Genomic DNA, 57,671 nt, shown 5'->3' with positions numbered 1-57,671 from the left:
AACAGGAATTCAATCTGAAGGATGAACAGTACAAGTCGCTGTTCAAACATAATCCGGATTGTGTCATTGAATTGAACCTCGAAGGAAAGGTCGTTTCGATTAACCCGGAAGCTGAAAAGCTGTTGGGTCACCAAAGTGATAACTTGAAGGGCAGGAGTGCCGATCGTCTCATCAACTGGAGCGAAAGGGATATAGTAACTGTTTTCTTTAAACAGTCCCTTCAAGGCGAGGCAGCTAATTTTGAAACGACCATCCAGAATAAGAATGAAGACAAGCGGATCATCCGTGTAACTTTTTTACCGATCATCGTGCAGTCGGAAATGCTTGGAGTATATGCAATCGTTAGGGATATTACCGAATCGCGGCGAGAAGAGGAATTGATGATCATGTCTGAAAAGCTATCCGTAATCGGACATCTGGCTGCGGCGGTCGCACATGAAATAAGGAATCCGCTGACATCGTTAAAAGGGTTCGTACAGCTAATGGATATGACAAAGGAAGTCAACCCGCTGCATTCTGAAATCATGTTGGAGGAAATTGACCGAATTAATATTATCTCAGGTGAACTGCTGGTTCTTGGGAAGAAACAGGATGTGGCTTTCCAAAGGATCGATTTTGCCGACAGTTTACAACAGGTCTTCACGCTGATGAAAGCAGAGACGAATTTGAATAATATCGAGATGGGGTTGAGGGTTAAAACCGCCGAGCCGATTTATGTTATGGCTGATTCAATTGAACTTAAACAACTCATCATCAATATTGTAAAAAACAGCATTGAAGCGATTGTCGATAATGGGAAAATTGGTATATCCCTGCAAATCATCGATGATCACGCTGTAGTCAGCGTTAGTGATAATGGCATAGGCATGGTACCCGAGCGCCTTGAACGGATTGGTGAACCTTTTTATTCCACGAAGGAAAAGGGCACAGGGATCGGGCTTGCAATTTGCAGGAAGATCGTACATCGCCTTGATGGGGAGATGTATTTTGAAAGTGAGATTAACAAAGGGACGACGGTTACAATTCGTATTCCGTTGGCTACTGGACAAGAATAAATGGTACTATGAAAGATAGGAAAAGTTTTATATTAAAGGAGAACGATATGAGCGAATTACCTGCATTAGTGAACGATAGAAAACCATTTATCCAAGAGGTTTGGAAAAAGTCCGGGTTTGGACAACTTACACCGATTCAAACGAAAGCGATTCCCGTGATTGTTGAAGGAAAAGACATCATGGCTGAATCACCGACTGGAACGGGAAAAACATTAGCTTATTTACTGCCATTGCTAGAAAAAATAGATCCTGATAAAAAATCACCACAAGCTTTGATTTTGGCATCATCCCGTGAACTGGTCATGCAAATCAATGAAGAAATTCGTATTTGGTCAGAGGGGAGCGGCATGACAGGTGCAGCATTCATCGGCGGTGCTAATGTAAAAAGGCAGCTGGACAAACTGAAGAAGCATCCACAGGTCATTGCTGGGACGCCAGGACGAATTTACGAATTGATTGCCCAAAAGAAATTGAAAATGCATGAAGTAAAGACGATCGTACTTGATGAAGGCGACCAGTTGATTATTCCAGAGCATTTGGGTACGATCAATAATATCATCAAAACAACGCTTAAAGATCGACAAATCATGGTGTTTTCAGCGACTCTGCCAGAGGAAACGGAAAAAGCGGCCCGCGGATTCATGAATGAACCGGAGTTGATCAAGGTCGATAAGCATGAAAAAATGGAATCAAAAGTGGACCATCTTTACTTTGTTGTAGAGAGACGGGAAAAGTCAAAGATTCTTGAAAAAATCACGAGGTTAAAAGATGTCAAAGCCCTTGCCTTCCTGAACGATATTGCAGAACTAAGTGTCTTACATGAAAAGCTTAGCTATAAAGGGGTTGAAATGGGCGTCCTACATGGCGAATCCAATAAAGTCGACCGTGAGAAAGCGCTACGTAAGCTTCGTTCTGGAAAATCACCGATGTTGATGGCAACGGATGTAGCCGCACGGGGACTTGATATTAAAGGTCTGACTGCGGTCGTTCATGTTGATATGGCTGATAACATCGACCAATATATCCATAGATCTGGAAGAACAGGCCGCGCGGGTGCAGATGGCACCGTTATTTCGATTGTAACGGAAAGAGAAGAGCGCGAGTTGAAAAAAATGGCTCGTGAACTGGAGATACCACTAACGAGAGTAACCTTCTATGGTGGAAACATCGTAGACGACGAATAATTGCTTGGAAAAGGGATGGCCGAGGCGGCTGTCTCTTTTTTTATCAATAGGAAAAAGATTAAGGAAAGACAAGGCATCTAGTTTTACATATTACTGGATGCTTATTTTGCAGCATCCGCTCCACCCGCCATTTTTGGCCGGTTGAACATGATCAGATTCCCAGTTAACCAAAAAAATGCGGTGAAATTGAGTGATCCTCCAACTGCAACGTTCCAATGAACAGGTTCATCCAGCAAGAGGTAGCCGTGATAATAGGCATGATCAGTTGATGAAAACGCTTCCTTTATGTAGTTTTCTGACATAAAATAGAAATAGAAACAGGATAGGAGGAGACAATATGGCAGAAAAATATAAACAATTTGAAACGGCAGTCATTCATGGAGGATATGACTCCAAGGAGCACTTAGGAAGCTTGACTACACCCCTATTCCAAACCTCAACTTTCACTTTCGAAACGGCCGAGCAAGGGGAAAGGCGTTTTGCCGGTTTGGAAGATGGCTATATATACTCACGCCTCGGGAATCCAACGGTACAGGTGCTTGAAGAAAAGATTGCCGCTTTGGAGGGAGGGGAAGCGGGGCTTGCTTTCGGTTCAGGTATGGCTGCAGTCTCGGCAGTACTTTTTGCGTTAACTAAAACAGATGACCATATCCTTTGTTCGCAGGGGCTATACGGCTGTACGTTTGGCCTTCTGCAATTAATGAAAAATAAATATCGCATCGCTCATGATTTCTGTGAAATGGACACAGAGGAACAGGTAAGGAAAATGATGCGGCCGGAAACGACCTGCATTTATGTGGAAACTCCAATCAATCCAACGATGAAAATGATTGATTTACAGATGGTAGTAAGGGTTGCGAAGGAATATAATGTGACGGTCGTAGTCGATAATACATTTTCGACACCATACTTACAAAGACCGCTTGAATATGGCTGTGATATCGTTCTTCATAGCGCTACGAAATATCTTTGCGGACATGGGGATGTTGTCGCGGGCCTAGTAGTAGGTAAGAAGGAATTTATGAATCAGGTAGCTGGCACGACACAAAAAGATATTGGTGGAATCATTTCACCATTTGATGCCTGGTTACTATTGCGGGGGTTAAAGACCTTACCTGTAAGGATGGATCGGCATTCCGCCAATGCAATGGAGATTTTTCGCGAACTGAAGAAACATCCAAAGGTGAAAAAGGTATACTATCCAGGGGATGAAGCTTCAACAGATCATTATATCATGCAAAAACAGATGAAACATGGCGGCGGCCTCATCTCTTTCGAATTGCATGGCACGAAAAAGGATGCGCAGGAATTTCTCAATAAATTGAAACTAATCAAAATTGCCGTCAGCCTAGGGGATGCCGAAACATTGATTCAACATCCCGCCACAATGACGCACTCGGCCGTTCCTGAAGAATCGCGACAGCAAATGGGCATCAGTGACCAGCTGGTCCGTCTCTCAGTTGGCCTTGAAGCTTGGCAGGATGTTTGGCATGATCTCCAGCAAGCGTTTTAGGCCACCATATTTACTTTTCAGTTCCTTCTATTCTTAATGAAGATGGTGATGGCTATGATAAAGGTGATAGCAGCCAGGATAAAGGAAGTATCTGAGATTATCGGGTAGGCAGCACCATTTCGTATCCCTATGCCTATGAACGCCCAAACGAATACGAGAGGATAGCACCAATCCCGGTTTTTACTTGCAAAGACAAAGGCCAGGATTGTTGCTGCAATCAGCAAGACGATCGTCCAAGCATTGGAAACTCCAAAGCCGTCCCATTCAATATAGGTGAGGTAATAAGCAATGTCAGCCATGGTTGCAACACTTACCCAGCCTGTATAAACGGAAAACGGAAATAAATCAAAAGTAGTGTGCTCCACTTTTTTTATGCTTGTATAAATGACCATTAAAGTAGTCAACAGAGCAATGATAATGAATACGGATAACAGAAAGTGTTCATAGTGCCAAGCCAAAAGCCAAGCGCCATTGAGCGCACAGCTTAAAGCAAACCAAGGGAAGGATGCCTTATAAGCAGGGCTGTTTTGATGTTTGCTTAAAAACTGCCTGAATACCCAGATGGCGAGCAAAAAGTAAATGAAGCCCCATATGGAAAATACATAACCGGCTGGAGTGAAAAGTACATCCAGTTTATCGGAAACCTCTCCTGATGTTTGGTCGTTCAATGGCAGGAAATTGGCTAAAAAATTCATTGTGACGACGAATAGATAGAAAATCAAATTGATGATGGTAATGAGCATGGCCTTCCTCCTTGTATGAATTGTGATTCCTTTTACCTTATTCCACACTTTTAGCCTGGTTAACCTTTTTGGAGCACATCGGGGTACGTGGAGTTTATTTTTCCGTAAAGAGAGGAATTCCTGTAACAATTGAACCATTTAAGGTTAGAAATTTTACATCTTCACTTTATGGTGTTAAAATATTCAAAGATTCATATTATTTTAGTCCTTCGGGGTCGGGTGAAAATCCCAACCGGCGGTGATGAAGAAATTCTAAGCCCGCGAGCCTGATAAAGGCAGGATTTGGTGAGATTCCAAAGCCGACAGTACAGTCTGGATGGGAGAAGGACGTGTGAAACCCAAATGTATACGTGTGCCTAATTTTTCAAAAATGAAAATATTGGGCTTTTTAGGTATACAATTTTTTCACTCATTTCTCCTGCTAACTCCTTAGGTCATTTCTAAGGGGTTTTTTATATTTTATAAAAGGGGGAAAAACATGTTTACGGGAATCATTGAGGATATCGGTACCGTCCATTCCTTGAAAAAAGGAACAAGCAGTATGGAGTTGACGATTCGTTCTGAGAAAATCCTTGAAGATGTTCATCTCGGGGATAGTATATCAGTCAACGGGGTCTGCTTAACGGTAACATCCTTCACGAAAAGTTTGTTTACGGTGGACGTAATGCCGGAAACGGTCAAAGCTTCCTCGATCCGGACGTTAAAATTGGGATCACCTGTAAATCTCGAACGAGCCATGAGTGCACAGGGAAGGTTTGGCGGTCATTTTGTTTCAGGCCATATTGACGGAACAGGAACAATCATAAAAAAAGAGCGTAAAGAAAATGCCGTCTATTATGTAATCCAATTGGAAGAAGGACTCAGTAACTATTGCATTCCGAAAGGGTCCGTTGCCATTGATGGAACGAGCTTGACGATATTTGGGATCGAAAGAGACCTTTTGACTGTATCACTGATCCCCTTGACTCATCAGGACACCATATTGGGGCATAAGGCGGCTGGCGATATCGTTAACATCGAAAACGACATGATAGGGAAATATATTATACATCAAATGAAAAAAGGCGATTCAAAACCAGGACTGAATTTAGAGTTTTTGGCAGAACACGGATTCTAATAAAAGGGCGGTGTAATGATGTTCCATACAATTGAAGAAGCGATCGAAGATTTGAAAGCTGGCAAGGTAGTAATCGTATCCGATGATGAAGACCGTGAAAATGAAGGGGATTTTGTTGTGTTGGCTGAAAAGGCAACACCGGAAGCGATTAATTTCATGGCGACTCATGGACGAGGCTTGATTTGTACAACCATTACTGAAGATCTGGCAGGGAAATTGAGCCTGCATCCAATGGTAGGAGAAAATACCGACCATCATGGCACTGCGTTTACGGTTAGTGTCGATCATAAAAGCACTTCTACAGGAATCAGTGCTTTTGAACGGTCCTTGACCATTCTTGAACTTCTTAAAGAAGATTCTGTCGCTGAAGATTTTCAAAGACCTGGTCACACTTTTCCGATCGTCGCTAAAGAAGGCGGCGTATTAAGGAGGGCAGGGCATACGGAGGCATCGGTGGATTTGGCAAAGTTATGCGGCGCCGCTCCAGCTGGTGTCATATGTGAGATCATGAATGAAGATGGATCGATGGCACGTGTATCAGATTTAGAAGTCATCGCTGAGAAATTCAACCTGAAATTCATCACGATAGCCGATTTGATTCGTTACCTTAAACAAAGCGATACAAGCGGGAAACAGGAACTTGAACTGAACATTCCGAATGCGTAAGGGATGATTTTTGCGCAATGAAATCTACACATGAAAAAAGATATTTTTTAAAAACTAGGAGGAATTGGACATGGGGAAAATTATTGAAGCACAATTAATCGGATCAGGATTGAAAGTTGGAATCGTTGTAGGAAGATTTAATGAGTTTATCACAAGCAAGCTTTTAGGCGGAGCATTGGACGGACTTAAGCGGCATGGTGTGGATGAAAATGATGTTGACATTGCTTGGGTCCCAGGTGCTTTTGAACTTCCATTAATTGCGAAGAAACTTGTGAATACAGGCAAATATGATGCAGTGATCGGTCTTGGAACGGTAATCAGGGGTTCCACTACACATTATGATTATGTCTGCAATGAAGCAGCTAAAGGAATGGCTGCCGTTTCCTTGGACACAGGTGTACCAGTTATCTTCGGTTTGTTGACAACTGAGAATATCGAGCAAGCCATCGAACGTGCCGGTACAAAATCTGGTAACAAAGGCTATGAAGCGGCCGTTAGTGCGATTGAAATGGCGAACCTTGGAAAATTGATTGAACAGTAATTTCATTCAGGAAATCCGCAGGGAAGAACATCCCTGCGGATTTTTTTGAGTAAACTTTCTTATTGACCATTTATTGTATGGGTTTGATCGATGACTTCTTGCGTGTTTCCTTCAATTTCCTCAAATGACACGTTCGACATCCTCGGACTTTTTCAATAACAAACTGGCTGCTTCCAAGCTTTGGTTAACCCCAGATAGTGACTTTTTAAGTGATCAATGAAAACATGCCTTGATTCAATATAAAATCTGGTAAATAACGAATTATTAGGAGTTTTTCAAAAAAAAAAGAACAAAATCATGGAGGAATGGAAGCATGGTAAAATATGCGGATATGATTATGCTACAATTGTAAAGATTGCTATTGAAATTGATATCTTTAGGGAAAAGTAAATTTATTAGTTATTAGGAGGGGTTTGTGTGTACCATCTCTTTACACATAATGATTTAGATGGAGTCGGCTGCGGCATTGTAGCTAAGTTGGCATTTGGAGAAGAAGTAGTGGTAAGTTACAATTCGATCGGTCGCCTTAATCAGAATGTAGGAGCATTTCTTGAGCAGGCAAAAATTGAAGATACCTTAATTGTTACCGATCTTTCGGTTGATGAAGATAATGAAAAGATGATTTCGCAGTTTGTGGAAGACGGAGGCAAAGCGCTGTTGATAGACCATCATAAGTCAGCTCTGCATTTGAACGAACATGATTGGGCATCTGTAACGGTCGAGCAGGAAGACGGTAAACAGACAGCAGCGACTTCATTATTCTATCAGTATGCAGTTGAAAATAATCTGCTGGAACCTTCAAGCATCGTAGCTGAATTTGTCGAATTGGTCCGCCAATACGATACATGGGAATGGGAAGTTAATAAAAATGCGACGGCAAAACGGTTAAATGACCTGTTTTTCATGATTCCGATTGAAGAATTTGAAATGAAAATCGCACATAAGCTTTCTACTGCTGAAAGTTTCACTTTTGACGAAGTGGAGCAAACTCTTCTGAATGTAGAAGAAAGTCGAGTAGATCGGTACATAAACAGGAAAAAAAGAGAAGTTTATCAAGCTACGGTCGGCCCCCATACAGCTGGTGTGGTCCACGCAGAGTCCTATCACTCAGAACTTGGAAATGAACTATCGAAAGAATTCTCACATCTGGATTATATCGCCATCCTGATGGTCGGAAGTAAAAGAATCAGCTTTCGGACAATCCACGATGACATAGATGTTTCTGAAGTTGCTGGCAAGTACGATGGGGGTGGCCATCAAAAAGCTGCGGGGTGTACCATGTCTGAAAAGGCATATAGCCAATACGTCGAAAAAACCTTCTTTGCCGAGCCGCTAAAACGTGATGCTCATAAAAATCAATTGAATGTAAAAGAATCCCCAGAGGGCTGCTTATATTCAACGAGAGAAAAACAGGACATATTCATCTATGAAGATGAAGAGGAAGAATGGATTGTTGAAATCAACGGAAAACAACAGAAAAAAACATTCGATACATTTGGGGAAGCGGAAAAATACATGAAGCGGAAATACTCAGCATGGCTTGCCCATGATGAAAGATATGAAGAGTTTGTCAATAAAGGATGAATAGGAAAGCGGCTGTCCAAATGGGGCAGCCGCTTTCCTATTCATGTTTTACCTTTTAAGTGGAACGGGATGTACGATCGTGCGCGATGGTTTTTTTGGTATGGAATTTTGACGATGAAGTATCGCATTGATTTCTCCGCCTATCACAAAGATCAAACCACTTAAATATAGCCATAGCATCAAGATGATGACGCCTCCCAAACTGCCGTAAGTGGAAGAATAATTGGCAAAATTACTGACATAGAATGAGAATCCAAGTGATATTCCTAACCAAAGTACAGTTGCGGTCACTGCCCCAGGAATGACATGTTTAATGGGAAAACTTTTATTCGGTGCAAAACGATATAAAAAAGTCAGGACGAGTGAAATGACCACAACGGCGATAACCCACCGTAATAAGCTGAATAAGATTTGCATTTCTTCTGGAATTGAAATGACTTGCTGTATTAAATCGATGATGACTTTCCCGAAGACGGGAAGACCTAACATGACGATGAATGCAACAACCAAGCCTAAAGTCAATACAATGGAAATGAAACGGGCTTTAATGAAATTCCTTGTTTCTTCAACATCATAAGCGATATTCATGGAATGGATGAATGCATTCATTCCGTTTGATGCGGACCATATGGTGCCAAGGAAACCAAAAGTCAGTAAGCCGCCGTTACGCTCACTCAATATGTTGATGATGTTTTTCTCGATGACATCCATCGTTTCAACTGGCATGAAGGTTTTGAGCGTATCCAAGGCTGTCTGAATATCAATGTTCAGATAAGGAAGTAGGGACAGCAATAAAATGAGCAAAGGGAATAGTGCGAGTAAATAGTAATACGCTTGTTCTGCTGCCAGCCCCGTTACACGATCTTCCTTTATTTCTTTGATGAGTTTTTTGGAAAATTTTAACGACTTATTCATCCGGGCCTCACTCCTGATTAGTTACTTAGGTTATCTGCTTCTTTTCCCTCTGTTCAGGTAAGTTAATCCTCTAATTAAAAGAAATTGAAAGATACTTCGTAAAGAGGTCCTTTTCATGTTTAATCCGTGCGCTAATGCTTGATATAACATGCATTAACGAAACCCGAGTATATGAATGATAAGTTAATGGTTACTTACATTAGCCCATTCACTTCTCCATTGGCTGAATTCCCAGGTATGTGAGTATCATGTCGAGGAAAATCGGGAGTAAAGAATCGGAAAACAAATATTCTTAACCACGTGAGCTTGTGCTGTTGGTACTTCAAAGCTTATGAATAACATTGCTAATATTAGTACAAGGTATGTTAAATATCTAATGGCACTTATACAGAAAGCCCCATTTAACATCAAAGGTGTACTTTAAAAGTAATCAGAAAAAAGGCCAGACAGCATATCTGGCCTTTTTAGCTATTGAACTTCTTTTTCAGGTTCCTTTTGAACCTTCGGGGGGCTCCATTTGAAGACTTTATTCAGGATATTATAGATGTGTTTGGATTCTTTTGTAAGGATTGGACCAAGAATCGCTAAGGTTAAAACATAAAGTGCCGCAAACGGGGTTAGTATAGGCATTAAACCGCCAGCAATGCCTAGGTTGGCTAAAATGATGGAGAATTCACCACGTGAAACAATCGTCAATCCGATGTTTGCGGAGGCCCTGTGAGATAAGCCGGATTTGCGTCCTGCAATCATTCCAGCCACAAAGTTACCGATTATAGTGATGATGACGGCTCCCAGAACCATCCAGACAGCTCCACCAAGGGTCGTCGGATCGATACTCAAGCCAAAGCTGAAGAAGAATATGGCTCCGAAGAAGTCTCTAAATGGAATGACAAGCTTCTCGATTCTATCGCTATGTTCCGTTTCAGAAAAGACAAGGCCGAGCAGTAATGCACCAATGGCTTCCGCTACGTGAATGGTTTCCGAGAAACCTGCGATGAAGAACAGTAAAGCGAACACGACAATAATAAATATTTCATCGGAGGTTATATTGAATAATTTGTTTAGGAACCCAGATGCTTTTCGGGCGATAACAAAAAACACAAGCATATATCCGATCGCGATAAAAGTTGAAAGTAACGTTCCCCAAACGGAACCGGAAGAGCTTAATACCAATCCTGATACGACTGATAAATACACAGCGAGGAAGATATCTTCAAACATGATGATACCAAGAATTAGCTCCGTTTCATTGTTACCGGTCCTTTTAAGATCAACAAGTACCTTCGCCACAATGGCACTTGAAGAAAAGCTGATAATCCCCGTTAAGATCAGTACTTCCTTTAAAGGAAGACCGAGAAGGAAACCGTAAAGCAATGCCAAACCGGCGTTGATTACAATGTAATACGTTCCGCCTGTCACGATATTTTTTCCGGACTTCATTAGTTTTTTAACGGAAAATTCAAGGCCTAAGTAGAACAGAAGGAATAAGATACCGACACGGCCGAGGAAAGCGATGATTTCTTCACTTTCAATGAAACGGAGGTCAATGACCCCGAAGGTTGGGGCATGGGGGCCAACGAGCATCCCGATGATAATTAATACTGGAACATTAGATATTTTAAATTTACCTGCAAAGAGAGCAGCGAACGCTACTAGAAGTAGGGCAGTACCCACTTCAAAGACTAAATGGTCCATATGAGCTTAATCACTCCTTTCGTCGGTCAATAATTCTCTAGTCAGGTTACGGATATCTTTTCTTTCACCGGATATCACGAGTGTATCGCCTGTTTCGATGATGGACTCAGGACCAGGGTTGCTCAGTTGTTTTTTTCCTTTTTTCGAATGGGCTATCACGGTTACGTTATAATTGCTCCGGATATCGATCGAACCGATTGTCTGATTGATGGCTTTGGAACCTGGTTCCACTTTAAACCATTCAATCACTAAGTCGCCCAATGACATTTCAATCGTTTCAAGTGCTTGTGGTTTATAAACCATGCCGCCTATTATGGAAGCCAGTTGCCGCGATTCCTGGTCATTAAGGGTGATGCTGGAAATGACATCTTCATGTTCATTATCAAAATGGTACAATTCCCGACGGCCGTCATCGTGAATGACGATCACTAACTTTTCATCATTTCTCGTTATGATTTCGAACTTTTGGCCAATACCAGGAAGTTCACTTTCTCTAATTTTCACTGGAATTCCTCCTTAAAATTTGGTTAGAGTTTATTGAAGATAGCAGAATGTTCATAAGTTAACGTCAATATTCGTATTGAATTTCTTTTCCTTTGATATGCCGATGTATTTTAGTGTCTCCGATGGACTTGAATGATGGTAATGCTTCTGTATCAAAGCTAGTGACACTCCTTGTTTATAGGCATGGTAGCCAAAAGTTTTGCGCATCGAACTTGCTCCGAATTTACCTGTCAGGCCAGCACCTTCCACAGCATCATGGATGATTCGGTGCGCCTGTTGGCGTGTGATCGGCTTTTTTGTCTTAGGGGAAAGAAATAAAAATTGACCTTCGATAACCTTCGAGCCTTTAAGGTATTCTTGTAAGGCAGTACGAACTTTCAGGTTCAAATAAATTTGGTTGACCTCGTCATTTTCCATCCGTTGCTCATAAAACTCCTTGATTTTTCCCGATTCATCGAGAACGTCGGCGACGGTGATTTCCAGCATTTCATTTATCTTCATACCGGTATTGATGCCGATTACAAACAATAAATAATCCCGACTGGAGTGAGCTCGTAAGTAAGTCTTCATTTTGCTGATTTGATTGATGTCCTTAAAGGCTTCTACATATTCCATAGATCTTCTCCTCTTACCAATGTAACATAATTATATTATATCACACTTTATGTAACATTGCATGTGTTAAGACCTGATAAGTTAATCCTTCTCCAAATGCAATGCATACTGTTGAATGTAAAAAAACCTCTTCCTTATTCTCTACTCAAATCAATTAAAATATATCAGGGAAGTTATATATCTCTATATAGCGGAGAATCATATGAACTTTTGCCCGAGAAAAAAAGGAATCCCGAGTAGGGATTCCTTCATCTTTTTAGTATACGGCTTTTTGTAATTTGTGAATGACTTCAAGTGAAAGGCCGGTTCCGATGGCCACTGATTCAAGCGGATTATCTGCAAGTCGGACTGGTACGACAATTTCATTCGTCAGCCATTCTTGGATTCCGTTGAGAAGTGCGCCCCCTCCGGATAAGATGACGCCTTGATCGACGATGTCCCCGCTTAATTCAGGTGGACAATCTTCCAAAGTGGCCCTGATTGCTTCTAATATATGAAGAAGCGATTCCTGGATGGCTTCCTGAACATCAGAGGATGAAATTGTAATCGGCTTTGGAAGACCCGTTACAAGATCACGGCCCCTGACTTCCATGGTGATTACGGAATGTTCAACGAGTGCATAGCCGATTTCTTTTTTTATTTCCTCAGCTGTTCTTTCACCGATCAACACATTATGTTTTTTTCTGACATATTGGCTGATATCTTCATCCAATTGATCTCCGCCAATTCTGATTGAATTGCAAGAAACGACACCGCCGTATGAGATGATTGCCACCTCAGTCGTGCCGCCGCCAATATCGACGATCACATTAGCAATGGGCTCTTCGACAGGCAGGCCAGCGCCGATTGCTGCCGCTACCGGTTCCTCAATGAGGTGGACCTGTTTGGCTCCGCAGCTTTTGACTGCATCCTGAATGGCCCTCCTCTCCACTGATGTGGAACCTGATGGCGTACAGACCACGACACTAGGCTTTCGGATCGATAAGCCTAGGTCCTTACTTGCTTTTTTCATGATTTCCCGAAGCATTTGCGCGGTTACATCAAAATCCGCAATGACACCGTCCTTAAGTGGACGGATTGCAACGATATTTGCAGGTGTTTTTCCAATCATGTTTTTTGCATCCACACCGACTGCCAATACTTTATTAGTCTCTATATCAATGGCCACCACCGATGGCTCATTAAATACGATTCCTTTATTTTTACTGTAAACTAGTGTATTTGCAGTTCCTAAATCAATGCCTATTTCTGTATTTGATAACATTTAGTCACCCCTCCATAAGAGTTTGACCCCTATATAATCATTCTACCTTTTATCATGAATTTGTGGGGGTGGGAAATCTAGTAAATAGTGGAAGCTTCACATTAGTCTCATTTATATAGGGAAAACATGATGAAATATTAAAATGCGCTGGCGATGGCAAAGGTGCCAAGAACGGAAAATGTCCAATTGTAACCAAGCCATCCTGACATCGGGGCAACATATTGCCTTTAGTAAAACGTAAGCTTGCTGCGACAAAATATTGGCCCCTCATATGTGTAGGCGCGAGCTTGGATACAATTCCTTGCTGAAAGCCGGCCGTTAAAAGCCCTTATTTTATGTTAAGATATAGATGATTAATTCACATAGTTAAAGAAGGTAATTTGTGGTGAGTACATATTTAAGTGAGAGTAAGAGTTTTAGAGTCATGTTTACAGCTTTTCTAGCTTTCTTAGGCGGATATGCGTTTGATTGCCTTGGAATATACTTACCATGGATGCTCGGACCATTATTTGTGGTGATGATTGCGAAAGTAAAATTAGGGAAGTATATGTTTTGGTCTAAAACCTTTAGAAGCACCGGATTGGTCATCCTTGGTTTACAACTGGGCAGTTCATTCACCAAACAATCGTTACATGAGATGATTGAATATTTACCGGTTATGCTTTTTACGACTATCGCAATCATTTTATTTACGGTGTTGACGGGCTGGTTCGTTGGGAAAAGAATGAATCTATCTTTCAGCACTTCCATGCTTGGCAGTTTTCCGGGAGGCCTTTCCCAGATGGTGGTTTTAAGTGAGGAAATGAAGGATAGTGATGAAACGGTTGTAGGTTTCATGCAAACACTTCGGGTCATCCTGGTAATATCCATTGTTCCTTGGCTCGTGACACATGTCATTTCAGCCGAATCTGGTGCAGTTGCAGCCATATCGGAGCGGCCATTTTTCTTATTTGAGTATGATGCGAAATTAGCCCTCATGATGTTGGCAATCTTGCTATTATTCATCTTCATCACAAAGAAGGTGAACTTCCCGCTGCCTTTTTTACTAGGGCCCCTCATGGCGGCTGCTCTATTTAATTTAGGAGGTCCGGGTGCTCCGCAAATTCCTGACTTTTGGTTGAACTTGTCACAACTATTGATTGGCGCTCATTTAGGCTACACACTGAAGATTGATAACCCCCGACTTTTCAGAAAGATGTTCGGAGCGGTATTCGTCAGTAATGTCCTGTTAATCGGATTTTGCTATTATCTGTCGATACAATTTGCGCCGCTCTTATCTTTACAGGCAAACGAACTGTTTTTGAGCATGGCGCCAGGCGGCGTGGCGGAAATGGCAGTCACAGCCATGTCTGTTCATGTAGATTTATCCGTAGTCACAAGCTTTCATTTATTCAGGATATTATTCATTTTATTTTTTCTATCCCCCATCATCAAATGGCTGGATGGAAGAAGTCAGGGAAAACAAGAACAAGGACAAAGCTGACATGCTTTGTCCTTGTTTCAATATGGAAAAAATCACAACAAATAAATAAACATCAAAAGCTGATTGAAATTCACGAGTAAAACACTGAAACTCACGAGTAAAAGCGTTAAATTCACGAGTAAAAGAATAAATTTCAGGCGCTATGCCGCAAGTCACTCACGGAATGACTTGAAAATCGATTCACGAAGAAAATTTTATCCGACTTGTTGAAAAATACTGTTGAATCGAATCTTTGCAAGGAGTAAAGCAGGTAGATTTTGTGATCGTTTAATGAAATTTAGAATGGAATAGTAAAAAAATCCTCATTTTTTCCAAACTTCATCCGATATAAGGAGAAGACGAGACTTTAAATGAATGGGTGAGTACTATGGATATAACATCAGTTTTGGGCGTAGTTCTTGGCATTGTGGCCATCTTGGTCGGAATGGTGTTGAAAGGCGTTAGTGTTACGGCGTTGATTAACCCGGCGGCTATTTTGATCATTATTGTAGGGACGATAGCTGCTGTCGTAACGGCTTTCCCTTTGTCAGAATTAAAAAGACTGCCAAAAATATTCAAGATTTTATTCTTGGAACAAAAATTGACAAAGCCTGAAGAATTAATAAAAACTTTTTCGGAATGGGCGGTCATTGCCAGGAAAGAAGGCTTACTGGCATTGGAAAGCATTTCCGATCAAGTGGATAATACCTTTTTGAAAAATGGCTTGAATCTTGCTGTCGAAGGTCAGAGTGCAGATTATATTCGTGATATTTTAGCAGAGGAAATAGACGCGATGGAAGAACGCCATTTAAGCGCGGCAGCGATATTCAGTCAAGCTGGAACATATGCACCGACACTTGGAGTATTGGGTGCGGTCATCGGGTTGATCGCTGCATTGGGCAATATGGCTGACACGGAGGCATTGGGACATGCCATTTCTGCCGCGTTCGTTGCAACCTTGATGGGGATTTACACCGGCTATGTGTTATGGCATCCATTTGCTAATAAGCTAAAACGGAAATCGCAGCAGGAAGTCCGGATCAAAGAAATGATGATAGAAGGGATTTTATCGATCATTGAAGGGGAAGCACCAAGAACGATTGAACAGAAACTAACCTCTTATTTGCCTGCTGGAGATCGCAAAAAGTGGTTAGAAGGCGATGTGAGAGAAGATGGCTAGGCGGAAAAAGAAACAAAGGCATGAAGAGCATATTGATGAATCATGGCTGGTTCCCTATGCAGATATCTTAACCTTGCTTCTTGCACTTTTCATCGTCTTATTCGCTTCAAGTTCGGTTGATGCAGTCAGGTTCCAACAGTTGTCGAATGTATTTAACCAGGTTTTTACGAGCGGAACGGGATTTATGGATTTCCCAAGTGATTCCCCCAGCAATGAGCCGACATCACCAGAACAAAAGGCAGGGGCAGAAGATCTCAAGAAGTTAGGGAAAAACGAGGAAGAAGAGCTTGCAGAAGTTCAGGAGCGTGTAAATGCCTATATCAAAAAGAATGATTTAACGGATAAATTGGGGACGAACCTAACGGATGAAGGTATGTTGATTTCAATTCGGGAAAATGTGCTGTTTGAATCAGGTATTGCGGAAGTTAGAAGTGAAAACAAAAAGATCGCTAAGGAAATTTCATCTTTACTGGTTATGGACTTACCCCGAAACATTATTGTAAGCGGACATACAGATAATGTTCCTATTAAGACTCACCAGTACGAATCCAATTGGGATCTGAGCGTGATGCGATCCGTGAATTTCATGAAACTTCTCCTCGAAAATAAAGAGTTGGATCCTGAAATGTTCAGCGCTAAGGGGCATGGGGAATTCAAGCCGGTTGCTTCTAATGATACGAAAAAAGGAAGAGCGAAAAACCGGAGAGTTGAAATCCTGATTGTTCCACGGACAGCAATAAATGAGTGAAAACCTGTCTGGAAGGGACAGGTTTTTGGTTTTTGAAGGAGCCTATATGCAAAGAGAATATACAAATGTGATGGAAGAAATCGTTGTGACATGGGTTCAGGTTCTCATGTCAGGTGTAGAATACCAAACTTTTTGTTCGTGCAGCAAATGTAAAAACGACATCATCACATTATCTTTGAATAACCTGCCTAATTACTATGTAACCACGGAAGAAGGGCGTAAGCGGGTGTTTGAAAGTTTAAATACGGAAGAAAACCGGAGATGGATCAACAAGAGAGTCATCAATACCATACACGTTGTAGGGCAGTATCCTAAACATTGATATCATGGAAAAGATAAGAGGTAAGCGGCCCCTTATCTTTTTTTGATCTAATCCAGGAAGATATCCATGATTGGGAATAGAAGTGGGATTTATCGCGTAAACGAAGAGGATTATATGGGAGCATTATGATTTCTGTGTTTTATTTAGTGTGCAGAAGGGAACATAACTAGAGTACAAAGTAAGTTCATTCGATCTAAAATTGAGGAGATGAATTTTTTATGAGTAAAAAAATCGCATGTGTAGTAACGAATATGTTTGAGGACTCGGAGTACAGTGAACCGGCAAAGGCATTTGAAGAAGCCGGACATACGGTAACGACGATTGAAATGGAAAAAGGGAAAACGGTTAAAGGGAAACAAGGGGAAGTGGAAGTCAAGATTGATGAAAGCATCGATTCAGTGAAGCCAGAGGATTTCGATGCATTATTCATCCCCGGCGGTTTCTCGCCTGACCAATTACGTGCAGACGAACGCTTCGTAAAGTTCGCGAAGTCATTCATGGATGATAGAAAACCTGTATTCGCGATCTGTCATGGGCCACAGTTACTGATTACGGCAAAAACACTTGAAGGACGTCATGCAACAGGATATACATCCATTAAAGTGGACATGGAGTATGCGGGTGCCACATATTTGGACAAAGAGGTTGTAGTTTGCGGCAATCAACTTGTAACAAGCAGGACACCAGAAGATTTACCGGCATTTACTCGGGAATCGCTTAACTTATTGAAATAATAAAGAATCCCGGCAGATGCCGGGATTTTTTATTTTATAAGATGTAAAGGATTCATATACTTCCTGCTTTGCAGTAAAATAAAAGGAGAGACGAATAAAAAAGGAAGTGTCACGATTGATTGTATTAAAATCTGCACGTGAAATTCAAGCGATGCATGAATCAGGTAAAATTTTGGCAGCTTGTCATAGGGAGATTGCGAAAATGATTGTTCCCGGTGTGACAACATGGGAAATAGAAGAATTTGTCGAAGGATTCTTAAAAAAACATGGGGCAAAGCCGGAACAAAAAGGGTACAAAGGGTATGAATATGCGACATGTGCAAGCATAAACGAAGAAATCTGCCATGGTTTCCCTCGAAAAACACCTTTGAAAAATGGAGATATCGTAACGATTGATATGGTCGTCAATAACAACGGGGCTCTAGCCGACTCGGCCTGGACGTATACGGTCGGTAAGGTTTCAAAGGAAACGGAACATTTAGTGCATGTGACGAAGGAATCTTTATATAAGGCGATTGAAGTGTGTGTGGAAGGCAAGCGGATTGGTGATATTGGTCATGCCATTCAAACATATGTCGAAGCGGAAGGCTTCTCGGTCGTTCGTGATTTCATCGGACACGGCATAGGTAATGTCATTCATGAAGAGCCGCAGGTTCCGCATTATGGGCTGCCGAATAAAGGTCCACGTCTTAAAGAGGGCATGGTATTCACAATCGAACCCATGGTCAACGTAGGAACATATAAAGCCAGTAGGGATGCAAATGGATGGACGGCTTCCACAGCAGACGGGAAATACTCGGCCCAATATGAGCACACGATTGCCATAACAAAGAACGGTCCGCTTATTCTGACCGAACAATGAATGGAAAAAAACAGCATCAAGTATGATGCTGTTTTTTGTCTTAATCAATCGGTCGTTCCAATGAATATAAATCTTCTTCGATGTTCCCTAATCTGTCGTCCATCACTTTTTTAGCATCTTTTATACCTTCGTTATAAATAAAGGGAGCTATGTTTTCGAAAATGAACTGCAAGTGATTTTCAGCAGCGATTTCACCGATTTCCTTTCCGTGTTCCTGATACACATACTCTTGGATACGTTCGATCATCTTGCGTCGTTTTTCTAAGGGAAATTGAATGAACATTGTGTCCTCCTTCATATTTGTTCTAAAAGCCATGAAAAGAATTGATCAGAATTCAAAGGAAAGACGGGTACTAAGGCATGATTTCTGGTTCGTTCCAGGCATTCTGACCAAGCCACCGCTGCTTTGACATTCGTAAGCCGTTCCAATAAGAGGAGGTCACTTTCTTCTTTGATTAGAATGACCTTAGGAAAATCCTCTTGCTTATAGCCTTCTACTAAAATCACATCGGGAGAAAAAAGACCCAATAATTGAATGAGCTCAGTAATAGGGGCTCCAGTCTTGAAATTGCCGAGCAACTCTATTGTTCCATCTCCTTCAACAAGTGAAGCGGCAGCCCCAGCCTGAAAGTGTTTTTGGGAATCCTTCATACCTATGATATCTGGTTTTCCGCCATGTCCATGGTGCTTTAAAACGGCTGTCTCTACTTTTACTGCGCGAAGCTTTTCGATTATATTCGTTATGAATGTCGTTTTTCCTCTATTTTGATAGCCAACCACCTGAAAAATAAAGGGCTTCTTCACCAAGACCATTTGCATCCTTCTTGGTCATCAAGTAGCAGGATGTCCACGATATCTCCCGTTTGAAAACCACGGGTCCCCCCAGGTAAGACGGTTAGTGAATTGGCACCTGCCAAGCTTGTTGTAATATTGGATTTATCCACACCGCTAGGAATTACCTTCAACTGGCCGGATTCGTAAAATAACCGGGTCCGCAGCAAACGTGTGAATGGATTGGGCTTTAAGAAGTCCTCTGCCAATTGTGCCCTCTCTTTTCGTAAATGGGGCTTTTCAGAAAACAGCATAGTTCGGATCATCGGTCTTACAAATAGTTCAAAGCCGACATAGCTGGCGGATGGATTACCGGATAAACCGAATAAAAATTTATTATTATATACCGCTACAGTCGTCACGCTTCCCGGTCGCATGGCCACTTTATTGAATAAGACATCGGCTCCAAGTTTTTTATAAATATCAGGGAGGAGGTCAAAATCACCGACGGAAACGCCGCCTGTTGTAATGAGCAGATCGACTTCCTCCAAGGCAGTTGAAATGGCCTCGTAGCTTAATTCAAATTCGTCCTTAAGCTTTCCATAATAACGGACTTCTCCTCCAGCCCTTCGAATTTGGGCGGAGATGGCATGCGAATTGCTGTTGCGGATCTTCCCGGGCTGCAATGGTTCATTAACATCAAGAAGTTCCGAACCCGTAGCGAATAATCCGATGACAGGCTTTGTGGCAACTGGCACTTCAGCATAACCGAATGTTGCCAGCAAGCCGATGATCCCTGGATTGATCGCCGAGCCTTTTTTTACGAGAATATCTCCTTTCTTTGCGTCCTCACCTTGAAAAGAAACGTTTTCCCCTTCCTTAAGGGACCGTTTAAACGATATGTATTTTCTTCCGTCCTTTTCAAACTCCTTTGTGAGCTCGAGCATAATTACGGCATCACATTCAGCTGGCATCTGAGCGCCAGTCATGATTCTTGCTACTTGGTTTTGTTGTACGGGAATAGTTGATACCATACCCGCGGCAAGCTCTTCAACCACTTCGAACTCTAGTGGATTATTTAAGGACCCTTCAACGGTATCATTGGATTTTAGGGCAAATCCATCATATGGCGATCGGTTAAAATGCGGAACATCATTTGTAGCTGTTATATCCTGAGCCAAAAAACGATCTTGGCTTTCGTCAAGAGGAATCAGCTCCACATGTCCTTTTAGTTGATGTTTCATCACTTTTTCCACTGCTTCTGCGATACTGATAGGTTTTCTTCTTTCCACCATGCGAACAACTCCCTTCTGTTTTTCAACAATAATCTATATAACAAATGTAGCAGATTTTATAAAAAAATGAAAAAATCCTCACCAATATGTGAGGACCTGAATGTTACTTATTACGGAGTCTTCCAAGTTCTTCAGCGATAGCTTCCATTTCACGGACACTGAAATTCGTTTTTTTCATCACCATTTTATAAATATCATGCAGTTCTTCGTACATTTCGATATCAAAATGGGTGGATTTGATTGCACCGAAGTTCATCACTTTTAACTTATCCTTAATTGCTTCAACCATAAACTCGACACTTTCGGCAGTGTTTTGTGTTAAATCCATTTCACTCATCCTTTCATACGTTCCTAAATTATTTTCATCTTTGCATGATTACCCCTAGAAGTCAATGAATATTCAAGTAGAAAACGAAGCATGAGCTCCAATTCACAAGGGTGTCTCCACGTTTTAAAGTGAGAGAGAGTGGGAAAAGATAGGAAAAAACTTTTTAATCCATTGTATAATGGAGATAGCTACCATTATCCATCAACCAATATATGAAGAGGAGGAGAATATATGAGCAACATTCGAGAAGAATATAATTGTGCCAAGAAAAGTAAATTTATGCAAGCAGTTTTATTAGGGGCGTTAGCAGGGGCCGCGGTAAGCCTTTTTGATAAGAACACGCGTGAGTCTTTATTGGAAAACAGCAAAGGTTGCATGAGTAATATGAAGGAATTAGTAAAGAATCCCAATAGGGTACTTTCACAAGTACGTGAAACATCATCAAAAGTCCGTTCCACTGTTGAAAAAATTACCGATGATGTATCCTTCATTTCCCAAAAGGTAGAGGAGATGAAAGATATTCCATCGCAAGTTGCGCAAGTGGTGATGGAGACGAAGGAAGTCTTTGCTTCAGAGGGTCAGGAAGAATCGTCTTCAAGTGATGATCAGAAAGAACGTGTTTCCTTAAATTAGAAAATGGGGTGGAGGTATGGCCAATAAAAAAGAATGGCTGAAAGGCTCATTCTTCAAAACTTTCATAAAACGGTTACAGATGGATGATGTGTCGGGACTAGCTGCACAGCTGGCCTATTTCTTCTTACTTTCGCTGTTTCCGTTACTAATTTTTTTGTTCACTTTATTGGCCTATCTGCCATTTTCCCAAGAAGATATATTAAATACTGTCCGTACATATGCACCTGAAGATTCGATGAAAATCATTGAGGCTAACCTATCGGAAGTGATGGAGGCGAATGGTACTTTATTGTCAATTGGTGTCATAGGAACGATTTGGTCTGCATCGAATGGAATGAATGCAATCATTAAAGCTTTTAACCATGCATATAGTGTAAAAGAAAGTCGAACTTTCTTTATTTCCCGGGGAATGTCGATTCTTCTCACTTTAGCGATGATTTTTGTTTTTATTGTCGTTTTATTGCTTCCGGTATTCGGAAAACAGATTGGAATATTCCTATTTGCCGAAATTGGACAATCCGATGAGTTTCTAACGATTTGGAATAGACTGCGCTGGGTGATTAGTTCGCTTGTATTTTTAATTGTGTTCACGATTCTTTATTGGATAGCGCCCAACAAAAAACTGAAATGCCTAACCGTGCTGCCTGGTTCTGTCTTTGCAACTACAGGATGGTGCCTCGTTTCCTTTTTGTTTTCATTTTATGTGGAGAGATTTGCTAATTATTCCGCGACATATGGAAGCCTTGGAGGGATAATCATATTAATGGTTTGGTTTTATTTATCGGGACTCATCATTATATTGGGCGGGGAAATAAATGCCCTTTTAAGTGAAAAGGAAAATCCAGAATGTGAATGAGCTTCCTGGAGTTCCCGTAATAGCGTATGATCCTGCTGCAGATACTATTTCTGAAAAGACAACTTTTATAGAGGAGGAGTTCTTTCATGAGTAAAAAGGATGGCAGCACAAAGCAAAAAGGAAAAAAAGGTTCGAACCATAAAACATCAGGTTCAGCAAACGGTAAAAACGGATATCACTAAATGAAAGTGCCATAAAAAAAGGGAGCCCTAAGGGCTCCTTTTCCATTTTTAATTTCTCAAAAGTCTTAAGCTGTTCAGTATAACCAGTATTGTGCTTCCTTCGTGGCCAATGACGCCATATGGCAGGTCTAAGAATTGAAGGAAGTTGGATGCTATCAGGATCATGATGACAGAAATTGAGAAAATGACATTTTGTTTAATGATTCGATTCATTTTCTTGGATAATTTAACGGCTTCCGCGATACGAGGCAGGTCATTCTTCATCAAAACAACATCCGCTGTCTCCAAGGCAACATCCGTACCTTCACCCATTGCGATTCCGACAGAAGCAGTTGCCAGAGCAGGTGCATCATTAATGCCATCCCCAACCATTGCTACAGTGCCGAAGTGCTCTTTCATTTTTTTCACTTCATTCACTTTCGTTTCAGGTAGGCATTCGGCAATAAATTCATCAATATGGCTCTCCGCCGCAATCGCTTTAGCCGTTTTTTCACCATCGCCTGTCAGCATGACAGTATGGATGCCCTCATTTTTCAAAGCTTCGATGGCAGCAATCGTTTCTTCACGTACAACATCTTTCAAAGTGAGTATACCGGCAATCCCTTTATCATCTTTTGCATAAACGATCGTCTTTCCTTGTTCTGCCAATGTCAGCGCAACGCCATTTTGGAATCGTTCGGCTTCATTACGACCGACGAAATCAGCTTTACCTACTTGCCAAAGTACACCATTAAAATAAGCTTGAACCCCATGACCTGAGATATCTTCCATGTTATCCGGTTTCATGATGTCCTTTTCCAATTTCGTTTTAGCATAACGTACGATCGATGTTGCCAAAGGGTGGTTTGAATAATTTTCAATGGATGCAATATGAAATAAGAAATCTTCTTCGTTTAAATCTTCGCGGATGATAACATCCGTCACTTCTGGTTTACCTTTTGTCAATGTGCCTGTTTTATCTAAGGCAATTGCCTGCAGGTTACCTAGATTCTCGAGATGGATACCGCCTTTAAATAAAATCCCATGACGTGCACCATTTGAAATGGCTGATAGTGTAGCTGGCATAATAGAGGCCACAAGGGCACAAGGAGAAGCAACAACGAGCAGGATCATCGCTCTGTAGAATGTTTCTGTCCAGCTCCAGCCCAATACGAAATGGGGTACGAACATCATCAAGCCGACAACTGTCAATACGACTTTTACATAAGTCCCTTCAAACCGTTCAATGAACAGCTGAGAAGGGGACTTTTCGCTTTGAGCGGATTGAACGAGAGTGATTATTTTTTGAAATAACGTTTCACTTGCTGGTTTGGTGATTTCCACGGTAATCGTTCCACGAAGATTAACCGTTCCGGCAAAGACTTCATCATCCAGTGATTTACTGACAGGAATGGATTCACCAGTTATGGCCGCTTCATCGATATTGGTGCGTCCGTCTGTGATTTTTCCGTCTGAAGGTACTCTTTCACCTGGTTTCACTAAAATCAGGTCCCCGATATGCAGCTGGGAAACGGATACGGTTTCTTCATATCCGTTAGTGATGCGTAGGGCTTCTTCAGGCTGTAAGTCCATAAGCGCCGAAATTTCTTTATGGCTTTTATTCATCGTATACGTTTCAAGTGCACCGCTTAAAGCGAAGATGAAAATCAATATGGCACCTTCTGTCCAGTATCCAATGATCGCAGAACCAATGGCTGCGAAAATCATTAGCATCTCAACATTCAATTCCCGGTCAGCAATCGTATCTTCTATGCCTTCTTTTGCCTTGGCATATCCGCCAATCAGGAAAGAGGCCAAGTATATGACGATGGAGGTGGACTCCATTCCGGTCTTTGAAAGAGCCCAGCCGAACACTATTAATAAACCGCTGAATAATGCAGCAATAAGTTCTAAATGAGGTTTTACTTTTTCCAACCAAGAGGTTTTGCACGTAGCCGGTTGGGTTAAATGTTTAGTATCTGTAGTCATAAGATTCCCTCCCACATTCTTCTCTATTTTTGTGTAATTGATATAGATTATCATTTGCGCTTCGTATAATTGAGAAAGATAATCAACGTCAAATCTCTGGATAAAATATGAAAGCTGCCATCGTAATTGCGATGACAGCAATGATTTCAGAGGTTTATATACGTGATTTCCTTTTTGCTAATATTATATTACCACATATCCTATTCAAAAATAAAGAAGAATGATTCTAATCTAGGAAAAAATATAAAGTGCCATTTATTTCAATATAAAGGCACTATTGATAAACTCCAACAAATTGAATAATAAATGGGGTTGTTCAGATAATAAACTATACTACATATCTGTTGCAGGCATTTTTTCCTTAAACCGGGCTAATGAAATGAAGACAAGGAAAAGCATGATGCTGATCATATAGAAAAAATTCCCCCCTTGTATATGTTCAATGACCAAGCCACCCAAAAATGGTCCGCCGATGCTTCCGAGACTAAAGAAGATACTGCATAACAAATTTCCTGCAGGTAAAAGATTTCTAGGCAAAAGATCTGCCATATAACTGATTCCTAGCGAGAAAGTCGAACCCAGCATCATTCCGCCAAGCATAAAGCAAATGAAAAGGCCAAGTACTGAGAGGGAATAAATTCCTGCAAGTGTAAATATGATAAATCCTAAAAAAAGGATAATCAGCAAGGTTTTTCTCCTGCCCAAGCGGTCACTGACCATTCCTAGAGGAATCTGTGTAAGCAGAGTACCAGCTGAAAATGCTGGGATGATAATGGATACTGCAGTTAAGTCGATTCCTGATCGCAAGGCGAATACTGGAAAATTGCTGTTCAATGATGCTTCGAGCACGCCAAAGGTGAACGGAAGTAAAAAAGCGACCCAAGCTATGCGGCTCACTTTCGTAAACCTTTTGAGTGTGCCAAGGAATGATGTGTTTTCAGATTCATCCTGTTCAGGAAGCTCATTTCTAATTAGGAACACAGTTAACCAAGTGATCAGGCTAAGTATGGATGTGATGATGAAGGGCAATGACTGATTGATTTCGAGAAGCTTCGTCATCAGCGGGCCAACCATAAAGCCAAGACTGAAAAAAAGGCCATAAATGGCAAGATTCCTTCCGCGCTTTGCTTTAGGTGAAATAGCGGTGATCCATGTCTGAGTAGCAAAGTGAAGCGTATGATCCCCGATGCCAATGAAGAAACGAAGCACGAACCAAAACCAGAATGATTTCCATACAGGAAACAAGGCAAGTGAAAGGATGACTGTCATTCCGCCAAATAATATCAAAGGCTTATATCCATATTTACGGAGTGGTGCTTCCATAAAAGGAGAAATCAACAGAATTCCGATATAAAGGGACGCAGCATGAAAGCCGTTTAAGGAAGAACTGATCCCGTCATTTTCAAAAATGATGGCAATGATGGGTAATAGCATTCCTTGAGAAAAACCTGATATGCCGACCATAAAGATTAAAACACTTATAAGCAATTTTTGATTCATAAATCCATGTCTCCTAAGAATTGTTTACCTTGTTGATGTTACATCCTTGGAAGAGGATTAAGCAATAGAAATTTGGGTAAATATTGACAAGATGAGAAGCAATGATAAAATGTACCTTTGTTAAAGCACGAAGTTTTTGTTACATAAAAGAACATAAAAGATTGTGAGGAGAAGTTTCGTGAATAAAATATTTTTGGGACTTATCGTATTAGGTGTCCCTATATCTGTCATTGGTTCTTTATTGCATTGGCCAAGCGTAATCATGTTCATCGTATATTGCTTAACAATCATTGCGCTAGCGGGCTTCATGGGCCGAGCGACGGAAAGTTTAGCGATTGTTATGGGACCAAGGATTGGCGGGCTTTTGAATGCAACCTTTGGTAATGCAGTCGAATTGATCATATCTATCTTTTCATTGAAAGCGGGGCTGGTGGGTGTCGTATTGGCATCTTTGACTGGTTCGGTTTTAGGAAACTTATTATTGGTGGCAGGACTTTCCTTCTTTATTGGCGGGACCAAATACAAACGGCAGAAATTTAATGTATTCGATGCCAGACATAATGCCGGTCTGTTAATCTTTGCTGTTATTGTAGCCTTCGTTATACCGGAAGTGTTCACACAAAAGATGAGTGCATCAAGCACGATGTCGTTGAGTGTCGGAATTTCCATTATTTTAATCTTATTATATCTTGCTGCATTGTTCTTTAAATTGGTTACTCACCGCGGGGTATATCAGCATACGGAGAAAATAGAGGAGCATGAAAAGGAAGAACCGGAATGGAACAAGAAAAAGGCGATAACAATACTTGCTGTTGCTACTCTGGCTGTTGCGTACGTATCGGAAAAACTTGTCCATACGTTCAATGAAGTGGGGGAAACCTTCGGGTGGACGGAGTTATTCATCGGTGTCATAATCGTAGCGATTGTAGGTAACGCGGCCGAGCATGCTTCCGCTGTCATAATGGCCTATAAAAATAAAATGGATGTAGCTGTTGAGATTGCAGTTGGTTCCACACTTCAAGTAGCGATGTTCGTAGCACCTGTCCTCGTACTGGTTTCGTTAATGTATCCGACACATATGCCGCTTATTTTTACATGGCCAGAGCTGATTTCAATGGTTTCAGCTGTCTTTCTGATGATCATGATATCCAATGACGGGGAAACGAACTGGTTTGAAGGCCTTACACTATTAGCTGCTTACTTCATTATGGGGATTGGTTTTTACTTATTATAAGATTTCCAGACCTTCCGACTCGGAAGGTTTTTTTATATAAATAAAAATGACTCTGCTCAGGTTAGATTTAGCAGAGTCATTTCTATATTAGTAAATTACCATTCATAAGTTAATCCAAAATTTTTCATCATGCTTTTGTAAAAGTTGAGAAATATTCTAGAGTGTCACACCATCCTTTTATATCAAATTTAAGTATAGGCGAATTCGTTTTCTGTCATCCTTGAAAAGGGTGTCATGGATTGTTCGATAAGCATACCTCCTGAAGTTGTAATAGGTATGAACGATCGATTTCGCCTCCTTTTTATAATGTAAATTTATTATAAACGATTTGTATAGAAAAGTAAATATTCTGAACTTTACAAATACATTACAAAATCGACATCGTATTGAAATGTATAGAATGTTGACTAAAAACAAAATCTATAAACAAAATGATTGAACCCTTAAAAAGGAGTGCTACAGCATGAGAAGAATTATTCTTATTACGATGATTGCCCTAATTGCCTTTATTCAGGCGAATGTAAGTTATGCAGCCGATATACCAAGGGATAAAGCAACACCGAATAAGGTGAATATCCCGCCTTCTGTATTGAATATAGCAAAGGAGAATACGTATCCGAACCCGACCCAGGATCTCCCGATGCTGCAGCCGAGTAAGTTTGCCCAACAATTGATTGATTCGTCGGATATAAAAATTGAAAATCCAGAACTCATTCATATGTTGAATGAATCAGCAGTTGCAAAGGCTCCGCTTGCTTTTGGTTACAGAGCGACCATTTATCTTGGCCATTGGGCCTTGAACTATGAGTCATCAGAAACGGCTCCAAACTGGGAATACCAAAAAATCAACATGAATTACTATGATAATCGCGGCGGTGAAGTGCCATATAGGATCCGTTACGTCCAGGAAGGTCAAAAGGCAGTAAGCGGCGGTTTGACAGCGAAAATCCCTAAGTCCGAGGATGTTCAAAAAATGATGCTGTTAAAAGCCACGGAAAAGACCCATTTGCCATTGGCTTTCGAAACGATCATTGGAGCGGGTACCAAAAAAGATGAAGTATACAATGTTGCTTCAAATAGGATCGGTTACTTATCCAGTTATGCTTCCGCCGTCAATGAAAAAGGGAAGGTCACATATGGCGAAGTGTATTTGAACCTAAAAGGTAATAAAAGAACGATTACGATCAAAAACATCACTTCACAAGGCATAGGGGCATGGATACCGGTTCAAGACCATGTTTCCTTCAGCTTTACAGTCTCGCAGCAACCCAGGTAAAATAGAAAAACTCGCCGGATGGGCGAGTTTTTTCTCATATGATCGACTTCCTGATCTTGAAGTCTTCCTTAGGATAGTAAGCATTTTTGACAAGAACATTCGGGCCTAGACATTTTACCGCCGGGCAGTGGCAGTTCAATTCATTGGCAAGTTTTGAATTCATCCATGTGTCATACGATTCGGTCAATGGCCGATCAATGATGTTTCCTAAAGTAGGTGCATCTCCGAAATCTGTCACGATGACTTCCCCGGTGAAAATATTGACGTTCAACCGAGAGCGTCCATCAGGGTCATTCCGAACGGTCACTTTATGTGAACCATAAAGGCGTTTAAGCAGCTCTATATCCTTTTCGTTGTTATTGCAAGGATAGAATGGCAGTGTTCCAAAAAGCATCCATACATTTTCATCACGGATATCAAGCAAATGATGAATCGCTTCACGCATATTCTCCAATGATAACGTTTCAAGTGCCGATGCAAAGTCACTTGGATACATCGGATGAATTTCATGCCTTTGACATCCCATTTCATCGACGATCTGTCTATGGATATGCTCAAGATGCGGCAAGGTACGTTTATTAAGCATCGTTTCTGCGGAAACGAGCACACCAGCTTTTGTAAGGGCAAGTGAATTTTCGATCATTTTATCAAATAATTTCTTTCGCTGTTCCCGGGACGGTTTACGGTCCATCATGGCGAAGCCGATATCAATGAATTCATCGATTGTTCCCCAGTTATGGGAAATGTGTAGGACATCCAAATATGGAATGATTTCCTCATACCGCTCCAAATCAAGGGTCAAATTGGAATTGATCTGTGTCCGAACCCCACGGCTACGGGCATATTTCAATAAAGGCAATACATAATTCTTCACTTGTTTTCTTGATAGCATCGGTTCTCCACCAGTTATACTGAGGGAACGAAGCAGAGGAATCTCATCAAGGCGCTGAATCAGTAATTCAAGAGGAAGGGCATCCGGGTCCTTGGGCTGAAGTGTGTAACCGACAGCACAATGTTCGCAACGCATATTACAAAGGGTGGTGGTGGTGAATTCCACATTGGTCAGACTGAGCTTTCCATATTGTTCAACGTCCATATATGCTTCCCAAGGATCATACTTGGGTGTAATTGGTGTTAAAAGATCTTGCTTGATTATAGCCATATTTATAACTCCTTACGTAATAATGCACTAACCCATTATGAACAATGGGGACAAATATTGTCAAATGGCGGAGAACTGTATTTTTAGCCTGCCATTGCACATTCAAGCGGATTTCGTTACGATGAAAGAAGAACGGAAGGAGAGTGCCTCATGGGAAAATCCATAACAGGTAAAAACGAACAATTAACATACTTAAAAGAACGCCTCACGATGTTCATGGAGGTTCTTGATCATATCGAACCGGAAAATACTGAATTGGAAGATATAGACCGCTTAATAGGCATGTTAGATGATTTGGAAGGTAAGGTTGAACAATTCAAAACGCGCGAAGAAGAATAATATCTGTATCGATAGTATGATTTTTTCCAGGTTAATATTCATGAAGGGATGACGAGCAAATTAGCGTCATCCTTTTTTAGTTAGATAATCATCACCTGTAATAGGTAATGATTGGGAATACTTTTATTCTCAGGGGCCATTCTTGCCGACTTGATCAATTTTAGCCAGATTGCTTTTCACTTTAAGAAAATGAATTACTTGTTTTCGAAAGATTATGTTAGATGTATAATAAAACGGGTGTTGTATCATTCGCTCTTTATAGAGAAGTGGGGAAATGATTAAATCTAGGGGAAATAAGAGGGGGAAGAGAAATTTGGATATTCAAAAATTCCAAGAAAGCATGTACAGTCTAATCGTTGAAACTTCAACGAATCTTCCAAAGGATGTTCGTCGTGCGGTCAAAGGCGCAAAACAACGTGAAAATGCAGGAACTCGTTCTGCGTTGAGCTTGGCTACGATCACGAATAATATTACAATGGCTGACGACAATGTATCGCCGATTTGTCAGGATACTGGTCTGCCGACTTTCAAAATTAAAACTCCAGTTGGCGTGAACCAACTTGAAATAAAAGAAGCAATCCGAAATGCAATCATATTAGCGACTAAAGGCGGAAAGCTTCGTCCAAACGCCGTTGACTCTTTATCGGGTGAAAATAGCGGGGATAACCTTGGGGAAGGTCTTCCTGTCATGAAATTCGATCAATGGGAAAAAGACTATATTGATGTCCGTCTCATCTTAAAAGGCGGCGGCTGTGAAAACAAAAATATCCAATACAGTCTTCCTATGGAACTTGAAGGATTGGGAAAAGCGGGCCGTGATTTGGACGGGATCCGTAAATGTATCCTTCACTCGGTGTACCAAGCTCAAGGACAAGGCTGCAGTGCAGGCTTCATCGGAGTAGGTATCGGAGGGGACCGTTCATCCGGATATGATCTGGCAAAGGCTCAACTTTTCCGCAGTAATGAAGATGTGAATCCGAATGAGGATCTTCGTAAACTTGAAGATTACATCATGGAGACAGCCAATGAATTGGGAATCGGCACGATGGGCTTTGGCGGGGAAACCACGCTGCTTGGCTGTAAAATCGGTGTCATGCACCGTATCCCGGCAAGCTTTTTCGTATCCGTTGCATACAACTGCTGGGCTTTCCGTCGTTTAGGAGTGAAAGTGAATCCAGAAACAGGCGATATCAATGAATGGCTATATCAAGATGGTGAGAAAATCGACTTTGCTCTAGAAGCAGAAAAAGCCGCAAAGGAAGAAGTGGCAGCAGCTGTAGAAACAGACGTTGAAGCTTCCCGTGAAATCACCCTGCAAGCACCGATTACGGAAGAACAAATCCGTGAATTGAAAGTTGGGGACGTAGTCCATATTAACGGTAGAATGTATACCGGCCGTGACGCAATTCACAAGCACTTATCTGAAAACCCAGCACCAATCGACCTTGATGGACAAATCATCTATCACTGTGGACCAGTTATGCTGAAGGACGAAGAAGGTAAATGGCATGTGAAGGCTGCGGGACCGACAACAAGTATTCGTGAAGAACCGTACCAAGGCGATATCATGAAACGATTTGGTATCCGTGCAGTTATCGGTAAAGGCGGAATGGGGCCAAAAACACTAGAAGCCCTTAGCGAACACGGTGGCGTTTATCTAAACGCGATCGGCGGAGCTGCTCAATATTATGCAGACTGCATTAAATCAGTCGAGGGTGTAAACTTCACTGAATTTGGTATTCCAGAAGCAATGTGGCATCTGAACGTTGAAGGATTTACTGCTGTGGTTACCATGGATTCACATGGAAACAGCCTGCATAAAGATGTTCAGCAATCTTCATTGGAAAAACTTGCTCAATTCAAAGAGCCTGTATTTAAATAATAGAATGGAAAAAGACGCTCACCAATCGGTTGAGCGTCTTTTTTATCCTCAATCCTCTATATCCGGCAATGGATCAATCCTTGATGAATCCTCTAAATTCAATCCACTTTTTACAAAATGAACAAACACTCCTGCACCTAAACCAAGACAACCAATAAAACCTATGGTTATTATCCATTCCAGCATCGTATTCGCCCCCTTGCTAATGTATATGAAAAAAAAGGCGATAATTACCTCAAAAAAGTACAATCTTTTGGAACCCTCGCACATACATTAGAAGAGAAAGGGGGGATTTTCATGCAGAATAGCTATTTCTTATTCTTTATTGCCATGTTATCCGGTTTTGCTTTCATCCAACTTCCTGTAGCAAACACGATCTTCTCCGGTCTTGAAACTTTCCTAGACGTAGTCGGAATTGTAATCGTTATCATTTTCGCAATCGTCATTGTTTGGAAGGCGGCACAAGCGCTATTTAAAGGATAAAATAACATGGGGGGCCAATCCTTTTCGGAGGAAAGGCCCTTTTTTGCGTGGTGAATCAGGTTTGTATGTTGGATTCCACGCAGGTGGGAATCATTCGGCCATGAGCGGAAGGAATTCGACCTTCGGGCCAATAAATCGACCTAAAGCGAGAGGAATTCGACCTTCAAGCCAAATATCCGACCTTCACAATATCATGCATATAAATCTACATGTTCCAAACACTAAGAAAAATGGACATGGGGGATATTCCAATGAAAAAAATGGTGATTTTATCAGCTTTCATATGCTTGATCTGCTCTTTGGCAAGCCCGGCTTGGGCGGAGTCCTATAACTGGGGTTTCAATAAAGGGAAAAATGGGACACCAGCCGATGCTGGAAAAAACTTCAATGAGATGCTGCCTAAATATGATGCGATTTATAAAGGTGATACGAAGAAAAAAGCTATCTATTTAACGTTTGATAACGGTTATGAAAATGGCTATACAGCACAAATTCTAGATGTTCTGAAGAAACATAAGGCTCCTGGAGCTTTTTTCATCACGGGTCATTACTTAAAAACGGCACCAGAGCTTGTTGTCCGTATGGCGAATGAGGGACATATCGTAGGGAACCATTCATGGAACCATCCTGATATGACCAGTGTAACGGACGATGTCATTCGCACCGAGCTGGAGCGGGTTAAAAAAGCTACGGAGAAATTAACTGGGCAACAGGGGATGAATTACTTAAGGCCGCCCCGTGGGGTATTTAATGAAAGAACCATGGAGGTCGCAAAAGAAGAGGGATATTACCACATCTTCTGGTCACTCGCCTATAAAGACTGGATCGTTGACCAACAAAGGGGTGCTGCGTTCGCTCATGATGAAGTGCTTAAGCAGATTCATCCCGGCGCAATTTTATTACTGCATACCGTATCAAAAGATAACGCGGAGGCAATGGACTCGATTTTGACGGATCTTGAAAAACAGGGGTACACATTCAGGAGCCTTGATGATTTAATGATTGAAAAACAATTGCCAAACCGAATGCTTTATTAATAAAAGGCGGGTCCTGCAGGGAAAATACAGGTCCCGCTTTTTTCCATTCTCCTCAATTTCAAGTAATATTTCAGGAAACATGCTATAATACGTGGAAAACTGCTAAAGGATGGATCGCTTGTGTGGACAGAAAAATTACTGGTCCAAGGACCATATAATTTCGATCTAGTTCTCGAACGATTATCGTTAGACCCACTTCAGGTAGTTGATTTTACTAACAGGACGGTAAAAGTTCCGCTATATATAGAAAAAGAACCTATCGTTTTGCAGGTTCAAGCGATTGGGAATATCGAAGAACCAGCTTTTATCATTAAAGGCCATTCGGAGGCGTACAAGTCTAAAGCAATCGAACAGTTAAAAAAGGTTTTTCATTGGCATCAACCGTTAGAAGGGGTTTCCCAGCATTTCCGGGAATCCGATTTACAGGAAATCTTCGAAGAGCACCGCGGTACAGCCATAGTCTTGGATTTCGATTATTACAGTTGCCTCGTCAAATGCATTATACATCAGCAGTTAAACTTATCTTTTGCGCATACGCTCACAGAAAGATTCGTAAAAACATTCGGCTATCAGATAGATGGGGCATGGTTTTATCCAACACCGGAAACAACCGCCCAACTAAGAATTGAGCAATTAAGGGCCATTCAATTCAGTGGCAGGAAAGCAGAATATGTGATCGGACTTTCCGAGCAAATCATTCAAGGCCATCTTAATCTTGATTTAATGGCTAACCTATCCGATCAAGAGGTTATGGATACACTAATAAAAATACGCGGAATCGGCAGATGGACGGCTGAAAACTTCCTGCTTTTTGGACTCGGACGGCCGAACCTTTTTCCAAAAGCCGATATTGGCATTCAAAATGCCTTGAAAATACTATATGGCCTACCGCAAAAGCCAACCCAAGAAGAAATGGAAACCTATAGTGTTAAATGGGCTCCATATCTAAGCTACGCTTCCCTCTATTTGTGGAGAAGCATCGAAAAACGGAGTGAAAAGAAATGACAAACATTCAAGATACAAAACTAGAAGTGAACCAAACCCTTCCACTGACCATTAAACGGCTAGGCATTAACGGAGAGGGAGTCGGATATTTCAAAAAGAAAGTCGTCTTCGTCCCGGGAGCCTTACCAGGTGAAGAAATTGTAGCATTGGTCACAAAGGTACAGCCAAACTTCACCGAGGCGAAAATTAAAACCATCCGGAAAGAATCACCGCACCGAATTGCAGCACCATGTCCGGTTTACGCAGAATGCGGTGGCTGTCAGTTACAGCATTTAAGCTATAACCAGCAGCTTGTTGAAAAACGCGATATCGTCATTCAAGCAATGGAACGTCATTCGAATTTCCCGGTTTCTTCATTAAATATACAAGAAACGATCGGTATGGAAGATCCTTGGAATTACCGCAATAAAAGTCAGTACCAAGTCGGACAAAAAGATGGTAAATTGATTGCTGGCCTTTATGGATTGAATTCCCATACACTGATCGATATCCCGAACTGCCTTGTACAGCATAAGGCAACAAATAAGGTTACACGTACAGTGAAAAAGATCCTGAAGAACCTGAACATCTCGATTTATAACGAAAGAAAAAGAAAAGGTGTAATCCGTACAGTCATCACACGGGTAGGGTTTGAAACAGGCGAAGTGCAGGTTGTCCTTGTTACAGGAGCAGAGGAAATTCCACAAAAAGATCAGCTGCTTAAACAAATACGTGACCAACTGCCTGAAGTGAAATCAGTCGTTCAAAATATTAACAACCAAAACACGTCGCTTATCTTTGGCGAAAAAACGATTCACCTGGCAGGCGAAAAAGTCATCAACGAAACATTGGGTGACCTTTCATATGAGCTTTCAGCCCGTACATTCTTCCAGCTTAACCCGGTCCAAACTGTTCGCTTATATGATGAAGTGAAAAAAGCAGCAGCTTTAACCGGCAAGGAAAAGGTCGTTGACGCTTATTGCGGCGTTGGAACCATTGGACTATGGCTGTCTGAAAATGCCAAGGAAGTCAGAGGAATGGACGTTATTAAAGAATCGATTGAGGACGCCAAGAAAAATGCAAAAAAACATAATCGCAAAAATGTATACTATGAAACAGGCAAAGCCGAGAATATCCTTCCACGCTGGACGAAAGAAGGCTGGAAACCGGACGTTCTGGTCGTCGACCCGCCAAGATCTGGCTGTGACCAATCCTTACTTCAGACAATCTTGAAAGTTAAACCAAAAACCATTGTGTACGTATCTTGCAATCCGTCTACATTGGCGAAGGACCTTCAAGATTTGAGCGCATTATACGAAGTAGAATCCATGCAGCCTGTGGATATGTTCCCGCAGACGAGCCATGTGGAGTGTGTCTCTCAACTCATTTTAAAAGAAGGCAACTAACCCTATACGGGAGTTGCCTTTTCCTTATTTTATTTGTAACAGATTAACAAATTTATATTGATATGAATATCGCCAGTTGAAGTACAAGTAATCTTTTCAACTAATGAATGGAGAATTTGTGGTGTTAAATTATTTAGTATTAAGATTTCCTTTAACTTTTTACCAATAGTTTTTCACAAATTATAAATGTCCAAATGTACTTGTGTTTGATAATAAGTTATTAAGCATGATATAAGTGTAAAAGAAGTGGAACATTTGGCTTTATATTTTTTGACCGAGAGTTTGAAGTTGTATCCATAGTGAGAGGATTTGAGTTTGAAATGATAGATAATTTTTGGCGTGATTTACCACGACCATTTTTTGTACTTGCACCAATGGAAGATGTGACAGATGTTGTTTTTCGTCACGTAGTAAGTGAAGCCGGTCGACCGGATGTATTTTTCACAGAGTTTACAAACTCGGATAGCTATTGTCATCCAGAGGGCATGAAAAGTGTGCGTGGCCGTTTGACTTTTACAGAAGATGAACAGCCAATGGTGGCACATATTTGGGGGGATAATCCCGAATATTTCCGTCAAATGAGTATTGGCTTGGCAGAGCTAGGATTTAAAGGCATCGATATTAATATGGGCTGCCCTGTACCGAATGTGGCATCGAGAGGGAAAGGTAGTGGCCTTATTCTGCGTCCAGACGTTGCGGCAGAACTTATTCAAGCAGCAAAAGCGGGCGGACTGCCTGTAAGCGTGAAAACACGACTTGGCTATAAGGATGTAAATGAGTGGGAGGAGTGGCTAGAGCATATTTTAAAACAGGATGTTGCGAACCTTTCTATTCATTTGCGTACAAGAAAGGAAATGAGCCAAGTAGATGCGCATTGGGAGCTAATTCCGGAAATCAAAAAATTACGTGACCGTATCGCACCAAATACGCTACTAACAATCAATGGAGACATTCCTGACCGTCAAACTGGGCTACAGCTTGCTGAACAATATGGTATTGATGGCGTTATGATCGGGCGAGGTATTTTTAAAAATCCTTTTGCTTTTGAAAAAGAGCCAAAAGAGCATAGCAGTAAAGAATACCTTGATCTTTTAAGACTGCAGCTTGATCTTCAAGATCAATATGCGGAAGCACTGCCACGTTCAATCACAGGGCTTCATCGCTTTTTCAAAATTTATGTCAAAGGATTCCGTGGAGCTGGTGAATTAAGAAATCAATTAATGAACACGAAATCAACAGATGAAGTGCGTGCATTGCTTGATAACTTTGGAAAAGAATGTTGATGGGACGGGGACAGTGAAATGATGTAACTCTCAAAAAGTTAGAGAAAAAATGAATCACATCAACTCATGTGTACTTATTTTATTCAGTTTCAAGTTCCTTTGAAGCCGGCAACTTTTGTTTTGATAAAGTCTGTTTTCTGAAAGAAAAAGGTCTTAAGAATGTAATAAACCCACCGGCACCCTTGTGTTGCCACCTACACTCTGCACATGTGGAAGTAGTCACGAAACTGAAAAGAAAATAATAGGCAGATGGATCCGGGAATCCGTAAAGGGGTTCCAGGATTTTCAGCTGCGTTTATTCCCATCCATTTGTGAAATAATGAAGGTACTGAAAAAAGAAAAATATACAGGAGGTTTATGAATGCATAATCATGATATATTAATTCGATTAAGATATGCGCTGGATATAAAAAATAAAGATATGGTAGAGATATTTAAACTAGGGGATATTGAAGTGACAAGAGAAGAAGTCATGCAGATGCTCACAAAGCCGAAAGATGGTTTCTATGATGAATACGATGAAGATGATATGGATGATGAAGGTTTAAAATGTAATAATACGATGTTGGAGTCCTTTTTAAATGGCTTGATCATTTTTAAAAGAGGGAAACAAGAACCAAAACCCGGCCAGCCAGAAAACCCGGCACCTACTGTAAAGAATAAGGAAAGCATGAATAATATTCTGCTAAAGAAAATGAAAATCGCGCTGACATTAACAAGCGAGGATATGATTGATATCTTGGAAGAAGCAGGAGTCATGATTACCAAAGGAGAATTAAGCGCCATTTTAAGAAAAGTTGGTCATAGAAATTATAAAGAGTGCGGGGATAAATTCGCCAGGAATTTCTTAAAAGGGTTAGCTTATAAATATAGGGGATAAGGTTCAATCAAAATATCACTATTTTAATCATGCACATCATCAATTGACCCTGATTTCGGGGTCTTTTTTTGAACACTAAAAACAGGAGATGTTCCAAGGACATCTCCTTCTCCTGCATACAACTTCATTATTCTTGTAAAAAGTCCGGTTTGGCAAATTGGCTCGGTAATAATGTCGAAGAGTTCGTTGCGAAAATTGTTTTTTCGGGAGGCAGTTTTCCTAACTCCGTGTAAAAATCCGTTTTGATTTGAACCACTTCTGGAATCGCTTCAATCACAAAATCAGCTTCAGCAAATGCCGTAGATAAATCACTGCTGAAAGAAATACGAGCATAAGCAGTATTGAGATCTTCCTCCGTAACCCATAAATCTTCTTTGTAGTATGGCTTCAAATTAGAGATTCTATCTTTTGCACGTTCTATTGCTTCATCATTGATGTCATATACAAATACATGGAATCCTTTATAAGCGGTTTGAAATGCAATCTGACTACCTAAAACCCCGCAGCCGGCAATCATGATATTTTTATAATTCATAGTCATTCTCCTTTTTCCTTGGGGTATCCCTTTATGTTTATTACTCATATCAGGATAATAGATGCAGGAATTAGGGTGATATCTATCATTTTCCCTTTAATAGAACGGATAAATGCGTATATGGGTATACCATTTTTAATGGTTTATGTCATTCGTTTATGGGAAGTAGAAACAGTAGAGAGCTTTGATAGGAGGAATGGAAGATGGCCAAAACAATTTTCATTACTGGCGCGGGCAGCGAGCTTGGAAGAGGCGCCGCACTCGGACTTGCAAAAAGGGGGTCATCGGGTAATTGCCACAACGGAAATCACTTCTCAGAAAACGGATCTAATGAGGGAAGCGCAGGAACAGGGCTTGGATATGGACGTATTCAAATTGGATATTACAAACACACGTGATCGAGCTTTAATTGATAACCAAGACTTTGATGTGTTTGTGGCAAATGCCGCGATCAATGAGGGCGGACCGCTCGGGGAAATGCCGATGGACCGATTCAGGGCGCTTTTCGAAGTGAATGTATTCGCTACACTTGAAACCGTTCAGCATGCTGCAAGAAAGCTGGTCAAAAAAGGAAGCGGGAAAATCGTGTTTTTGAGTTCAATGGCTGGGATCATCACGACACCATATGGCGGTCCCTATGCAGCAACCAAACATGCCATCGAGGGAATTGCTTTAACCTTGAAGGATGAGCTTGAGAGATCTAGGGTGCAGGTTGCGACCATCAATCCTGGTGCCTACGATACCGGTTTTAACGACAGGGCGGCAGAGGAAAAATGGAAGTGGTTTGATGAAGCCAAGAATTTTACAAGAGCAGAGGATATGAAAAAACAAGAAGAGGGATTAAAGAACCAATTCGATCCGGAAGACATGATTGAGAAGATGATTGAAATCATCCCTGCTGACCATCATAAATTTCGTACCGTCCATCCCGAGAAAACGGAAAAACAGATGAAGGAAACCGAAAAGAATCGATGGGGCATGGAAATCTGATTTAGTCTAAAGATTATGGGGCACTGCTTCGTTAGAGCGGAATAGATCCGTATGAAATGTAAAGTTGTGCATAAAGTGTGGACAAAGGAAGAGAAAGGAGGAAATCCTTAATTTTTTCCTTTCTCCTAATCTTGCGCATGACTTTTTTTGTTGGGGGGAAACTGCCTTTCTGCTTCTTTTTTATAAAAGGGTAGAGAAAATAGCTTGTACATATGGCTCAATTCAAGAATAAATGATACTTGTCCATTGCATTTCATCTTAAACTACATAGTTTAAAGTAAAAGGTGACGAGGTGTAGAAATGGATGATAACAAAAAAGTGATAACCATTCTAGGAAGTGCGGGAGGGGCCGCAAAATCAATACTTTCGATATTGAATAAATCAGTTATTGATAAAAAGGATCCAATCCATCATTTTATTTCTAGTTGTACTTTACATTTAATCGATATTAAACAAAAAGAAGAAAAATATTATCATGAATTATTTCCACAGCTAAAAAATCACTTTGTATTCCATCAACTTGATTTAAAAGATACAAAGAGGTTTACTAAGCATCTTGAAAGCACAAAAACATTTTGTGTAATAGATCTATCACGGGCGGATACGGTTGAAATACTAGATTGCTGTAATGCATTAGGTGTTAATTATATTAATTCCGCTTTAGAAAAAACAACGATCGATGAAAAGGAAGAATTATCTCATGGATTTCCTTTAATTGAACGATTCAGGCATTTTGAAAAGTATAAAGATCAATTTTCAAATTCAACAGCCATCATTGGTTCGGGAATGAATCCAGGGGTGGTTCAATGGATGGCCATTGAGCTTTTAAAGAAAGATTCAGGGGAACGTCCGCTTGGCTGTTATATTGTAGAGCATGACAATTATTTTTTTAAGGACAAAGCGAAGGCAAAAAAGGACGTCATTTACACAACATGGTCTCCCGAAGGCTTTCTGGATGAGGCCATATCAAGCTACCCGATGTTTATGAATCACCATACGCCGCTCTTTTTATATGAAAATGTTTATGATGTGGATTTCAAAGTCACTTTAGGGGACAAGCAGTTTTACGGTTGTTTAATGCCTCATGAAGAAGTATACACTTTGGGCAAATTGTTTGATATGGAAGGCGGCTTTTTATATAAGGTAAATGACCATACGACGGAGTTAATCCGCTCGAAACTGGATGACGTAGATCAATTATGGGACCATGAAATGGAGGTTCTCGATCCGCTTAAAGACGAACTTGAAGGGGAAGATCTAGTAGGTGTCCTTATTGTTTATCAACAAAAAGAGCATTATATGTACAATGTACCAAGTAATGAAGATATCTTTTCCAAATATAAAACCAATGCCACATACTTTCAAGTGGCTTGCGGTATATATGCTGCCTTATCGGTGCTGCTAATGGATCAAATCCCAAAAGGGGTTTATTATGTAGATGAGTTATTGTTAAAAACCAATAATCATTATGGACAATATTTGACCTACTATATGACGGATTTTGTAATAGGGGAAAATAATCATTCAGATGGTCCCTTACTTCATAGGATGAAAAGGTGGACCCCTAACAATTGAAGCCGTATCGGTTCATTTAAGAATGATGATAATCATAAAAATCATGATTACTTTTCAGATGTACGTGAAGAAATTTCAATAAAGTTGTGCACAAGATGTGGATAAAGGAAGGGGAAATAGGGATAATCCTTATTTCTTCAAATCTTTCTCCTGACTATGTGCATAACTTTTTTTGTTTGTTGAATAAATTGCTTTTTATTCATATGTTGAAAGAAATTGTGCAGGTAAATCAACTATGGACGGATATTTACTATCAATTGCGTTATACCCATCAAGAAAAAATCACTCACCAAAGCATAAGGATCATGCAAGTTATTCAAAAAGAAAATGAAGTGGGGATAAGGAAATTGCTAAAGCCATTCATGTGTCCCATAACACCGCATCAGAGCATATTAATCGCTTATTAGAGAAAAAGTATGTATGTAAAACCCGCAGCATTAAGGATGAGCGTAAGGTAATTCTAATGCTTACTGACTTGCGAGGTGATGTATTGCACCGTCATTCCAGTCTCGATGAAGAAAAGCTTGAACAGCTTCTCTTTGAAAAAATGAGTCATGAGGAAAGGCCACTCATCTTAGAAGCATTTACATTAATGAAGGAGAGAGCAAAAGATGTTTACAATCGTTAAAATCATCGTATCAGCTATTATCATTGGGGTTATTACAGAAATTTCACGAAGATATCCTAATCAAGGCGGAATCATTGCTGCATTACCTATCGTTAGCGTTCTAAGTATTTTATGGCTATATATACAAGGAGAACAGATGGAAACATTAAGTGAATTTGCTTTAAGTGTGTTATGGGGTATACCGGCAACAGTTTTATGTTGGTGATAATATGGATGGCACTACAGCATTCAATACACTTATTTGTTTCATTAGGCCTAGGAATGGGAGGATGGTTTTTATCCTTATTTGCCCAAGACATAATAGTTAAACACTTAATTGGCTAGTTTCGGAAACGAAAGGTAGAAATAGCTAGCTGTTGGCTTTTTTTATGTTTGGGAAAATCCTTAATCAGCTAACAGGTGCCCTGCTTCAATATTCTTAAGGAACTTATAGGATAGGTATACTTGAAAGAGCTCATATAAAGGCAAACTATCCAATTAAAGAGCAATGTCAGTTTTTTTTTACTGAGACGGTTAGAGAAGAACAATGGGGGAAATACTAAAGGAAAGGATGTTTAATTAGAATTTTCAGAAAACTATATTGACAATAAATTAACATTGTTATATATTATTTACAAGTTAAATTTATTGTTATATAACAGAAGGAGGAGTCAAGATGATGAACATTTACGTTAAAGCCTATGAAAGTTATTTAAAGATTTGTGACAGATATGAAATGGAGTCGATCAACTTCGACCACTTCATTAAAAATTTAACCAAAGATCAGTTGGATCAATACAGTAAATTAGCTGTTTAATGAAAGGGCGTGATTGAACAAGATGGACCTCCCGGTTGATGTAGATGTAGAAGCCAAATAGAAACCCCACCAGTTGCTAACGATAACAGGTGGGGTTTTGTCATGTCCTTTAAGAGCTTATTTATAAAGTCGTTACTTGATTTTGGTTTTAATGAACGAAAGGGTCGGATTCACTCCAAGTCATTTATCTATTAATCATATATGTTAATATACAAAATAAACCAATAGAAAAACTAGGGGGATGAGTATGTTCTTACATAAGATAGATGAGGAGTTATCATTGAAACTGATAGAATTAAAGGATACAGAAAGAGTTTTCGAAATAACAAATCAATCCAGGGAATACCTACGAGAATGGCTTCCTTGGCTGGATCGTACAACAAAACTTGAAGATACAAAAGGGTTCATTCATATGACTTTACAAGGTCTTGCTGAAAACAAGAGTGTTAATACAGTTATTATGTATAACGGACTTATTGTTGGTGTAGCAGGTTATAACCAAATAAATTGGTCAAACAAAACGGCATATATTGGTTATTGGCTCGGAGAAGGTTATCAAGGAAATGGAATTATGACAAGAGTAGCTAAGGCATTGACTGATTATGCATTTAATGAATTGAAACTAGATAAAGTGGAAATTAGGGTGGCTGTGGAGAATAAGAAAAGTAGAGGAATTCCCGAAAGATTGGGTTTTGTTAATGAAGGGTGTATCAGACAAGCAGAATGGTTGTATGACCATTATGTTGACCACATTGTTTACGGTATGTTAGCTAAGGAATGGGGAAAATAGTAATTCATACCTCGATGAACCAGAAATTGTTTAAGATCGGAGCTGTCTTAATGGTAGCTAACTGGGCTTATGATAGACTTTAGATATCAATTGGATTTATTTTCAAGGGGAGAATATATGAAATTTTTGCGAAAATATCTCTATATAAATTATTTTATAGGGTTATGCATTATCAAGGTTTTGTCAGAATAGTTGAAGAAGGAAATCAAGTGTATATATTTTGTCTATCAACGTTCCATTGTAATGTATTTCTTCTTTCTATCTTTTTATAAGATTAAAATGGAAATATTACATCAATTGGGTTCTAACTCCCCAAAAGTAGCAAGATGAGAGAATAAAAAAACAGTACCACCGCTATAAAAGTGGTGGTACTGCTATATTGAGTGACAAGTGTTTTATTAATTAGAACGTACTTGCTACTTTAACAGCCTTTTCAAGCCCTGCAGCAATAATTTCTTCTGCTTTATCTGGGAATTGATTGTGACCTTCAATCACTACTTTCTCTATATTTTTTACACCGAAGAAGCTCATCATACTTGCTACATATTTAATAGCCATTTCTACTTCAGCTTTTGGTCCTTCAGAATATACACCGCCACTTGCGTTTAATAATGCAATTTTCTTATCTCCAATCAGACCTACTGGACCTTCTGGCGTATATTTAAATGTTTTGCCCGCGCGGTTTAAATAATCAATATATGTGTGTAGTATAGCCGGAATTGTTAAGTTCCATAATGGGAAACCAAACACAACTTTATCAGCTGCAAGGAATTGTTCTAAATATTTATCAGCAACAGTTACTGCTTTTGCTTCTTCTGCTGTTAACTCAAGCCCTCTACTAGTTTTAAAAGTGCCATTAATCATATCTACTCCTACATATGGCAATTCTTCCTTGTATAAATCAAGCTCTATTACTTTATCATTTGGATGTGATTCTTTGTAACTCGATAAATAAGCCTCATATAATTTTACACTAACCGATTGATCTGCTGGGCGATTGTTTGCTTTTACAAATAAAATGGATGTCATTCGCTTTTCCTCCTATTGCTCACTCTTATGTTGTTATATATTTATTCACTAAAAAGGGAATCATATTGTCTTTACAATATCTTTTTAAAACTATACTCCATGTCTCCGCCTAGAGCTTCAGGTGTATCACCAGTTTCTCTGAAGTCATGAGTATGAAGTTGCTCAAACGGACCAAAATTTACTTGCTTATAAAATTCAAAACAAGGGAATCCATCATGTTCACCTTGAATATCGACAATACCATCTGTTTTGACATGTACAGTTAATAGATAGTCAACCGGAGGTGCATATACATTTAATGGGTTGCTAGCACTTGCACTCATTTGAAATTTGACGTCATCTGACCCCCATACAACATCAGTGCACAAAATGCCTTCCGTATTAGCTTTTCCTGTTCTTTTATTAACGGAACCATCAGGAGTTGTGATTCTTTCTGTTGTTATGCCCGTATTCGCATATGTGAAAATTTCTTTTTTGTAAAAATCTACAACTACTTCTTGTTCCACTCTAGAACGCATAGCGTTTACCGCATAAGGTGTAAAATCACGTGCATCACCTTCGAATTGGATTATGTTTCCCGTTTGAATATCTTTCTTAGGGTCAGTCCAAGACATTGGGATAAATACACTTGCTCTAACTTTAACGATATTAGTCATGAGGCACACCTCTGTAATTCTTAATTTTATTTTGGGTAATAATAATATTGACCCATTGAGCAAAACAGATCACAATTTCTTTCGTATGATCAATTGCTTTTCATTTAATATTTGCTGCTTGTATACTTCTACTTGGTATTTATATCTAGATTGTCGTTTTAAAACTGTATTCCATATCCCCAGCTAGCGCTGCCGGAGTGTCACCAGTTTTTCTGAAATCATGTGTATATATTAATTCAAATGGACCAAAATCTGTTTGTTTATAAAATTCATAGCAGGGGAACCCATCATGTGCACCTTCAATTTGTACAACACCACTCTTGTTAACATGTATAGTTAATAAATAATCAGCCGCGGGTGCTGCTGCATTTAAAGGATTGCTGGCACTAGCACTCATTTTAAAAGAAACTTCGTCATCGCCCCACACAACATTAGTGCATTCAATATTGTCTGTACTTGTTTTTCCCTTTTTATACTCGAGTGAACCATCTGGATTTGTAATTTTAACAGTTACGATACAAGCATTTGCATGTGAAAAAATTTCTTTTTTATAAAAATCAATAATCACTTCTTGCTCTAATCTTGACCGCATAGTGTTTACAGCATATGGTGTAAATTCACGTGCGTCACCAGTGTATTCGAATATCTTTTCTGTTGCAGGATCTTTAATAGGTTCCAACCAAGCATACGGTGCAAATACACTTCCTCTAATTTTAAAGATGTTAGCCATGAGAACCCTCCATAATGTATTAATTTTGTTTCGGTGAATCCTATTTTTTATAATCGAATTATAGTCAACTTGATTGACTACATTACGTATAGTACAATGGATTTCAAATAAAGTCAACCTAATTGACTTTATTTAAGGAGGTTTTATGTATGAATCATGAAGTATTTAGTGAATTGGATCTTACATCGCTTTTATCATTATCCTTTAGTACATCAATTAATGAATTACATGACAGATTGAGTGAATTGGGATTTGGAGATATTAGACCTGCACATGGTTTTATGTTTAAATGCATCACTCCCAATGGAGCAACAGGTATAGAACTAGCCGAATATTTAGGAATTACAAAGCAAGCTGTGAGTAAAATGGTGGATTATCTTGAGAAAAGTGGCTATGTAATGCGCAAAGCTCATCCCACTGATAAGAGAGGGAAAATTATTGTTTTGACCGAACGAGGTTGGTTAGTTGTGAAAGCAAAAGAGAAGATACTAACTGAGATTGAGCAACGTTGGATTGAAAACATAGGTGCTGAACGCCTGCAAATGCTCAAAGAAGATTTAACAAAATTAGTTTATGAAGAAAATGAAGATAAACTATCATCGAGGTTAAAACCTGTCTGGTAATTATAGAGTTTATAAAGGGAACTTTTAATCGTGCTTAAATTCGTACTAACAGTACAGCATTCATGTAATGGTTTAAATTAGCAGCAAGGTTTGTGGAGAATTCTACGGGAGCGTTAGTTCAAGAAAAACAAGCTAACATTTGGGTTCCTATTTTCATTGTTCCATTAAAGGGCGTGATTCTTGAAGAAGGTTCGCTTTTCTTATAGAACTAACGGGTCGTTAGTTGAAGATCAGAGCTGTCTTTAAGGCAGCTTGTTCTTTATGCAACTATCGGGGCAGGATAGTTGAACACTAGTAAAACTAAAATTGTTCAAATGATGAAAAATTTCGTTACTTAGAGAACTATTTTTTACCGATTGACGTTTGTTTTATAAAAGGTTATTATGAAATTAACTTCACGTGAAATAAACTTCACATGAAGTAAACTTCACTCCAAGAGAATAAGTTGATTAGGAGAGGTACGTTTGAAAAATCTATTCATACAGCGTTTTTTAGTCTCAACCTTGGTAATTATATTGGGAATCATTCAAATAATTCTCGATACATCAGTAGGATTTAATTTTGGATATATCGTTGTATTCCTAGGTGGAATACTTTTGTTGTACTCAACAATTTCTTACATAACATCCCGAAAGAATAAATCACTAGAAAAGGAATTATCAAAGGAATATGACGAAAGAGATGCTTTAATTGATGGAAAAGTTGCTCACTTTTCTTTGCATATTCTAATATGCGAAATTATAATTCTTATGTTTTTAACTAATTTTGTGGTAATTCCAACAAATACTGCATTATTTGTTGTCTTAGTATCTTTAATAATTAGTGAAATTGGGTCTAGAAAGTATTACAATCTTGTCCTTTAATTCGGAGGATTTATGAAAAATAGAGTAAAAGAATTGCGAATAGAATATGGAATAACGCAACAAGAATTAGCTGATAAAGTAAGTGTATCTTCTAGAACGATCATCTCATTAGAAAAACAAAAGTATAATCCATCTGTGCTACTAGCGTATAAAATAGCTACAGTTTTTAATTTACCAATCGAAGAAACTTTTATTTTCGATGAGGATGACAAATAATACATTTCACAAAGATGCACATATTAACCAAACAACGGAGGAATTGTAATGCTTTTTATACCATTTATTTTTGGGTTAGTTTTAGTAGTTTGGGGTATTTATCGTATGAGAACAGATGATGGCTTATTTGGAAAAAATCGAAAAAACAAAAACATATTCAATTTACTGTTAATGGGAGAAGCTTCAGGATTAGGACAATTTTTGGGTGGAATTCTGTTTATTATTATAGGGATTGTTGCATTTGTTGTGAAGTAGCAGGAATGTTATATCTATGCCATTATTCCTGAATGGGAAGAAGAACTCTTTAACGAACTTTCAAATGAATTTATTATAATTAATAAATTTCCTTTCCCTCTAACACACATATCCGTAAGAACAATAGGGTTTTTAGGGTATGTAAAGGATAGGAAAAAACAATATATGTACGAATTTTACTTACGGTCTACAACAATGGATTTTTTAGTGTTTTCAGATACTGATGTATCTCAACATTTATATATATTAAACAAGAAGAACATTGATATTTACAACATATTTAAATCAAATAAAATCCCTCACGTAACCATTGGTCCTGGTGGTCTGTGGCTAAATATAGTTGAGTATTGAATCATTCCTTACTGAGCTAACAGGTGCGTTAGCTGAAAATCAGAGCTGTCTTTAAGGCAGCTCTTTCATATTGAACTAAAGGGGGTAGTCCCAATTAAATTTCTCCAAAAAAATGAAGTATATATTTATATAATTCTTCTAGCATTCACTACAGTTAATGGATTCTTTAATAAACCCGAAGACGAAGGAACACTAGATATTAGTATAGGTATTGCCCTTTTCATAGTTTTAATTATCAGGGTAGCATTGATTATTTATGAAAAAAAAGATGCTAATTAAGCAGTTATGACAAATTTTTAACCCAGACAGTCTGTGTCAACTCTGCATAAGTCTTAAAGAACTAACGGGTGCGTTAGCTGAAGATCGGTGCTATTGGTAATTATATATGCTTACGATGCTGTTTAAGGAGTGAGATAAAATATTAAATTCACCAAACTTTTCAGAAGTGAAGATATTAAAACTATCTGTTCATGCATTGTTAATAGGTGTTTTATTAACTTTAGTTAGTTTAATTGTTAATGATGTTATTTCAATTGTTTTTCATGAAAGAATTACAATGAATTTATTTTTTATTAATTTAATTATGGTTTTGTGGGTTTTATGGGCAATGCAAAATACAAAATATCAAAAATAATGAACTTGAGTTTAGTTAAATAATGGATTTGAGTCAATATTTTGGACACAAAAAAGTTAAATCTTAAGCTGTATTCCTAATTAAATCTTCAATGGCTTGTGGGGTTTGATAGCCCAAGCTGCTTCAATAAATTGGAACATCGCTAATTTAGCTGTTTGATAGTCTAGATATTGTACGTGGTTGACTTCTTCCTTTTTTAATAGGGCATGAAAGGATTCAATACAGGCATTATCGTACGGGCAACCTTTCTGACTAAAGGATTGCTTAATATGATGATTTTGAATATGTTAAGTAAACTCACTGCTTGTATATTGTGAGTCAAGATCCGTATGAAGAACTAAGCCCTCCGAGGGCTTTTGGGAAAAGTGAGCGTTATTGACTGCTTGTATGACCAGTTCTGTCGTCATTGAACGAGAAAATGAATACCCTACTATTTTCTTAGAATGAAGATCCAATACCGAAGCTAAATAACACCGTCCGTCTTTTAACGTGTGGATATACGTAATATCTGCTACCCATTTCTCATTAATGGTCTGAGTAGTAAAGTCCCGTTTTAGCAAATTATCCAATTGAATAACCTTTTCTTTAGATGGATAGGGACGGTATTTTTTCTTAGTAATAGAACGAATTCTTGCCATGCTCCTTAAACGTTGAACACGCTTTAGACTTAGGGAAAACCCTTTGATTAATAAGCTTTCATGAATCTTTGGCGCCCCATTTCGTCCCTTGCTTTCCAAGTAAATGAGATGGATTTCCTTTGTGAGTTCTTGGTTTTCCTGTTCGCGATTTGATATGACTATTTGAAGGGACTGATAATGGCTGCTTCTTGGGATTTCTAGTATTTCACACATCTTCTGTACGGGATATTGTTTCTTGTGTTCCTCAATAAATTCGGTAAGATCTGTCTCGGTTACTTTTTCGCGAATATGTCCATAGCCTTTTTTAAGATTTCAACTTCTTGCTTTAACCGAAGGTTTTCCTTCTATATGGCGGCTAATTCCTTTGGAGTCATAGACTCTTCCCCTATACCAATAGGGGTAAATTCTTTAACCCATTTATAAATGGTAACTTCTGATTCTCCATATTCGCCGCTTAATTCTTTGACCGAATTAACCGAGTGATAAAGATCTACAATAGTCTTCTTGAATTCATTATTATATTTTTTACCTGTATTTTTACGTTCCAAGACGGACACATCCTCTCAAAAATCATTGTAAGGACGGCGTTTAAAATGAAAAGCATTTAAAATATTTTCTTTAAGTATCAAGTCTTTTTCTTCTCTTTGCTCTCTTCTTTCTTGAGCTTCTGAAGAAAAGTAGTTATAAAAGCCAGAGCGAGAAACTCCCGCAATTTCGCATAAGAAACTCACCTCATTTTTTATTTAATAGTTCTAAAACTTTAAAACTAATGATGAAAAAGAATGGTTTTTCGGCCACTATAAAGTTGCCAAAAAAACAGGTAAAAATTCTTGAAATGTATCCTTCCTTATTTTTATATATTTAAATTGCCCATCACGCCCTACATCAATTAGGTCTGCTTCAACCATAATTTTAATGTGGTATGAAACGTTTGACTTATTTATTCCGATTGATTCACCAATTTCTCCGTATGAATTTTTATCTTTATTTTCATCATGATAAAGATAACGAATGATTTCAATCCGCTTTACTTCTGATAAGGCTTTGAATATCTTGCTACGTCTTTCATCTGAGGTAACTTGTTTGATAATCATAGAAACTTATTTTTAATTATTCATTTTGTCAATAAAGAAGAAAATGGAAAAACTATATACTTGGTTTTGTTTTTGAACTTCAAGGTAAAAGGTGGTAAATACTCATTTCATAAATCACCCATAATAATCAGGGATTCAAAGTTAGTATATGAATCCCTTTTTATCGAACCTAGCGAAGGAGGTTTGTCTTGGCAAGTTCAATTAATTTATTACCGTCACCATTCAGAACTGCCTTGACCATCCATAATGTGAAACCCTGTGCCTGGCCAAATTCAATTCGTGGGGGAAGGGATATTTCCTGGCGATTCACGAGTACATCCAATAATACAGGTCCATTATGTTCAAAAGCTCGCTTCAGTGCATCCGGGAGGTCTGCCGGGTCTTCTACGCGTATCCCCATGATTCCCATTGCTTGGGCAACGGCTGCTAGATTCGGGTTTTTAAGCTCTGTACCGGTCTCCAAATAGCCCGCTGCCTTCATTTCCAATTCGACAAAGCTTAGCGCACTGTTATTGAAAACGATGATCTTTACAGGCAGGTTATGCTGTTGAAGAGTTAGCATATCCCCCATTAACATGGCAAGGCCACCGTCGCCTGAAAGGGCAATAACTTGCCTGCCTGAATCGATGCACTGAGCCCCAATTGCTTGCGGCAAGGCATTTGCCATCGAACCGTGATTGAATGATCCCAATAATCTTCTTTTCCCATTCATTTCGAGGTACCTGGCTGCCCACAAGGTAGGTGTTCCGACGTCACATGTAAATACAGCATCCTCACTGGCAAGATCACTGACCATTTTCGTTAAATATTGAGGGTGAATCGGTGTATGGCCTGGTTTCCCTGCCGCAAGTTCATCAAGCCCTTCGCGGACATCTTTATAATGATCGACATATTTATCCAGGTGCCGCGAGCCATGCGTCTCTGTTAGGTAAGGAAGCAAAGCTTCGACCGTGTTCTTGACATCACCGCAAAGCCCCAAGGCTAGATTTGCCCGGCGCCCAAGGTTCTCTGCCCTGAGGTCAACCTGAAGGATACTGGCTTTCTTAGGAAAGAATTGTCTATAAGGGAAATCAGTACCGAGCATCAGCAATACATCACAATCCATCATTGCGTGAAAGCCGGAGGAGTAGCCAATTAGGCCGGTAAGACCTACAGAGTAAGGGTTATCATACTCTAGATGTTCTTTCCCCCTTAGGGCAATGACCATAGGGGACTTCAATCGGTCACAGAGTTCCATTAGTTGTGAATGGGCTCCTTCACATCCTGCACCGCATAATAAAGTAATCCGTTTCCCTCCATTTAGATATTCCGCCAGTTTTTTCAATTCGGCATCGGATGGACGAACAATAGGTTGAGTCACATGTACAACCTGTTCCGGGACGGTTTGATTGTCAGGCAATGCTGCTACATCTCCTGGCAGAACCAACACAGCTACACCTTTTCTTGAAACTGCATGCTGCATGGCGATTGTAACCATTCGAGGCATCTGTTCAGGCTTTGTCACCACCTCACTGAAGTGGCTGCATTCCTTAAACAGATGTTCGGGATGCGTCTGCTGGAAAAACTCACTCCCGATTTCGTTGCTTGGAATATGGGCTGCGATGGCTAAAACGGGAATACGGCTGCGATGGCAATCATATAAACCATTGATAAGATGAAGATTACCAGGGCCGCTGCTGCCTGCACAAACAGCAATGCTGCCACTCAATAGGGAATCCGAACCTGCGGCAAATGCCGCTACCTCTTCATGTCGAACCCCAATCCACTCAATCTTGCCAGAACGCCTGATTGAATCTAGGACAGCGTTCAAGGAATCTCCAACAATCCCATAAATCCTTTTCACCCCTGCACGCAATAATGAGTCAATTAATAAATCTGCGATTGTTTGCTTCATTCTTTTCCTCCTGTTTGTTCATAGTGGTATATGTTTTTTTGTATTTGCGGATACAACCATAAGCCCTTTATTGCATAGGTCACCTAGCTCCTCAAAGGGAACTTTATACCGGTTTTCCACTGCGCGCGATAGGCGGCTTCACCCTGAGAGCAATTATGAAGGACACGATGCATAAAATGGCTATTATCATGAAAGTTGGCTTAAATCCATTGATGATTGCCCCAATAAAGGCTCCTGAAAGGGCACCAAGGCCGAATCCCTGATATACGATACTATAATTTTTGCTATGATTTTTTAACCCGAAATAATCACCAACAATGGCTGGAAATACGGTAATATTGCCTCCAAAGCAAAAGGCGATGCCAGCTACACAGGCAAAAAAGAGACCGTATCTAATATTCCCCAGGCTTAATACCAGAACTGCAGCAGCTGTAACAAAGAAGTTAAAGGCAATCACCTTCATCCGGCCGATTTTATCTGAAAGGGCTCCCAGGATCAGTCGTCCGAATGTGTTAAAAATGGCAATCATGGCCACAGTATTCGCGGCAGTGACTACATCCAAGCCAGCTAACTTTACACCCACATCCTTAGCAATACTGATTAAATAAAGCCCGCTCATGCAAGCGGTAAAGAACATGATAAACAATAGATATACCTCTCTTGTCCGCATCATTTCCTTGACGGTATAATTGTTTGAATCTTTGAGAGAGGACGCATTAGTTTCAGCTGTCTCAGTTGATTCCCGTATAAAACGCGACCCAACCACTACCATGGCCATTACAATGATTCCCCAGTACAAAAACGTCTGTGAGGCACCTACATTATTCAATAGCCATGTGTTTATGTATTTAAATAACAGGCTCCCCATTCCGTATGCTGAAACAGAAATTCCTGAAATTAGGCCCTTGCGCTCCGGAAACCACTTGATTAGGTTGGACAATGAAGTAATGTAGGCTAATCCATCTGCGAACCCCACGACAATCCCTGCCGTGATGTACAAAACCATTAACGAAGAAGCGAACGAACTAGCGACTAATCCCGTTCCAAGCACTAATCCTGCCAAAGCAATTAACCGACGTAGTCCCCATTTTTCCTGAAGTCTCCCGGCAAATAGGGTTGCCAATGCTAGAGCAAAGCTTGTAATGGAAAAGGTGATGGCCACTGAACTGAGTTTCCAGCCGAACTTGTCTGCCAAGGGCTGATTGAATAAACTCCAGGTGTAGATAGTGCCAAGACCTATTTGGATGATGATCGTACCAAACACAATGAGTCCCTTATTTACTTTTTGATTAGGAATCATTCTTCCCTCCTTCCTATGAAACACTCGGGGAACGATATATTCTTCTATTCTTGATTGGTTATATTATGACCATCAGCATTGCAATAATATTCGTGGACCTTCGCAGAGTTTGAAAAGGGAAGAGAAGATTCGTGGCTGCCCAAATTATGAATGGAATAAAGGGAGAGGGCTCATAACTTGCTTTAAGAAATGAAAATGAAGTTGAAAAGGGCTATTTTGAGGGGTGATCCTCAACTATGTTTTAGTAGTAGGCAAAGTACAATGTTTTCATGGGCCACTTAGAAACGTAGAAATCCCCATTGTGAGCGTATATTTATCCTATTTCTGTAGTCCTTTTGGTGACTGTTTGCTGCAGGTTCAAAACAGGACATTGGTCGGAAGGGGAATATCTTATCTGGAAGGAAATAGTAAAGAGGTTAGGATGCACAAAAAAAGAGGGAGATGGCGCTATGAAGAAATTACTTACTAGTTTGGTAGTATTAGCAATGGCCCTAGGGATATCTTTTTCCACCGCTTCAGCATCTGCTGGAGGATTTCACCATCCAGATAGCTGGGATAAAAACTCTATTTTGCGGAAGGACACTCATGGGGTAGAGGTCAGGAATATGCAATATATCCTGAATGTCATGGGCTTTTATACGGATTCAGCAGTCGTTGACGTTGATGGGATTTTTGGACCGAAAACCGAAGCTGGTGTAAAGAAATATCAAAAAGAAAACAACTTGAAAGTAGATGGTGTGGTTGGCCCCCGGACATGGGACAGCTTCTCGCAATATATAAAGAAGAATGGCACGAACACATATGGAGCAGGTGGGTATATGGGGCTCAGAATCAAATGGAAGTATGATAATTCCTCCTATACATCCGGCTCAAAAGCTTATATTTACGGTAATGGAGATACATTAAGCGACCAATATCGCTTGTATGCGAATTAAATTTACAGAATCAATAAGGGAGGTTGCTGATGCAACCTTTTTGTTATGCAACTAAAGGGGCAGGTTAGTTGAAGGAATATACCCTACATAATGGTGCACAAAATGTCGGATGAGTAGTTTCAACTCCTGCTATTCTATGGATATAAGGAGGTCATTGAATTGGATTTGCTCAAAAATATGAATAGTGCCATTAAATTTATTGAGAAAAATCTTACGAACGATATTGACTTTAAAGAAGTTGCAAGGCTAGCTTATTGCTCGGAATATCATTTTAAAAGGATGTTTTCCTTCCTGGCAGGTATTACGCTATCCGAGTACATCCGCCGAAGACGACTTACGCTTGCAGCGTTTGAGCTTAAAAATAACAACATAAAGGTTATTGATATAGCGATAATGTACGGGTACAGCTCACCAGACTCTTTTGCAAGAGCGTTTCAACATTTGCATGGTATCACACCATCAGAAGCAAGAAGTAATGGCCATTCACTTAAAGCCTATCCACCGATGTCCTTCCAACTATCTATTAAAGGAGGCAGTGAAATGAACTATCGAATAGAAGGAAAAGAGGCATTTCGCATTATTGGAATTAAAAAAAGAGTTCCAATCATTTTTAACGGGGTTAATCCAGAGATTGCTTCTATGTGGGAAAGTTTAGACGAAAAAACGATAAATGAACTCAAAAAACTATCGAATGTCGAGCCATTAGGACTGCTTAGTGCATCAGCGAACTTTTCCGGAGGCAGGTTGGAGGAAAAAGGGGAGCTTGATCATTATATAGGCGTAGCAACAACGAGGGAGTGTCCAAATAACTTAACACTGCTTGAAGTTGATGCATCTACATGGGCGGTATTCGAAGCAGCCGGACCTTTTCCTGAAACACTGCAAAATGTATGGGGACGTATTTATTCGGAATGGTTTCCATCCTCTAACTATGAACAAATAGAAGGGCCAGAAATCCTTTGGAACGAAAAAAAAGATGTAACCTCACCAACATTTAGAAGTGAAATATGGATCCCTGTTTTGAAAAAGTAAGTATAGACGTAGAATTTATCCGAAGAGCTGTTTCGACAGTTCTTCTTTTTTTTATCAACTAACAGTTGCTTTACTTCAATAATGACTATGAAAAGGTAACTTTTACCTTGTTTGTCCGTACTAAAAGTCGGAAATAAAGTTGACCTTTGGAGTAGGTGTATGAATGAAAAAAATGTTAATGATCTCAACGATGGCTGTATTAGTATTAGCTGCGTGTGGTGAAGAAAAAGCACAATCTTGGAAAGGTACATGGAAAAAGGTGGATGAAGAAAATAGTGTTTGTCGAGACTCCTTTATCTTTAAAGGGGAAAACAATTTCGAAATTCAAAATTCAAGAGTCCAGGGCGGAGAACAATCTTCTGGAACATATAAGCATATAGAGAATAATGATTACGAATTTGATTATGGTGGTGGCTCTAATAATTTTACTATTATAGTCGAAAAAAATACGATGAAAGTTCAATTAGCAGATACCATTTGCGAATATAATAAAGTCGATAAAATTAGAAAAAAGTACGAAAATTCATGGGAGTAAAGTACCTCCAACCATACATAAAATAGGAAATTGTAGATTGGATTATGTAACTATCTGGGCAGAAATTGAGTAAAAAAAGTTTCGAAATGTTGGCTGTACCACGATGTTAGGAATTGATTTCTTTATTGCAAACACAATAAAAGAGACAGCATACTTAAATGAATCTGTAAAATTTAATGAAGAGTCGCAGGGGTATCTTCAGATTAAAGAAGATTACGATAAAGGTTGTACGGAAAAAGGATCTTTTGATTTGCTTATAGGGTTAGATCAATATGGTGCTACAATATTTTAGATGCAAGAAATAAATCAGTTAGTAAACATTTGCGAGGGCATAGTTGTTAAATACAAAACAGAAAATTTATACGGACAAAAAATAAAACAGTTTGCTGAAAAGTTAATAGAACTTTGCAAAGAAGCATTACTGAAAAACAAGTTAATAGTAGCAATTGGTGATTAAAGTATTCTTTAAGGCAGCTTTTTCTTTAGTCAACTATTGGGACAGGTTTGTTGAAAAGTAATAAATACTAAGATAATGGTAAGATGAGTAAGTAGGGAGTTCGATTAAGTGGAGGAAATGATAGGTGGTTCATTTGTTTTTGTAACGGGAGTAGTTTTCCTGTATTTTGGTTTGTTTCAGAACAAGTGGTTGTATAAGGGTATAAAAGAGATTGAAGAAGGAAAAATCGATTTTTTTCCTTTCATAAGTAGCTATTGGTTTTGGCGGATTCTGTTTATCGGAATGGGCGCATTCCTCATTTTTACAACTGGAAATTCATTCATTAGCTATGTCTTTCTTTAACTATGGATGCTTTACTAGTTGCTGAGGCAACCTTGTGAACCATATATTAAAAATACTCCAATGTTACTTCTTTTCGCGTTGCTTTTTATTGTCACTTTTGCATTTTGGTTAAGAAAAAGAACTCTTTCATTCGATTTTAAAAATAAAAGTAAATTGTTCTTCTTGTTTGACAACTATGAGTTGATTGGTGGAGTTCTTATTGGTATAGGATTACTATTTATTGTGATTTTTATCTAAGATTTATTTCACTAACGGGTGCGTTTGTTGAGGATCGAAGCTGTCTTTAAGGCAGCTTTTTCCTATGCAACTATCGGGACAGGTTAGTGAAAGAAGGAATTCGCTTTCAAAACTAGAATTTAAATTAATAACCAATGGGATAGGAGGGAGATTCTTATGATAATAAAGGGTTTTGGAGGAATCTTTTGGAGGACTAAAAATCTAGAGGATATAAAAAAATGGTACAGTAAAGTTCTAAAAATTGAAATTGAAAATTGGAATGGTACCATTATTACACCACAATCAGGCAATGAAACTATCTTTGCCTTCGTTTCTGAAAATGACCGCTATTTT

56 protein-coding genes, 7 pseudogenes and 1 riboswitch (1 of these 64 running past the window's edge) are annotated in these 57,671 nt (G+C 39.6%); of the genes and pseudogenes, 41 read left to right on the top strand and 22 right to left on the bottom strand.

Features of this window, described 5'->3' with window-relative positions; genetic code table 11:
- The 3 genes from LQ203_RS19695 to megL all read left to right on the top strand — a co-directional run.
- On the top strand, positions 1-1,055 hold the 3' portion of the coding sequence (locus LQ203_RS19695) for an ATP-binding protein (RefSeq protein WP_230160530.1). The gene continues 223 nt to the left of window position 1, outside the view; 1,055 of the gene's 1,278 nt are visible here — the last part of the coding sequence; the start codon falls outside the window, past its left edge; the stop codon is at positions 1,053-1,055.
- A gap of 47 nt (positions 1,056-1,102) precedes the next feature.
- Complete coding sequence (locus tag LQ203_RS19690) at positions 1,103-2,239, top strand: DEAD/DEAH box helicase (protein WP_230160528.1); 1,137 nt, start codon at positions 1,103-1,105, stop codon at positions 2,237-2,239.
- Positions 2,240-2,576: 337 nt separating this feature from the next.
- Positions 2,577-3,752: a methionine gamma-lyase gene (gene megL / locus LQ203_RS19685; RefSeq protein ID WP_230160526.1), complete on the top strand. Its 1,176-nt coding sequence runs from the start codon at positions 2,577-2,579 to the stop codon at positions 3,750-3,752.
- A 17-nt stretch (positions 3,753-3,769) separates the two neighbouring features.
- Here megL and LQ203_RS19680 read toward each other — a convergent pair whose 3' ends face one another.
- The gene (locus LQ203_RS19680) at positions 3,770-4,495 is read right to left on the bottom strand and encodes a TspO/MBR family protein (protein WP_230160524.1); all 726 of its coding nucleotides are present in this window, start codon (positions 4,493-4,495) and stop codon (positions 3,770-3,772) included.
- Between the two features lie 201 nt (positions 4,496-4,696).
- Positions 4,697-4,827: riboswitch (FMN riboswitch) on the top strand.
- Between the two features lie 146 nt (positions 4,828-4,973).
- Here LQ203_RS19680 and ribE (LQ203_RS19675) point away from each other — a divergent pair.
- From ribE (LQ203_RS19675) to LQ203_RS19660, 4 genes and pseudogenes are all read left to right on the top strand, one after another.
- Entirely contained in the window at positions 4,974-5,612 is a 639-nt protein-coding gene (gene ribE / locus LQ203_RS19675; RefSeq protein ID WP_230160522.1) for a riboflavin synthase, read from the top strand.
- 18 nt (positions 5,613-5,630) lie between these two features.
- Positions 5,631-6,269, top strand: a pseudogene (ribB, locus tag LQ203_RS19670) (3,4-dihydroxy-2-butanone-4-phosphate synthase); the annotation flags it as partial.
- Positions 6,270-6,348: 79 nt separating this feature from the next.
- Positions 6,349-6,819, top strand: coding sequence for a 6,7-dimethyl-8-ribityllumazine synthase (gene ribE / locus LQ203_RS19665; protein WP_230160520.1), 471 nt, complete (start codon positions 6,349-6,351; stop codon positions 6,817-6,819).
- Positions 6,820-7,236: 417 nt separating this feature from the next.
- Positions 7,237-8,403 carry an oligoribonuclease gene (locus tag LQ203_RS19660; protein WP_230160518.1) on the top strand — a complete coding sequence of 389 codons (1,167 nt, stop codon included), beginning with the start codon at positions 7,237-7,239 and terminating at the stop codon, positions 8,401-8,403.
- A 48-nt stretch (positions 8,404-8,451) separates the two neighbouring features.
- On the opposite strand, the gene LQ203_RS19655 is transcribed toward LQ203_RS19660, so the two are convergent.
- From LQ203_RS19655 to mreBH, 5 genes are all read right to left on the bottom strand, one after another.
- The gene (locus LQ203_RS19655) at positions 8,452-9,318 is read right to left on the bottom strand and encodes a YihY/virulence factor BrkB family protein (protein WP_230160516.1); all 867 of its coding nucleotides are present in this window, start codon (positions 9,316-9,318) and stop codon (positions 8,452-8,454) included.
- A gap of 468 nt (positions 9,319-9,786) precedes the next feature.
- Positions 9,787-11,013 carry a cation:proton antiporter gene (locus LQ203_RS19650; protein ID WP_230160514.1) on the bottom strand — a complete coding sequence of 409 codons (1,227 nt, stop codon included), beginning with the start codon at positions 11,011-11,013 and terminating at the stop codon, positions 9,787-9,789.
- Positions 11,014-11,019: 6 nt separating this feature from the next.
- Positions 11,020-11,517, bottom strand: a complete 498-nt coding sequence (locus tag LQ203_RS19645) for a cation:proton antiporter regulatory subunit (RefSeq protein ID WP_230160512.1) — start codon at positions 11,515-11,517, stop codon at positions 11,020-11,022.
- Positions 11,518-11,568: 51 nt separating this feature from the next.
- Positions 11,569-12,132: a tyrosine-type recombinase/integrase gene (locus tag LQ203_RS19640; protein WP_230160510.1), complete on the bottom strand. Its 564-nt coding sequence runs from the start codon at positions 12,130-12,132 to the stop codon at positions 11,569-11,571.
- Positions 12,133-12,388: 256 nt separating this feature from the next.
- Positions 12,389-13,396: a rod-share determining protein MreBH gene (gene mreBH, locus LQ203_RS19635; protein ID WP_230160508.1), complete on the bottom strand. Its 1,008-nt coding sequence runs from the start codon at positions 13,394-13,396 to the stop codon at positions 12,389-12,391.
- 385 nt (positions 13,397-13,781) lie between these two features.
- Between mreBH and LQ203_RS19630 the strand changes: the two genes are divergently transcribed.
- The 6 genes from LQ203_RS19630 (at position 13,782) to map (ending at position 18,704) form a co-directional block, all read left to right on the top strand.
- Positions 13,782-14,879, top strand: a complete 1,098-nt coding sequence (locus LQ203_RS19630) for an AbrB family transcriptional regulator (RefSeq protein WP_230160506.1) — start codon at positions 13,782-13,784, stop codon at positions 14,877-14,879.
- Positions 14,880-15,246: 367 nt separating this feature from the next.
- Positions 15,247-16,038, top strand: a complete 792-nt coding sequence (gene motA, locus LQ203_RS19625; RefSeq protein ID WP_230160504.1) for a flagellar motor stator protein MotA — start codon at positions 15,247-15,249, stop codon at positions 16,036-16,038.
- Positions 16,031-16,786, top strand: coding sequence for a flagellar motor protein MotB (gene motB, locus LQ203_RS19620; protein WP_230160502.1), 756 nt, complete (start codon positions 16,031-16,033; stop codon positions 16,784-16,786). Before motA ends, motB begins: the two co-directional genes overlap by 8 nt.
- A 46-nt stretch (positions 16,787-16,832) precedes the next feature.
- Positions 16,833-17,108, top strand: a complete 276-nt coding sequence (locus tag LQ203_RS19615; RefSeq protein ID WP_230160499.1) for a late competence development ComFB family protein — start codon at positions 16,833-16,835, stop codon at positions 17,106-17,108.
- A 218-nt stretch (positions 17,109-17,326) separates the two neighbouring features.
- On the top strand, positions 17,327-17,842 hold the full coding sequence (locus tag LQ203_RS19610) for a type 1 glutamine amidotransferase domain-containing protein (RefSeq protein ID WP_230160497.1): 516 nt from the start codon (positions 17,327-17,329) through the stop codon (positions 17,840-17,842).
- Positions 17,843-17,957: 115 nt separating this feature from the next.
- Positions 17,958-18,704 carry a type I methionyl aminopeptidase gene (gene map / locus LQ203_RS19605; protein WP_230160496.1) on the top strand — a complete coding sequence of 249 codons (747 nt, stop codon included), beginning with the start codon at positions 17,958-17,960 and terminating at the stop codon, positions 18,702-18,704.
- Between the two features lie 40 nt (positions 18,705-18,744).
- Here the strand turns inward: map and LQ203_RS19600 are convergent, their stop codons facing one another.
- From LQ203_RS19600 to LQ203_RS19585, 4 genes are all read right to left on the bottom strand, one after another.
- Positions 18,745-18,987 (bottom strand): DUF2164 domain-containing protein, encoded by a 243-nt coding sequence (locus tag LQ203_RS19600; protein WP_230160494.1) that lies wholly within the window; start codon positions 18,985-18,987, stop codon positions 18,745-18,747.
- An 11-nt stretch (positions 18,988-18,998) separates the two neighbouring features.
- The gene (mobB, locus tag LQ203_RS19595) at positions 18,999-19,517 is read right to left on the bottom strand and encodes a molybdopterin-guanine dinucleotide biosynthesis protein B (RefSeq protein ID WP_230160492.1); all 519 of its coding nucleotides are present in this window, start codon (positions 19,515-19,517) and stop codon (positions 18,999-19,001) included.
- On the bottom strand, positions 19,505-20,770 hold the full coding sequence (gene glp, locus LQ203_RS19590; protein ID WP_230160489.1) for a gephyrin-like molybdotransferase Glp: 1,266 nt from the start codon (positions 20,768-20,770) through the stop codon (positions 19,505-19,507). The genes mobB and glp overlap by 13 nt, the downstream gene beginning before the upstream one ends.
- A 103-nt stretch (positions 20,771-20,873) precedes the next feature.
- The gene (locus tag LQ203_RS19585) at positions 20,874-21,098 is read right to left on the bottom strand and encodes a DUF1128 domain-containing protein (protein WP_053344366.1); all 225 of its coding nucleotides are present in this window, start codon (positions 21,096-21,098) and stop codon (positions 20,874-20,876) included.
- A gap of 231 nt (positions 21,099-21,329) precedes the next feature.
- On the opposite strand from LQ203_RS19585, the gene LQ203_RS19580 reads away from it, so the two are divergent.
- Positions 21,330-21,731, top strand: coding sequence for a YtxH domain-containing protein (locus tag LQ203_RS19580; protein WP_230160487.1), 402 nt, complete (start codon positions 21,330-21,332; stop codon positions 21,729-21,731).
- Positions 21,732-21,747: 16 nt separating this feature from the next.
- Positions 21,748-22,587 carry a YihY/virulence factor BrkB family protein gene (locus LQ203_RS19575; protein WP_230160485.1) on the top strand — a complete coding sequence of 280 codons (840 nt, stop codon included), beginning with the start codon at positions 21,748-21,750 and terminating at the stop codon, positions 22,585-22,587.
- 230 nt (positions 22,588-22,817) lie between these two features.
- On the opposite strand, the gene LQ203_RS19570 is transcribed toward LQ203_RS19575, so the two are convergent.
- The gene (locus tag LQ203_RS19570; RefSeq protein ID WP_230160483.1) at positions 22,818-24,737 is read right to left on the bottom strand and encodes a heavy metal translocating P-type ATPase; all 1,920 of its coding nucleotides are present in this window, start codon (positions 24,735-24,737) and stop codon (positions 22,818-22,820) included.
- Between the two features lie 333 nt (positions 24,738-25,070).
- Positions 25,071-26,237 carry an MFS transporter gene (locus tag LQ203_RS19565; RefSeq protein ID WP_230160481.1) on the bottom strand — a complete coding sequence of 389 codons (1,167 nt, stop codon included), beginning with the start codon at positions 26,235-26,237 and terminating at the stop codon, positions 25,071-25,073.
- A 178-nt stretch (positions 26,238-26,415) separates the two neighbouring features.
- On the opposite strand from LQ203_RS19565, the gene cax reads away from it, so the two are divergent.
- Both cax and LQ203_RS19555 read left to right on the top strand, forming a co-directional pair.
- Positions 26,416-27,471, top strand: a complete 1,056-nt coding sequence (gene cax / locus LQ203_RS19560) for a calcium/proton exchanger (RefSeq protein WP_230160479.1) — start codon at positions 26,416-26,418, stop codon at positions 27,469-27,471.
- Positions 27,472-27,934: 463 nt separating this feature from the next.
- Positions 27,935-28,747, top strand: a complete 813-nt coding sequence (locus LQ203_RS19555) for a YfkD famly protein (RefSeq protein WP_230160477.1) — start codon at positions 27,935-27,937, stop codon at positions 28,745-28,747.
- A gap of 34 nt (positions 28,748-28,781) precedes the next feature.
- Here LQ203_RS19555 and yfkAB read toward each other — a convergent pair whose 3' ends face one another.
- Entirely contained in the window at positions 28,782-29,909 is a 1,128-nt protein-coding gene (yfkAB, locus tag LQ203_RS19550) for a radical SAM/CxCxxxxC motif protein YfkAB (protein WP_230160475.1), read from the bottom strand.
- 150 nt (positions 29,910-30,059) lie between these two features.
- Here yfkAB and LQ203_RS19545 point away from each other — a divergent pair, with 150 nt between their 5' ends.
- Both LQ203_RS19545 and LQ203_RS19540 read left to right on the top strand, forming a co-directional pair.
- Complete coding sequence (locus LQ203_RS19545; RefSeq protein ID WP_061143624.1) at positions 30,060-30,248, top strand: SE1561 family protein; 189 nt, start codon at positions 30,060-30,062, stop codon at positions 30,246-30,248.
- Between the two features lie 313 nt (positions 30,249-30,561).
- Positions 30,562-32,130, top strand: coding sequence for a fumarate hydratase (locus LQ203_RS19540; protein ID WP_290370620.1), 1,569 nt, complete (start codon positions 30,562-30,564; stop codon positions 32,128-32,130).
- Between the two features lie 48 nt (positions 32,131-32,178).
- Here the strand turns inward: LQ203_RS19540 and LQ203_RS19535 are convergent, their stop codons facing one another.
- Positions 32,179-32,316, bottom strand: a complete 138-nt coding sequence (locus LQ203_RS19535) for a hypothetical protein (RefSeq protein WP_230160473.1) — start codon at positions 32,314-32,316, stop codon at positions 32,179-32,181.
- A gap of 111 nt (positions 32,317-32,427) precedes the next feature.
- Here LQ203_RS19535 and LQ203_RS19530 point away from each other — a divergent pair, with 111 nt between their 5' ends.
- From LQ203_RS19530 to LQ203_RS19505, 6 genes are all read left to right on the top strand, one after another.
- Complete coding sequence (locus LQ203_RS19530) at positions 32,428-32,613, top strand: hypothetical protein (protein WP_230160471.1); 186 nt, start codon at positions 32,428-32,430, stop codon at positions 32,611-32,613.
- A 260-nt stretch (positions 32,614-32,873) separates the two neighbouring features.
- Positions 32,874-33,650 carry a delta-lactam-biosynthetic de-N-acetylase gene (gene pdaA, locus LQ203_RS19525; RefSeq protein ID WP_230160621.1) on the top strand — a complete coding sequence of 259 codons (777 nt, stop codon included), beginning with the start codon at positions 32,874-32,876 and terminating at the stop codon, positions 33,648-33,650.
- A 120-nt stretch (positions 33,651-33,770) separates the two neighbouring features.
- The gene (locus LQ203_RS19520) at positions 33,771-34,655 is read left to right on the top strand and encodes a DNA-3-methyladenine glycosylase (protein WP_230160470.1); all 885 of its coding nucleotides are present in this window, start codon (positions 33,771-33,773) and stop codon (positions 34,653-34,655) included.
- A complete protein-coding gene (gene rlmD / locus LQ203_RS19515) occupies positions 34,652-36,040 on the top strand; it encodes a 23S rRNA (uracil(1939)-C(5))-methyltransferase RlmD (protein ID WP_230160468.1) in 1,389 nt (462 codons plus the stop codon). Before LQ203_RS19520 ends, rlmD begins: the two co-directional genes overlap by 4 nt.
- A 320-nt stretch (positions 36,041-36,360) precedes the next feature.
- Complete coding sequence (locus LQ203_RS19510) at positions 36,361-37,323, top strand: tRNA-dihydrouridine synthase (protein WP_230160619.1); 963 nt, start codon at positions 36,361-36,363, stop codon at positions 37,321-37,323.
- 361 nt (positions 37,324-37,684) lie between these two features.
- Positions 37,685-38,203, top strand: a complete 519-nt coding sequence (locus LQ203_RS19505; protein WP_230160466.1) for a DUF1456 family protein — start codon at positions 37,685-37,687, stop codon at positions 38,201-38,203.
- Between the two features lie 148 nt (positions 38,204-38,351).
- Here LQ203_RS19505 and LQ203_RS19500 read toward each other — a convergent pair.
- A pseudogene (locus tag LQ203_RS19500) lies at positions 38,352-38,738 on the bottom strand (3-hydroxyacyl-CoA dehydrogenase NAD-binding domain-containing protein); the annotation flags it as partial.
- Positions 38,739-38,941: 203 nt separating this feature from the next.
- On the opposite strand from LQ203_RS19500, the pseudogene LQ203_RS19495 reads away from it, so the two are divergent.
- The 6 genes and pseudogenes from LQ203_RS19495 (at position 38,942) to LQ203_RS19470 (ending at position 43,517) form a co-directional block, all read left to right on the top strand.
- Positions 38,942-39,728, top strand: a pseudogene (locus LQ203_RS19495) (SDR family oxidoreductase).
- A 300-nt stretch (positions 39,729-40,028) separates the two neighbouring features.
- On the top strand, positions 40,029-41,303 hold the full coding sequence (locus LQ203_RS19490) for an S-adenosylmethionine decarboxylase related protein (protein WP_230160464.1): 1,275 nt from the start codon (positions 40,029-40,031) through the stop codon (positions 41,301-41,303).
- Positions 41,304-41,506: 203 nt separating this feature from the next.
- Positions 41,507-41,931, top strand: a pseudogene (locus tag LQ203_RS19485) (MarR family transcriptional regulator).
- Positions 41,915-42,255: pseudogene (locus LQ203_RS19480) on the top strand (DUF3147 family protein). The pseudogenes LQ203_RS19485 and LQ203_RS19480 overlap by 17 nt, the downstream one beginning before the upstream one ends.
- A 331-nt stretch (positions 42,256-42,586) precedes the next feature.
- A complete protein-coding gene (locus LQ203_RS19475) occupies positions 42,587-42,727 on the top strand; it encodes a hypothetical protein (RefSeq protein WP_230160462.1) in 141 nt (46 codons plus the stop codon).
- Between the two features lie 247 nt (positions 42,728-42,974).
- Entirely contained in the window at positions 42,975-43,517 is a 543-nt protein-coding gene (locus LQ203_RS19470) for a GNAT family protein (protein WP_230160460.1), read from the top strand.
- Between the two features lie 402 nt (positions 43,518-43,919).
- On the opposite strand, the gene LQ203_RS19465 is transcribed toward LQ203_RS19470, so the two are convergent.
- The 3 genes from LQ203_RS19465 to LQ203_RS19455 all read right to left on the bottom strand — a co-directional run bounded on the left by LQ203_RS19465 (position 43,920) and on the right by LQ203_RS19455 (position 45,932).
- Positions 43,920-44,546 carry an FMN-dependent NADH-azoreductase gene (locus LQ203_RS19465; protein WP_230160458.1) on the bottom strand — a complete coding sequence of 209 codons (627 nt, stop codon included), beginning with the start codon at positions 44,544-44,546 and terminating at the stop codon, positions 43,920-43,922.
- Positions 44,547-44,617: 71 nt separating this feature from the next.
- Positions 44,618-45,202 carry a DUF3238 domain-containing protein gene (locus LQ203_RS19460; protein WP_230160456.1) on the bottom strand — a complete coding sequence of 195 codons (585 nt, stop codon included), beginning with the start codon at positions 45,200-45,202 and terminating at the stop codon, positions 44,618-44,620.
- A 145-nt stretch (positions 45,203-45,347) separates the two neighbouring features.
- A complete protein-coding gene (locus LQ203_RS19455; protein WP_230160454.1) occupies positions 45,348-45,932 on the bottom strand; it encodes a DUF3238 domain-containing protein in 585 nt (194 codons plus the stop codon).
- A 149-nt stretch (positions 45,933-46,081) separates the two neighbouring features.
- Here LQ203_RS19455 and LQ203_RS19450 point away from each other — a divergent pair, with 149 nt between their 5' ends.
- The 4 genes from LQ203_RS19450 to LQ203_RS19435 all read left to right on the top strand — a co-directional run bounded on the left by LQ203_RS19450 (position 46,082) and on the right by LQ203_RS19435 (position 47,889).
- Positions 46,082-46,555, top strand: a complete 474-nt coding sequence (locus LQ203_RS19450; RefSeq protein WP_230160452.1) for a MarR family transcriptional regulator — start codon at positions 46,082-46,084, stop codon at positions 46,553-46,555.
- Between the two features lie 464 nt (positions 46,556-47,019).
- Positions 47,020-47,418: a hypothetical protein gene (locus LQ203_RS19445; RefSeq protein WP_230160450.1), complete on the top strand. Its 399-nt coding sequence runs from the start codon at positions 47,020-47,022 to the stop codon at positions 47,416-47,418.
- Positions 47,419-47,430: 12 nt separating this feature from the next.
- The gene (locus LQ203_RS19440; RefSeq protein ID WP_230160448.1) at positions 47,431-47,634 is read left to right on the top strand and encodes a helix-turn-helix transcriptional regulator; all 204 of its coding nucleotides are present in this window, start codon (positions 47,431-47,433) and stop codon (positions 47,632-47,634) included.
- A gap of 48 nt (positions 47,635-47,682) precedes the next feature.
- Entirely contained in the window at positions 47,683-47,889 is a 207-nt protein-coding gene (locus tag LQ203_RS19435) for a hypothetical protein (protein ID WP_230160446.1), read from the top strand.
- A gap of 1,048 nt (positions 47,890-48,937) precedes the next feature.
- Here LQ203_RS19435 and LQ203_RS19430 read toward each other — a convergent pair.
- The 4 genes and pseudogenes from LQ203_RS19430 to LQ203_RS19415 all read right to left on the bottom strand — a co-directional run bounded on the left by LQ203_RS19430 (position 48,938) and on the right by LQ203_RS19415 (position 53,800).
- Positions 48,938-50,060, bottom strand: a pseudogene (locus LQ203_RS19430) (IS3 family transposase).
- 249 nt (positions 50,061-50,309) lie between these two features.
- Complete coding sequence (locus LQ203_RS19425; RefSeq protein WP_230160444.1) at positions 50,310-50,606, bottom strand: helix-turn-helix domain-containing protein; 297 nt, start codon at positions 50,604-50,606, stop codon at positions 50,310-50,312.
- Positions 50,607-50,775: 169 nt separating this feature from the next.
- Positions 50,776-52,500 carry a ubiquinone-dependent pyruvate dehydrogenase gene (gene poxB / locus LQ203_RS19420; RefSeq protein WP_230160442.1) on the bottom strand — a complete coding sequence of 575 codons (1,725 nt, stop codon included), beginning with the start codon at positions 52,498-52,500 and terminating at the stop codon, positions 50,776-50,778.
- A gap of 103 nt (positions 52,501-52,603) precedes the next feature.
- On the bottom strand, positions 52,604-53,800 hold the full coding sequence (locus LQ203_RS19415) for an OFA family MFS transporter (RefSeq protein ID WP_230160438.1): 1,197 nt from the start codon (positions 53,798-53,800) through the stop codon (positions 52,604-52,606).
- A gap of 449 nt (positions 53,801-54,249) precedes the next feature.
- Between LQ203_RS19415 and LQ203_RS19410 the strand changes: the two genes are divergently transcribed.
- From LQ203_RS19410 to LQ203_RS19385, 6 genes and pseudogenes are all read left to right on the top strand, one after another.
- On the top strand, positions 54,250-54,735 hold the full coding sequence (locus LQ203_RS19410; protein ID WP_230160436.1) for a peptidoglycan-binding domain-containing protein: 486 nt from the start codon (positions 54,250-54,252) through the stop codon (positions 54,733-54,735).
- 159 nt (positions 54,736-54,894) lie between these two features.
- Positions 54,895-55,767: an AraC family transcriptional regulator gene (locus LQ203_RS19405; RefSeq protein ID WP_230160434.1), complete on the top strand. Its 873-nt coding sequence runs from the start codon at positions 54,895-54,897 to the stop codon at positions 55,765-55,767.
- Between the two features lie 163 nt (positions 55,768-55,930).
- Positions 55,931-56,302: a hypothetical protein gene (locus tag LQ203_RS19400; protein WP_230160432.1), complete on the top strand. Its 372-nt coding sequence runs from the start codon at positions 55,931-55,933 to the stop codon at positions 56,300-56,302.
- A 103-nt stretch (positions 56,303-56,405) separates the two neighbouring features.
- Complete coding sequence (locus tag LQ203_RS19395; protein ID WP_230160430.1) at positions 56,406-56,594, top strand: hypothetical protein; 189 nt, start codon at positions 56,406-56,408, stop codon at positions 56,592-56,594.
- Between the two features lie 273 nt (positions 56,595-56,867).
- Positions 56,868-57,101 carry a hypothetical protein gene (locus LQ203_RS19390; protein ID WP_230160428.1) on the top strand — a complete coding sequence of 78 codons (234 nt, stop codon included), beginning with the start codon at positions 56,868-56,870 and terminating at the stop codon, positions 57,099-57,101.
- A 396-nt stretch (positions 57,102-57,497) separates the two neighbouring features.
- Positions 57,498-57,671: pseudogene (locus LQ203_RS19385) on the top strand (glyoxalase); the annotation flags it as partial.

Source organism: Peribacillus sp. Bi96 (assembly GCF_918698115.1).
GTDB lineage: Bacteria > Bacillota > Bacilli > Bacillales > DSM-1321 > Peribacillus.
Note: the sequence above shows the minus strand (reverse complement) of the source record. Positions and strands in the feature narration are given on the sequence as shown.

Coding starts and splice junctions, on each gene's coding strand:
- LQ203_RS19570 (WP_230160483.1), bottom strand. CDS start 24,737: ATGACTACAGATACTAAACATTTAACCCAACCGGCTACGTGCAAAACC.
- LQ203_RS19510 (WP_230160619.1), top strand. CDS start 36,361: ATGATAGATAATTTTTGGCGTGATTTACCACGACCATTTTTTGTACTT.
- LQ203_RS19600 (WP_230160494.1), bottom strand. CDS start 18,987: ATGTTCATTCAATTTCCCTTAGAAAAACGACGCAAGATGATCGAACGT.
- megL (WP_230160526.1), top strand. CDS start 2,577: ATGGCAGAAAAATATAAACAATTTGAAACGGCAGTCATTCATGGAGGA.
- ribE (WP_230160522.1), top strand. CDS start 4,974: ATGTTTACGGGAATCATTGAGGATATCGGTACCGTCCATTCCTTGAAA.
- LQ203_RS19470 (WP_230160460.1), top strand. CDS start 42,975: ATGTTCTTACATAAGATAGATGAGGAGTTATCATTGAAACTGATAGAA.
- LQ203_RS19575 (WP_230160485.1), top strand. CDS start 21,748: ATGGCCAATAAAAAAGAATGGCTGAAAGGCTCATTCTTCAAAACTTTC.
- LQ203_RS19415 (WP_230160438.1), bottom strand. CDS start 53,800: ATGATTCCTAATCAAAAAGTAAATAAGGGACTCATTGTGTTTGGTACG.
- LQ203_RS19610 (WP_230160497.1), top strand. CDS start 17,327: ATGAGTAAAAAAATCGCATGTGTAGTAACGAATATGTTTGAGGACTCG.
- LQ203_RS19410 (WP_230160436.1), top strand. CDS start 54,250: ATGAAGAAATTACTTACTAGTTTGGTAGTATTAGCAATGGCCCTAGGG.
- mreBH (WP_230160508.1), bottom strand. CDS start 13,396: ATGTTATCAAATACAGAAATAGGCATTGATTTAGGAACTGCAAATACA.
- LQ203_RS19475 (WP_230160462.1), top strand. CDS start 42,587: ATGATGAACATTTACGTTAAAGCCTATGAAAGTTATTTAAAGATTTGT.
- LQ203_RS19440 (WP_230160448.1), top strand. CDS start 47,431: ATGAAAAATAGAGTAAAAGAATTGCGAATAGAATATGGAATAACGCAA.
- LQ203_RS19530 (WP_230160471.1), top strand. CDS start 32,428: ATGCAGAATAGCTATTTCTTATTCTTTATTGCCATGTTATCCGGTTTT.
- LQ203_RS19585 (WP_053344366.1), bottom strand. CDS start 21,098: ATGGATTTAACACAAAACACTGCCGAAAGTGTCGAGTTTATGGTTGAA.
- LQ203_RS19580 (WP_230160487.1), top strand. CDS start 21,330: ATGAGCAACATTCGAGAAGAATATAATTGTGCCAAGAAAAGTAAATTT.
- LQ203_RS19460 (WP_230160456.1), bottom strand. CDS start 45,202: ATGACTAATATCGTTAAAGTTAGAGCAAGTGTATTTATCCCAATGTCT.
- LQ203_RS19650 (WP_230160514.1), bottom strand. CDS start 11,013: ATGGACCATTTAGTCTTTGAAGTGGGTACTGCCCTACTTCTAGTAGCG.
- LQ203_RS19655 (WP_230160516.1), bottom strand. CDS start 9,318: ATGAATAAGTCGTTAAAATTTTCCAAAAAACTCATCAAAGAAATAAAG.
- yfkAB (WP_230160475.1), bottom strand. CDS start 29,909: ATGGCTATAATCAAGCAAGATCTTTTAACACCAATTACACCCAAGTAT.
- LQ203_RS19680 (WP_230160524.1), bottom strand. CDS start 4,495: ATGCTCATTACCATCATCAATTTGATTTTCTATCTATTCGTCGTCACA.
- mobB (WP_230160492.1), bottom strand. CDS start 19,517: ATGGTCTTGGTGAAGAAGCCCTTTATTTTTCAGGTGGTTGGCTATCAA.
- rlmD (WP_230160468.1), top strand. CDS start 34,652: ATGACAAACATTCAAGATACAAAACTAGAAGTGAACCAAACCCTTCCA.
- LQ203_RS19505 (WP_230160466.1), top strand. CDS start 37,685: ATGCATAATCATGATATATTAATTCGATTAAGATATGCGCTGGATATA.
- LQ203_RS19490 (WP_230160464.1), top strand. CDS start 40,029: ATGGATGATAACAAAAAAGTGATAACCATTCTAGGAAGTGCGGGAGGG.
- pdaA (WP_230160621.1), top strand. CDS start 32,874: ATGGTGATTTTATCAGCTTTCATATGCTTGATCTGCTCTTTGGCAAGC.
- LQ203_RS19395 (WP_230160430.1), top strand. CDS start 56,406: ATGTTAGGAATTGATTTCTTTATTGCAAACACAATAAAAGAGACAGCA.
- LQ203_RS19535 (WP_230160473.1), bottom strand. CDS start 32,316: ATGCTGGAATGGATAATAACCATAGGTTTTATTGGTTGTCTTGGTTTA.
- ribE (WP_230160520.1), top strand. CDS start 6,349: ATGGGGAAAATTATTGAAGCACAATTAATCGGATCAGGATTGAAAGTT.
- LQ203_RS19615 (WP_230160499.1), top strand. CDS start 16,833: ATGCAAAGAGAATATACAAATGTGATGGAAGAAATCGTTGTGACATGG.
- LQ203_RS19435 (WP_230160446.1), top strand. CDS start 47,683: ATGCTTTTTATACCATTTATTTTTGGGTTAGTTTTAGTAGTTTGGGGT.
- LQ203_RS19555 (WP_230160477.1), top strand. CDS start 27,935: ATGAGAAGAATTATTCTTATTACGATGATTGCCCTAATTGCCTTTATT.
- LQ203_RS19640 (WP_230160510.1), bottom strand. CDS start 12,132: ATGGAATATGTAGAAGCCTTTAAGGACATCAATCAAATCAGCAAAATG.
- motB (WP_230160502.1), top strand. CDS start 16,031: ATGGCTAGGCGGAAAAAGAAACAAAGGCATGAAGAGCATATTGATGAA.
- LQ203_RS19455 (WP_230160454.1), bottom strand. CDS start 45,932: ATGGCTAACATCTTTAAAATTAGAGGAAGTGTATTTGCACCGTATGCT.
- LQ203_RS19565 (WP_230160481.1), bottom strand. CDS start 26,237: ATGAATCAAAAATTGCTTATAAGTGTTTTAATCTTTATGGTCGGCATA.
- LQ203_RS19465 (WP_230160458.1), bottom strand. CDS start 44,546: ATGACATCCATTTTATTTGTAAAAGCAAACAATCGCCCAGCAGATCAA.
- LQ203_RS19690 (WP_230160528.1), top strand. CDS start 1,103: ATGAGCGAATTACCTGCATTAGTGAACGATAGAAAACCATTTATCCAA.
- LQ203_RS19425 (WP_230160444.1), bottom strand. CDS start 50,606: ATGATTATCAAACAAGTTACCTCAGATGAAAGACGTAGCAAGATATTC.
- motA (WP_230160504.1), top strand. CDS start 15,247: ATGGATATAACATCAGTTTTGGGCGTAGTTCTTGGCATTGTGGCCATC.
- LQ203_RS19400 (WP_230160432.1), top strand. CDS start 55,931: ATGAAAAAAATGTTAATGATCTCAACGATGGCTGTATTAGTATTAGCT.
- LQ203_RS19545 (WP_061143624.1), top strand. CDS start 30,060: ATGGGAAAATCCATAACAGGTAAAAACGAACAATTAACATACTTAAAA.
- glp (WP_230160489.1), bottom strand. CDS start 20,770: ATGGTGGAAAGAAGAAAACCTATCAGTATCGCAGAAGCAGTGGAAAAA.
- poxB (WP_230160442.1), bottom strand. CDS start 52,500: ATGAAGCAAACAATCGCAGATTTATTAATTGACTCATTATTGCGTGCA.
- LQ203_RS19450 (WP_230160452.1), top strand. CDS start 46,082: ATGAATCATGAAGTATTTAGTGAATTGGATCTTACATCGCTTTTATCA.